The following is a 56748-nucleotide window of genomic DNA, read 5'->3' as shown; positions in this document are numbered from 1 at the left end:
TCGACGTCGCGGGCGAAGCCCCGGTCGACGAGCTCACGGCCGCTCGCGCTGTCCAACAGCTCGCGGTGCAGCGCGCCCGAGGCCGCGTCGTACGCCGAGGCCGCGACGCGCGCCTCGACGCTGAGGTCCTGCTCCCCGCGCGCGGTGAGCGCCCGCAGCACGGCCCCGGCACCCCAGAGGTCCTCGACCGCGGGACGCAGCGAGCGGTCCGGCCAGCGCTCCCCCGCCGCGATGAGCGCCACCGTGCGCCCGGCAGCGATCTCCGCGCGCACCGCGTCGGCGACCGGGCCGGCGTTGCGGAACGAGGCGGCGAGCACGGTGTTGCCGGGGCGGGCAGCCGCCAGCGCGAAGCAGATCGAGGAGCCGTTGGGGCTGGGCAGCACCAGGCGGCGTACGGCGGGGTCGGCGGTCGCCACCGAGTTCGGCGACAGGCTGACCTCGCCCGGAAGCGCCCGGCGTCGACCGACCGCCAGCGTGGCGTCGCGGGTCAGCGCATAGCTGGTCGCCCGGACGTCGTTGGCCCCGAACGGGAAGACCTCGATCCCACGCTCGAGCGCGACGGTGAGCGTGGTGGTGAACGAGAGCACGTCCACCACCACCGTCACGTCGGCGTCCTGGGCGAGTGCCCCGGGCAGGCCCCAGTCGAAGCGGACGGCCTGGCGCTGGGTGTGCGCCGGGTGCGTCCCTCCGCGGGCGCCCGGGGATCCGCGGCTCACCAGATGCGCACCCGGGCCTCGGGTTCGAGCCACAGCCCGTCACCGGGACGGGTCTCGAACACCTCGTGGAACTCGTCGAGGTTGCGCACGATGTTGGCGCGGAACTCCGGCGGGCTGTGCGGGTCGACGGTGAGGTACTGCTGCTCCTGCTCGCGGCGGCGCTTGGTGCGCCACACGAAGGCCCAGTTGGTGAACAGGGTGCGCCGGTCCTCGACCGACGCGGTGCCGCCCTGGGAGATCAGGTAGGCGCGGTGCGCGATGGTCAGACCGCCCAGGTCGCCGATGTTCTCACCGACCGTCAGCGCCCCGTTGACCTTCTCGCCGGGCAGGCTGCGCGGGGAGAAGCCGTCGTACTGCTCGATGAGGGTCTTGGTCTTGACCTCGAAGGCGGCCTTGTCGGCAGGGGTCCACCAGTCCTCGAGGTTGCCCAGCGGGTCGTACTGCGCGCCCTGGTCGTCGAAGCCGTGGCCGATCTCGTGGCCGATGACCGCGCCGATGCCGCCGTAGTTCTCGGCCGGGTGGGCGTCGGGGCTGAAGAACGGCTTCTGCAGGATGCCGGCGGGGAAGCAGATCTCGTTGGTGCCGGGGTTGTAGTAGGCGTTCACCGTCTGCGGCAGCATGAACCACTCGTCGCGGTCGACCGGGCTGCCGATCTTGGCGAGCTGGCGGTCGGTCTCGAACGCCGACACCGCCGCGACGTTGCCGAGCAGGTCGTCGCGGGTGACCGTGAGCGCGCTGTAGTCGCGGAACTTCTCGGGGTAGCCGATCTTGGGCCGGAAGGTGTCGAGCTTGGCGAAGGCGCGCTGCTTGGTCTCCTCGGTCATCCAGTCGAGCTCGGTGATCGAGCGGCGGTAGGCCTCGATCAGGTTGGCGACCAGCTCGTCCATCATCGCCTTGGCGCGCGGCGGGAAGTGGCGCGCGACGTACTCGCGGCCCACGGCCTCGCCGAGGGCGCCCTCGACGAGCGAGACGCCGCGCTTCCAGCGCGCGCGCAGCTCGGGGGTGCCGTTGAGGGTGCGGCCGTAGAAGTCGAAGTTGGTCTCGACGAAGTCGTCGGTGAGGTACGGCGCGACCGAGCGCAGCACCCGGGTGGTCAGCCAGGCCTGCCAGTCGGCGAGCGGAACCTCGCTGAGCAGCCCGGAGAGGTGGGCGAAGAACGACGGCTGGCGCACGATCACCTGGGCGACCGTCTGGTCGTCGCCGCCGAGATTGGTGATGTAGGAGTCCCAGTCGAAGGCCGGGCACAGCTCCTTGAGCTCGGCCTCGCTCAGCAGGTTGTAGGTCTTCTGCACGTCGCGGGTCTCGGCACGCTCCCAGTGGCCCTTGGCCAGTCGGGTGTCGAGCTCGAGGGTGGTGCGTGCGGCGCCCTCGGGGTCGGGGTGGCCGGCAAGGCCCAGCAGCCGGGTGAGGTAGTCGACGTACGTCGCGCGGATCTCGGCGAACTTGTCCTCGCGGTAGTAGGACTCATCGGGCAGGCCGAGGCCGCCCTGGCTGAGGTGGAACAGGTAGCGGTCGGAGTCGCGGGCGTCGGTGCTGACGTAGGAGCCGAACAGCCCATGGCCGCCGAGCCGCTCCAGCTCGCCGAGCAGCGGCGCGACGTCGCGGACCTCGCGCAGCGAGGCGACCGCGTCGAGCAGCGGCTGCGCGGGGGCCAGGCCGAGGGCGTCGATGCGCTCGGTGTCCATGAAGGAGGCGAACAGATCGCCGATCTTGCGCGCGTCGTCCGCGGCCCCGGCATCCGCGACGCTCGGGGCGCCGCCGGAGGCGAGGTGCTCGATGATCTCGCGTACGTGGGTCTCGGCCGTGTCGGCCAGCTGGACGAACGGACCCCAGCTCGAGCGGTCCGCAGGGATCTCGGTCTCCTCCAGCCAGCGTCCGTTGACGTGACCGAAGAGGTCGTCCTGGGGCCGGATGTCGGGGTTCATGCCCGGACGGGCGTCGTCGAGGATGCTCACCGTCACGACGATAGCCGCGACCCCCGACGCAGGGTCGGGGGCCGGGCGCTCAGAACTGGTCGCTCAGTGCTGGTGACCGTCGTGGTCGTGGTCGTGCGGCTCCTCGCGCTCGATGGCGTCGAGGCGACCGCGCATCAGCGCGAGCACGTCCTCCACGCTGGAGCCGTCACGGCGGGCCACCTCGTCGACGAGCTCGCGCACGACGGCGAGCACGCCGCCCATGAGCGGGGAGATGTCGAGCTCGAGCTCGCCCTCCTCCTCGTCCATCGTGACCTCGATGGCCTCGATCTCGAGCAGCTTGCCGAACGCGGCCTCCATGGCCTCGCCGGTCTCGACGTCGGCGGCGGTGATGCCGTCGAGGATGATGTGGCCGGCCTGGCGGGTGATGTCGTCGATGCTCATGGCGCCATCCTGCCCCGCCCGGCCTGAACCCGTCGCCACGGGGCGCGACCGTGGGCTCCCAGTCGGGCTCAGCGCACCCGCACGACCGACTTGCCCAGCGTGCGGCGCTCGTCCATGTCGACGAGCGCGCGCCCGAAGTCCTCGAGCGGGTACGTCGTGCCGATCGGCGGGCGCACCGCGCCGTCGGCGATCATCGGCACCAGCGCGGCCCACTGCTGCTGCAGGTAGCCCTGGCGCGCCATCGCGTAGGCGCCCCACCCGACGCCGCGCACGTCGACGTTGTTGAGCAGCAGCCGGTTGACCTTCACCTGCGGGATCCCCTGCCCGGAGGCGAACCCGACGACCAGGAGGCGCCCGAGCGGCGCGAGCACCCGCAGCGAGTCGGTGAACGCGTCCCCGCCCACCGGGTCGAGCACGACGTCGACACCGCGTCCCCCGGTCAGCTCGCCGACCGCCTCGCGGAAGCCCTCGAGCAGCACCACCTCGTCGGCGCCCGCGGCCCAGGCGAAGTCGCCCTTCTCGGGGGTGCTGACCACCGCGATCGTGCGCGCTCCCATGCCGCGGGCCACCTGGAGGGTCGCCGTACCGACCCCGCCGGCGGCGCCGTGCACCAGCACCGTCTCCCCCGCGCGCAGCCCGGCCCGCTCGTCGAGGGCGAACTGGGCGGTGAGGTAGTTCATCGGCAGCGCCGCCCCCTCGTCGTACGACAGGGCGTCGGGGAGGGCGAAGGTGAAGTCCACCGGGCTGACCGCCTGCTCGGCCGCGCCGCCGTACCCGCCCACGCCGGCGACCCGGTCGCCGACCGCAAAGCGCTCCTCCGCGCCCGGGCCGAGCTCGGCGACGGTGCCGGCGAAGTCGACGCCGAGGGTGAACGGCGGCTCGGGGCGCAGCTGGTACTCCCCGCGGCTGAGCAGCAGGTCGGGGAAGGAGATTCCGACGCTGTGGACGTCGACGAGCACCTCCCCGGGCCCGGCCTTCGGCGCGGGGACGTCGCGCAGCTCGATGTCGGTGGGACCGGTGGTGGTGATGACCTGGACGGCTCGCATGTGACGCACGCTACCCAGCCGGAGCGCCCGCGACGCTCAATCCGGGTCGACCAGCCGCGCGAGCTCGAAGTGCATCGGGTCGGTCCAGCGCCAGTCGCCGCCCCAGGCGAAGCCCCACTTCTCAAAGATCGCGACGACGCCGCGGTGCAGCTCGCCGGCGGTGCCGCGCTGGTTGCCGGGGACGTTGATGTCGAAGGCGAGACCGAAGGAGTGGTTGGACAGCGTGGTGCTGCCGGCGATGAAGCGCGGGTAGTAGCACCCGGCGTACTCCTCGGGGTGGATCTCGCCGGCCAGCCCGCTGGCCACGACCTCCTCGAGCGCGGCGCGCAGCTGGGGGAAGATCGCCCGGTTGCAGGTCATCGTGCCGAGGATCGGCACCTGCTCGGTGCTGATGTGGCTGGCCACCCAGGCCGGGTCGGGCGCGATCCGGCCGCCGCCGAGGGTGCGGTAGCTGAAGGACCCGACCGCGTCGGCGACGGTGCCGACCACGACCGCGGTCTGCACGGCGTCGGGGTCCAGGCCGAGGCGGGTGGCGATGTCGAGGAGCTGGATGGAGGCGTTGGCGCCGAGGATGCGCTTGACCGGCCCGCGGATCGCCTGCGGGGCAGTGATCGTCGTGGAGACCACGAGCGCGTTGCCCGGCTGCATGCCGAGCTCCTCGGCCCAGCGCTCGTTGACCACCGCGTCGATGGTCGGCACCTGCGGCGCCCAGGCCCCGACGTGGGCGCTGGGCGAGCCCTCCTCGCTGCCGAGGCGCACGAAGTCCTGCTCGTCCAGGGGCAGCCTGGCCTGGAGCGCCGGTCGGACCGCGATCTCGCCGCCGGCGACCCGGTCCCAGACCGCCTGCTCCTCGGCGGTCGCGAGCCCGGTGAAGCGGCGGTAGCCGGCCGCGTCGACCGCCGCCACCGACAGCACCCGGTCCTCCACGCTCACCAGGGCCACCGACAGCGGCTCCACCGCGGTCACCCCCGGCAGCCGGCGGATCCGCTGCACCGTCTGCTTCGAGATGGTCTCCTCGGTGGAGATGAGGATGTCGGCGGAGAGCAGGCGTTCGCGCAGCGGGCCGGGGCGCTCCACGGCGTACTCGGCGAAGGGGTCGTCCCCGGCGGAGGTGGCGGGGCTCTGCGGGTCCTGGCCCCCGGCCGCCAGCTCGGATCCGGAGCTGCGGCCGGCCGCCGGCGGCCCGGGCTCCTCGCTCGGCGACTCCGCGCACGCGGCCGCGAGGAGCAGCACGCCGGCGATCGCGCCGGCGCCGAGCGTCTGCCGCAGTCCCATCGTCGTACCCCCGCCCGACCCGAGCCCAGTGTTGGCATCCGACGGTAGCCGCCGCGACCTCACGTCCGCCGCGCGAACCGTACGTCGCCGTTGGCCAGGCGTTCGGTGGTGTACGTCGGGTCGTGGGCGCGCTGGTGGTGCCACCGGCAGAGGAACTCGAGGTCGTCGAGGTCGGTCGTGCCGCCGCGAGACCAGGGGTTGCGGCGGTGGTGGGCCTCGCACCAGGTGGCGGGGATCGTGCAGCCCTGGCCGGCGCAGGTGTGGCGGCCCACGAGCGCGGCCCGGCGCTGGGCGGGGCTGAAGAGCCGGCTGCTGCGCCCGAGGTCGAGGACCTCGCTGCGGCTGCCCAGCACGGCCGGGACGATGCCGGCGTGGCAGGCCAGGCGGCGTACCTCCCCGACACTGACCGGGGTCTCGCGGTCGCCGTTGGTGGCGAGGGTGCCGTGCCCGAGGCCGCTGCGCAGGGCCTCCAGGTCGATGGTGATGACGATCTGGGTGGACGCCCCGCCGTGGACGGGCAGCCGCGCCGGGTCGACGGACTCCAGCAGGGAGCAGAAGGCCAGGCCCATGAGGCGTTCCTGGGTCAGCCGCGCCCCGGTGGCCGGGTCGCGGCCGCTGATGTCCCCGCTGGACGCGGCGTGCCGCGGGGAGGTCCAGGCCTCCAGCAGGGTGCGCAGGCGGGAGGCGACCGCGTCGGGGACCCGGGCCTTGACGTCGCTCGCGCCGTCGCCGCGGGGGTGGATGGTCAGGCGGTGGCGTTGTGGGCGCGCCGCTGGGCACGCTCCAGGGCCTGGCGCTCGAGCTCGTCGTAGTGCTCGGGGGCCACCACCTCGAGGATGCGGCTGGCGAGCAGCTCGAGCTTGCGCGGCTCGTAGGTCTCCGCGAGCGCCACCAGGTGCGCCTCCGCACGGTCGAGCACGTCGGCGGCCACCTCGTCGGTCGGCAGGTCGTCGAGCGCCTTCACGATGACGTGGGCCTGCTCGACGCGCATGCGACCGTCGGCCAACGCCTCCCCGACCCGCCCCCAGCGCTGGGAGACCGCCGAGGCCAGCAGCTCGGCCCGCCGCTCGGCGCCGTACCCGGTCAGCGTGCGCGAGGCCAGCCAGGCCGCTGACGTGCGTGCCCCGTCGTCCTGCGCCAGCCCGCCTGGGCCGCCGGCGGCATCGATGACGCGCATCCGCAGCTCCTCGAGCTGGCCGACGAGGCGGGTGAGCTCGACCAGCGCGTCACGGTGCGCCGCAGCGGGCAGGTACGCCGCGTCGACGTCGCGCACGGCCGCCAGCGACGCGGCCACCTCGGCCACGCACCGGCTCACCGGGTGCTCCGCCACCGCCTGCACGCTCACGGTCGTCTCCCTGCGTCGACTGAGGTCCAGTCAAGCAGAGACCACCGACACTTCTGGACCACGACGACGCCGCCCCGCGGCAGGTGTGAAGAGGGGCAATCCGCCGCGAAGCGGACGACCACTCCGAGCCAAAGCAACTACTGTCTTGCGCCCTCGTGCAGCAGTCCCCGTCGATCGTCGCCGACCGCTTGTGCGGGTCCATCCCACTGACGACTCGGCCTGTCTTCGTCGATGTGCTCACGCCTTCCTCCGAAGCTCGAACCGCGGTGATTGACGAGCCGGGAGGGCAACGCTGCTTCGAGCTGGGCAAACACCTCTTGAGCCTCTCCTGGCCCTGGCGACGCCCGGTCACACAGGCCAAATGAGAGCCCCACGAGAAGCGTGGGCAGCCGAAATGCAACAACCGTCGAGGATCGTTGGCAGTCGCGCACCGAGGGCGCCTGCGTCAGGTGCCGCTCTGCTCGAAACTCTGCGTGCCGATCACCCGGAGAAGCTCGAGCTTCTCCCGGGCATCGGTGCCCTCGACCGGCAGGAACGCACGAATCCGCAGGTCCTCCTCGGGCGTGAAGAGGATCTCGCAGGTCAGCTCGAGAAGCCCGACCTCCGGGTGCACGATCGACTTGAGCGCATGTCGACGTACGGCAACCTCGTGTCGCTCCCAGAGCCTGCGGAACTCCGCGCTCCGCTCGAGCAGGTCGTTGACCAGCTCGACGACGTCGGGGTCGCCGGCTCTCCTGGCGTGGGTCGCCCGGAGGTCGGCGACGTGGGCGGCGGAGTGGGTCGCCCAGTGCTCCCCGGGGAAGCGGTCCCGGCTCCCGGGGACCGCGAACCAGCGCCAGGTGATGTTGCTTTCGCGACCCGTCCCGGGCTCTCGGTGACCGAGCACCGCGTCGGCGAGGGCGTTCTGCCAGAGCACCTCGTCGACGTCGGTGGCGATGACGAGCGGCACGTCGGTGAGCCTGTCGGCGAGGGCGAGCAGGCCGGGACCGATGTGCCGCCCGGCCCGTCGCGCCGGGGGCGTGAGGTCGGCGAGGTGGTAGAGGTGGTCGCGCTCGTCGAGCTCCAGGCGCAGCGCTCGGGCCAGCGACGCCACGATCTGCGCCGACGGGTGCGCGCCACGCTGCTGCTCCAGCCGGGAGTAGTAGTCAGTCGACATCCCGGCCAGCTGCGCGACCTCCTCGCGGCGCAGTCCCGGCGCGCGGCGCCGGAAGCCCGGCGGCAGCCCGACGTCCTCGGGGCGCAGGGCGTCGCGGCGCCGGCGGAGGAAGTCGGCCAGGCCGGCACGGTCGATCATGCCCCCATCCTGCGTCACCGGCGGTGGTTCAGACAGGGACCGCCAGTCCCCGGTTGAGCTGTGCCTTCTCCGCATGGTCATGCACGACCACCGTGGTTGCTCGACACCCCGTCATCACCCCAAGGAGAAGTCGATGAGCACCATCACCCAAAGCCAGGCCGACACCAGCCACGTCCAGGCGACCGCACCCGCGCCGGTCGGTCCGCCCACCCGGCCGCAGATGGCCGTCATGATCTGGCTGGCGGTCTTCCCGACCCTGACCGTACTGTCGCTGGTCCTCGGCCCGTGGCTAAGCGACGCCAACCCGGTCCTGCGCACGTTCGTACTGGCGACGGTTGCCGTGCCGACCATCGTGTTCGGCGAGTTGCCCTGGCTGCAGCGCGCCCGGGTCTGGCTCCTCACCCGGCGCGGGTGACCGACACGTGGACCCGGCTCGTCGGGACGAGCCGGGTGCACGTACGGATGAGCCTCCGAGGCGACGATCGGGCGGCAGAGCCCTCGGTGTCGTCGTCGTTGGACTGACGCCTTCCAGAAGAAGTGGACGTGCAGCGCCTTGCCAATGGCCCTGGGTGCCCCGGCCGTTGATGAAGCCAAGGAAGCAAACGGAACAGTCGACGCCGCGAACGTCCACGGCGACGGCTCCCGACCACGACAGCGGCACCGAAGCCGGTCACCCCTACCCTTGCCCGGTGTCCAGAATCCTCGTCCTCCCTCTCTTCACCGTCGTCTTCGCCCTCGTCTGCGTCTGGGCGGTGTTCTGGATCATCCGGCTCGCCGTGCGGTACGGCGTGAACGACGCGATCCGCATGAACCCGGCCCTCCTTGCCGCCCGCCCGCCGGCGCCGAGCGAGCCCCAGGACCCCACCCACCGCTGAGCCACCCCCTGCCAAGGAGCGCGCGTTGCCCCCCGCCCGCAAGTCCACCCGGCCGCCCCAGATCGACGACCTCCGGCTCGGCACCCTCGCCGAGGGTGACCCCGCGGACCTGCGGCGGAACGCCGACCTGGAGTCGGTGCGGTACGCCGACCTCACGCTGCACCACCTCGACCTGACAGGGGCGGTCCTGGCGTCGACGCAGCTGACGAGCGTGTCGGCCGACGAGACCGACCTCAAGGGCGCGCGGCTCTCGGAGGTCCACCTCGACCGCGTGGTCCTGCCGGTCGTGCGTGCCGCGCGCGGGCAGTGGCGCGACGTACGCGTGAGCGGACGACTGGGCTCGCTCGAGGCGTATGAGTCGCAGTGGCGCTCGGTGCACTTCGTCGGGTGCAAGCTGAGCTTCGTCAACCTGCGCGGCGCCGAGCTGCTCGACGTCGCGTTCACCGACTGCCTGATCGAGGAGCTCGACCTCAGCAACGCCAAGGCGCGGCGGGTGCGCCTCGCCGACAGCCGGGTGGGGCAGCTCGACGTCCGCGGCAGCACCCTGAGCGACCTCGACCTGCGCGGCGCCGACCTCGCGGTCGTCGACGGGCTGCTCGACCTCCGCGGCGCGACCGTCAGCCCGGACCAGCTCGCCCGGCTGGCGCCGGCGCTGGCCGACGCCCTGGGGATCCGCGTCGAGCGCTGAGCGCGCCTAGCCGCTCGGGCGATCCGCGCCGAGCACGCGAGCCGCGACCCACGCGATGGACTCGGCGGTGGCGGCCGGCGTGGCGGACGGCTGCATGACGTGGCTGAGCACGACCCGCACGATCATGTCGATGCCGGCGTCGAGCTGGGCCGGCACGAGCGAGACGTCGTACGCCGCGACCCGCAGGGCGACCACGGCCTTGGCGCCGGCGAGCAGTGACTCCGAGTGGGTCGTCAGCAGCGGCAGCAGCTCGGTGTCCGCACCATGGGTCGCCGAGACGACCGCGTGCAGCAGGCGGTTGTCCTGGGCGTGCTCGAGGACCGCGAGCGACGCGGCGCGCACCGCGGCGACCAGGTCGTGGGGGTAGGCGTCGAAGGCGGCGCTGACCTCGCCGAGGAACCGCTGGAGCTCGCGCTGGACCATCGCCTCGGCCAGACCGGCCTTGGTGCCCATCTCGTTGTGCACCGTCTGCCGGCTGACCCCGACCCGGTCCGCGAGCCGGGCCATGGTGACCTTCGCCCAGCCCTCCTCGGTCGTCATCGCGACCGCGGCATCGAGGACTCGCTCGCGAGTGGTCAGGGACATGACACCAGTCTAGGAAGCACTCCCCGGGCCGGCCCGGCCGCCGGCGTACGGCTCAGCCCGTCACCGCCCGCTCGCGCGGGACGAAGTCGACCTTCTCGCGCACCCCGCAGTCCGGGCAGCACCAGTCGGCGGGGATGTCGGCCCAGGCGGTGCCGGCCGCGAAGCCCTCGTGCTCGTCGCCGGCGGCGACCTCGTAGACGTACTCGCAGCTCGGGCACGCCGCGGCGAGCACCTCCTCGGCATCGACCGCCGTCACGTCGGCGCGCGCCCCCTCGACCTGCCCCTCGACCGCCTCGGCAACCGGGGGCGGGTACGCCGCCGCGAGCACCTTGTCGCGCCGGCGCGGGGAGATGTTCGCGCGGGTGACGTCGCCGTCGAAGTGCGCGAGCACCCGGGGGTCCATCACCCGGCGCCACAGCGGCGGGACCAGCGCCAGCCCGATCATCCCGGCGTACCCGGTCGGGAGCACCGGGCTCTCCTCGAAGTCGCGCAGGGTCTGGTAGCGCCGGGTCGGGTTCGCGTGGTGGTCGCTGTGGCGCTGGAGGTGGTAGAGCAGCACGTTGGTGGCGATGTTGTTGGAGTTCCACGAGTGCGAGGGGTCGACGCGCTCGTAGCGCTCGCGCTTCCCGACGCCGACCTTCTGGCGCAGCATCCCGTAGTGCTCCAGGTAGTTCACGGCCTCCAGCAGCGAGAAGCCGACGACGGCCTGGATCACCAGGTAGGGCAGCACCCCGGGACCGAGCCAGACCACGACCGCGGCCCACAGCACCACGGACATCAGCCAGGCGTTGAGGACGTCGTTGCCGGGGCGGAACGGGTGCTGCTGGCGGCGGGCGAAGCGGCGCTTCTCCAGGTGCCAGGCGCTCCTGAGCGAGCCGAGGACGGTGCGCGGCCAGAACGCGTAGAAGCTCTCGCCGAGCCGGCTGCTCGCCGGGTCCTCGGGGGTCGCGACGCGCACGTGGTGGCCGCGGTTGTGCTCGATGTAGAAGTGGCCGTAGAAGCTCTGCGCCAGCGCGATCTTGGACAGCCAGCGCTCGTGGCTCTCCTTCTTGTGCCCGAGCTCGTGGGCGGTGTTGATGCCGATCCCGCCGATGCAGCCGATCGAGACCGCGAGGCCGACCTTCTCCCAGGTGGCGAGGTCGCCCTGGCCCAGGAGCGGGTCGCCGCGCGCGACGAGGTACATCGCGCCGAGGAAGCCGGCGTACTGCACCGGGAGGAAGAGATAGGTGATCCAGCGGTAGTAGCGGTCGCGCTCCAGCTGCTCGATCACGTCGTCGGGCGGGTTGGAGCGGTCCAGGCCGGTCAACAGGTCGATCGCCGGGACGACGACGAGGATCACGACCGGCCCGATCCAGAGGAACCCGCCGAAGCCGGTGAGCCCCCAGCCGGCGTACGCCACGAACGCCAGGGAGGGCACCACCAGCCCGATCAGCCAGAGGCGGCGCTTGGGATCACGCCACTGCTCGACCGAGCCGGGCGGGATGGTGCTCTGGACGGTCATGGGGCCTCCTGGGCGATCGGAGAGCGAGCCGGCACGGCCAGCGCGTGGTTGACAGAACCCTAGGGATTGTCAACCTGCTTGACAAGGGGGCCGCTTCTGTCAAACGAAGCAGGCTCTACCGTGAGTCCATGGGCACGCCACTCACTCCAGACTCCCGAGTCACCCCGGTCGGCATCGACTTCGGCGGCAGCGGCATCAAGTGCGCCCCCGTCGACCTCGCGTCCGGCGAGCCCGGCGAGCGCGCCCGCGTCGAGACCCCGAAGCCGTCCACCCCCGAGGCGGTCGCGGCGACGGTCGTCGCCCTGCTCGCGCGGTTCCCCGAGGCGACCGGACGGGTCGGGGTGACGGTGCCCGGCGTCGTACGACACGGGGTGGTGCACTCGGCCGCCAACATCGACCGCGCCTGGCTCGGCACCGACGCCGACGCGCTGTTCAGCGAGGCGACCGGGCGCCAGGTGCACGTGGTCAACGACGCCGACGCCGCCGGCCTCGCCGAGGTGGAGTACGGCGCCGCGCGCGGGCGCCGCGGACTGGTCATCGTCACGACGCTCGGCACCGGGATCGGCTCGGCGCTGGTGCACGACGGGGTGCTGGTCCCCAACTCCGAGCTCGGCCACCTCGAGATCGACGGGCACGACGCGGAGAGCCGCGCGGCCAACAGCGCCCGCAAGGCCGAGGACCTGTCGATGAAGGCCTGGGCGCACCGGCTCCAGCGCTACTACTCCACCCTCGAGATGCTCTTCTCCCCCGACCTCTTCGTGGTCGGCGGCGGGATCAGCAAGCGCGCCGACGAGTTCCTCCCGCTGCTCAAGCTGGACACCGAGATCGTCCCCGCCACCCTGCGCAACGAGGCCGGCATCGTCGGCGCCGCCCTCCTCGCCGACCGCAGCTGACTCCCTCCTCACGAAGGCTCCATGGCGAAACTATCCACAGCCCCCTGTGGATAACTCGGTGGAAATCTCACCCTTTAGGGCATCCCCCGTACGTCGAAACCCCGGCGCGACGCGCTCAGACGGGCGGCCGCACGCCCCCACCAACGCCCCGCCCCGTTGTCCACAACGCTCTGTGGATAACTCCGCCACAAGGGCCGACTCGGCGGGGGTCAGCGGAGGACGCGGAGGTCCTGGCGGGTGCCGATGGTGCTGCCGGGGACCGCGGGCAGGCCGAGCAGGTCGGCGGAGAGGTTGGCGAGGTCGCCGTTGCGCACCGGCTGGCGCGGGCGCGCGTAGCCGGGGTGCGCGCGGCCGGGGTTCCGCCGCCCGGGGCTGAGCCGGTAGAGATCGCCGCGCGCCACCCCGCGCCCCCAGACCAGGAACGGCACCCGGTAGTTCGCCGCGCGCGTCGCCACGTCGTGCCCGGCCTCGCCGCGGCCACCGTGGTCGGCGGTCAGCACGACCACGACCTCGTGCCGCAGCCGCGGGTGGGCCCGCACCGTGCGCAGCACCCCGCGCAGCTGGCGGTCCACCTCCCGCACCGCCGCGACGTACGCCGGGGAGCCGAAGCCCTCGCGATGACCGGCGCTGTCGGGGCCGCGCAGGTGCAGGAAGGTGAACGCGCGCCCACCGCGCACCAGGTCGCGGCGCGCCGCTCGGACCAGCCGGCCCTGGTCCTCCGCGATGAGCACCCGGTCGATCGCCCGCGGCCAGGTCTGGGGGAAGGTGCGGAACTTGTCCTTGCCCGCGAACATCGCCGTCCGCAGCCCGGCCCGGTGCACCTGGGTGAAGATCGACTGCACCCGCCGTCCCCGCGCGTCACGCGGGATCGCACGGCGCGGGGTGGCGTCGTTCCAGGTCACGCCGTGCCCGCCGCGGCGGGCGTCGATGCGGCGCCCGGTGAGCATGCTGGTGTGGTTGGGCAGGGTCACGGTCATCTCGACCGCCGTGCGCGCCTCGAGGGTCGAGGCGCCCCGGCGCAGCAGCCGGTGGAGCGTCGGCGTCCCCCGCGGCCCCAGCCGTCGTACGACGCCGGGCGCGAGCCCGTCGACCGAGATGGCCAGCACCCGGCGCCGCACCCCCGCCGGCCGCACCGGGCCCCGAACCGCTGAACCCGGCTCCACCGAACCCGGCGCCACCACGGCGGGCGCCGACACCGAGCTCGACACCGCCACCCCCGGACCCGCATCCGGGCCGCTCGCCTCCGGGCTGCACCCGAGACCGATCCCCATGGCGACCACGAGCGCGACGGCGGCGTGCAGGGGACGGAAGGTCATCCGGCCACCCTCCGCCTCCGGCCGCCCCCAGGCAAGGCAGTGACCGCCCTCACATTCCTGCACTATTTGGGGCATAGTGCAAGAATCTCACCATGACCTCACCCGCCCTCTCGACGCGAGAGGCACGTCGTCTGGCGACCGAGATCCGGATCGCGCGCTGCGCCCAGGTGCTCACCGCCGAGCGCGGGCTGGACGGCTTCACCATGGACGACCTCGCCGAGGCGACCGCGCTGTCGCGCCGCACGCTGTTCAACTACTTCCCCGGCAAGCTCGACGCCGTCCTCGGACCGGTACCCGTGATCGCCGAGGACACCCGCGCGCGGTTCGTCGAAGGCGGCCCGCACGGGCGGCTCATCGACGACCTCGCCGTGCTCGCCCACGAGCTCCTCGACGGCCAGAGCGACGAGCTCGACCGCGAGGACATCGCCCGCATCACCCACCTGATCACCACGACCCCGCGCCTGCTCACGGCGGTGATCGACCGCTTCGAGGAGTTCGTCGGCGGCTTCGTCGACCTGATCGTCGAGCGCGAGCAGGGGCGGGTCGACGCCGTGCGCGCGCGGCTGCTCGTCCGGCTGCTCGTCACCGTCTTCGAGTCGGCGATCGGGACCTACGTCGCCGGCGACGAGCGATCGATCCCCGACCTGTTCGACCACACGCTGGCTGCGGCCCGCGAGCTCTTCACCTGACCACCCGGCCCTCGGCCCGCCCCGCCCTCCGGGGCACACCCCGCACCACACCCCTTCCTCAGGAGACCCCCGTGGCCACCCTCTTGTACCGACTCGGCAGGACCGCCTTCCGGCGCTGGCCGTTCTTCATCGTCGGCTGGCTCGTCGTGCTCGTCGCCGTCGGCGGCTTCGCGGCCACCCAGTCCAAGCCGATGAGCGACTCCTTCTCGATCCCGGGGATCCCCTCGGAGAAGGCCGCCGACATGCAGGCGGAGCTCTTCCCGGGCGCCAAGGACCCCTTCGACCAGGCCACCGTCAACGTCGTGGTCGCGGCCCCGGAGGGCAGCACCCTCTCCGACAAGGCGTACGCCGCGGAGGTCGACGCCCTCGTCGAGGACCTGGCCGCGCTGCCGCAGATGCCGGAGAAGGCCCCGCTGGCCAACCCGGTGCAGGCGGCGGAGCAGCAGCGCCAGCTGATCGTCGACCAGGCCACCCAGGCCGGCACCCCGCGCGACGTCGCGGAGGACAACGCCCAGGCGCTCTCGCCGCTGTCCCCGGACGGCCGGGTCGGCCAGATCAGCTTCGAGTTCGACGTCGACACCGTCGCGGACGTCGAGCCGGAGACCATCGAGGCACTGCGTGACGCCATGGAGGAGCACCGCGTCGACGGCCTCGAGATCGAGGCCAACGGCTCCGGCTCCACCGGCATGCTCGAGATCGGCATGACCTCCGAGCTCGTCGGCATCGCCGTGGCGCTGCTCGTGCTGGTCCTCACCTTCGGCTCGCTGGTCGCCGCCGGCCTGCCGATCCTGACCGCGGTGTTCGGCGTCGGCATCGGCATCGCCGGGGTCACCGCGATGACCGCGTTCACCGAGATCGGCTCGACCACCCCGATGCTCGCCACGATGATCGGCCTGGCGGTCGGCATCGACTACGCGCTGTTCATCCTCGCGCGCTACCGCTCCGAGCACGACCACACCGATGACAGCCAGGAGGCGGTCGGCGTCGCCGTCGGCACCGCCGGCTCCGCGGTCGTCTTCGCCGGACTGACGGTCCTCATCGCGCTCGCCGCACTCGCCGTCGTCCGCATCCCGTTCCTCACCACCATGGGCCTCGCGGCCGCGAGCACCGTGTTCATCGCCGTGCTGGTGGCGCTGACCCTGCTGCCGGCGATCCTCGGCCTGCTGAAGTCCAAGGCCTTCGGCGGCCAGGTCCGCAAGTACGCCCCCGCCCGCGAGGACGACGGCCGGGTGCTCAACAACGGCGTGCGCTGGGCCCGCTTCGTGGGCAAGCGCTCGTGGGCGGTCGCCCTGGTCTCGGTGATCGTGCTGGGCGCGCTGGCGATCCCGATGAAGGAGCTCTACCTCGCCTTCCCGACCGACAGCACCGCCTCGAGCGACACCACCGCCCGCAAGGCCTCCGACCTGACCGCCGAGGCGTTCGGCCCGGGCCGCGACGCCCCGCTGCTGGTGGTCGTGGACGCCGGTGACGTGCCCGCCGAGGAGCGCGGCGAGGTGTTCGGCGAGGTCGCCGCCTGGGCCGCCGGCCAGGACGACGTGGCCAACGCCCAGATCATCGCCACCAACGAGGTCACCGACGACAAGGGTGCCGTGACCGAGCCGGCCACCGGCGCGCAGGTGATGATCACGCCCGAGTCCGGCGCCGAGGACAAGGCCACCAAGGACCTGCTGAGCTCGCTGCGCGACGGCCAGGACGCCCTCGAGGCCGAGACCGGCACCGAGATCGGCATCACCGGCCTGACCGCGATCACGACCGACGTCTCCGACCGCCTCGACGACGCGCTGCCGGTCTACCTGGCCGTCGTCATCGGGCTGGCGTTCATCCTGCTGATGCTGGTCTTCCGCTCGATCCTGGTGCCGCTCACCGCGACGTTCGGCTTCCTGCTGTCCGTGCTGGCCACGCTCGGCGTCACCGTCGCGGTCTTCCAGGAGGGCGCCTTCGGCATCATGGAGGGCCAGCCGATCGTCAGCTTCATGCCGATCTTCCTGATCGGCCTGGTGTTCGGCCTGGCGATGGACTACCAGGTCTTCCTGGTCACCCGCATGCGCGAGGCGCACGTCCACGGCATGAGCACCCGCGAAGCGGTGGTCGACGGCTTCCGCAACAGCGCCCGCGTGGTGACCGCGGCCGCCCTGATCATGATCTCGGTCTTCGCCGCCTTCATCCTGATCGACGAGCCGATCATCAAGTCGATGGGCTTCGCGCTCGCCGTCGCCGTGCTCCTCGACGCGTTCGTCGTCCGCATGGCGCTCGTCCCGGCGCTGATGTACATGCTCGGCGAGAAGGCCTGGTGGCTGCCGAGGTGGCTGGACAAGATCCTGCCCAACGTGGACGTCGAGGGCGAGAGCCTGGAACGCCCGCACATGCAGCTCGACGAGCGGGAGCCGGTCAAGGTCTGACCCCGCCTAACCCGCCGTACGGCCCAGGACGCACCTCGGTGCTCCTGGGCCGTACGCGTTCCTTGGCCGTCCCGGCCGTACGACGTCCTGGCCCTCAGCCGCGCGGGGCCGCCAGCGCGCGCTCGATGTCCGCGGCGATCTTCTCCGGCTTGGTGGTCGGTGAGTAGCGGGCCACGACCTTGCCGTCCCGGTCGAGCAGGAACTTGGTGAAGTTCCACTTGATCCGGTCGCTGAGCACGCCCTTCTGCTCCGTGCGCAGCCAGCGGTACAGCGGGTGCGCGTCCTCGCCGTTGACGTCGATCTTGGAGAACATCGGGAAGCTGACGCCGTAGTTGCGCTGGCAGAAGCCCGCGATCTCCGCGTCGTCGTCGAGCTCCTGGTCGCGGAACTGGTCGCACGGGAAGCCCAGCACGGTGAAGCCCTGCTCGCCGAACCGGTCGTAGAGCGACTGGAGACCTTCGAACTGCGGGGTCAGCCCGCACTTCGAGGCCGTGTTGACGACCAGGACGACCTGGCCGAGGTAGTCCGCGAGATCGATGTCCTGGCCCTCGATGGACCGTGCGGAGAAGTCGGCGAGCGTGTGCATGACGCCAGTCTGGCGGTGCCCCGCAAGCCGGTCTGATCAGCCGACCATGAGTCCCTGCACCCGGGCGTCGCCGCCGACCTCCACCGGGTTCGCGTGCCCGTCGAGCAGCACCCGCACCCGCCGGTCGGCGACCTCCAGCAGCACCTCGCCGTCCTCCCCGGCCGACACCGAGGCGACCCGGCCCTGCACGACGTACTCCAGTCCCGCGACCCGCTCCAGCAGCGGCGCGTCCTCGCCGGGCTCCAGGTCACTGTCGGCGCGCAGCACCAGCTCCGGACGCATCCGCCCGCGCACCCGCCACAGCAGCAGCGCGATCAGCAGCACCAGGCCGTTGAGGACCAGCGGCAGCACCACCGCCGAGCGGTCGCGGACCTGCCCGTCCACGACGTACGTCGCGGGGTTCTCGGGGCGCACCCGGACGGTCAGCGTGCCGGTCTCGGTGGCGCGCGCACCGGTCTCGCGGTCCACCTCGACGGCGTAGGCGGTGTCGTCGTCGATCCCGCTGCTCGCGGGGTAGGCGAAGCTCACCAGCACCCCGGAGTCCGAGGGGCGGGTCTGCACGACCCGCGCGGCGACGTCCTCTCCCGAGCGCTCCACCTCCAGGCGGTTCCACACGCCGATCAGCGTCGGGAGGTTCACCAGCACCAGGACGAGCAGCAGGAGCAGCGCCCCGCGGCCCCGTCGGGTACGGCGTGGGTCGCTCGAGGACGGCATGGACCCAGTATCCCGGGGTCGGGACGAGGCGCGCAGGCAGGTGCACCAGTGCCGAAGGACCCCTGCCCTCGGGCCCTGACGGGCGCCCGGTGACGTGAGAGCCTGAGGAGAACCCAGGGCACCACAGCTGCGCCATTCGCAGACCCGGGACCGGCTCCGGCCCCGGACCCAGGAGGTACGACGTGACGACGTACGACAGGCGAACCAGACTGGCCGCAGCCGTGGCCGGTGCAGTGCTGCTGGCCGGTGCGGCGGCGTGCGGTGACGACTCCGACGACGGGTCCTCCTCGGACTCCCCCTCGGCTTCGGAGTCCTCGGAGTCCACCGACTCCGCGTCCTCGGACGCCACCGCCTCCGACTCGGACGATTCCGAGGGCGAGGCCTTCGCCCAGCAGTCGGTCGAGGAGATCCAGGCGGCGGCCGTCAAGGACATGCGCGCCCTGCAGTTCGTGCGGGTGGCGGGCTCACTGCGCGACAGCGGCACCAAGCTGGCCGTGGACCTGCAGCTCAGCACCCAGGGCGACTGCCAGGGCACGGTCTCCATCGACGGGGCGGAGGCCGAGATCATCGGGAAGGGCACGACCTCCTACCTCAAGGGCACCGAGGAGTTCTGGCGCACGAGCGCCGGCGACGACGCCGGGTCGGGGGCGGAGCAGCTGATCTCGACGCTCGCGGGCAAGTGGGCCAAGATCCCCGGCGGCGACTTCACCGAGTTCTGCGACCTCAACTCCTTCCTCGACGAGCTCGATGACCAGAGCGACGCCAGCGAGTCGGCGAACCCGCAGAACGAGGTCGTCGGCGAGACCACCGTCGACGACATCCCCGCGGTCGAGGTCAAGATCTACGACGACGCCGACGTCTCGACCGTCTGGGTCGGCACCGAGGAGGGTCGCCACTACATCCTCAAGATGCGCGTCCAGGCCGGCGAGGAGCCGGGGGAGTTCACCTTCTCGGACTTCAACGACGCCTTCCAGGTGAAGGCGCCGCCCAAGGACCAGATCGTCGACCTCGGCAGCGCCGAACCCGAGGACTGAGAGCGTCGGGCCTCAGCCCAGCCCGGCTCGGCTCAGCCCCGCTCGGCCCCAGCCCAGCTCGGCTCAGTCCAGGTCGGCCCAACCGCGCACGGTCACCGGGCGACCGGTCGAGCGCACCACGAGCCGGACGGCGCGGGGCAGCCGGTCGGTACGCACCAGTCGCACCAGAGTCCCCCGGCCTGCGGGCCGGCGGGCCAGGTCGACCCGCCCGAGGCTCCGGCCGGCGCCATCGACCGCCTCGAGCACGCCGCGCCCGCGGCCAGTGTCCACCGCCACCCACAACTCGCGGCGCTCGCGTCCAGGCCGCACCAGCAGGTGCGCGCCGCGCCGCTCGGTGGTGAGGTGCGGGCCGGAGTCGCGTCCGCGCGTCCAGCCGCGGAGGCGGCCCATCTCGGTCGCCGGAGTCACCGGGACGAGGGAGCGGCGCAGGCGCACCGCGTTGCTCATCGAGTCCCGCGCGGTCAGGGTCACCCTCACCGTGGCATCGCGGTGGGCGCGCACCGTGATCCGCCCCGTCGCGCACCCACGGACGTAGGCCCGTCGTGAGGAACAGTCGAGCGAGGCCAGCGGCAGCGACGACACCACGCGGTACGTCGCGGGGCCCAGCACCAGGGCGCCGTCGCGCGGGCCGACCAGGCGGACCCGCAGCGCCCGCGGCGTCACCGACGCGGAGACGGCCTCCGGGCTCTCGCCGGTCAGGCCGACCGCGCGCACCCGGAAACGGCCCGCCACCCCGTTGGGCGCGGCGACCCGCGCGAACTCGGAGATGACCTTCTGCTCGACACCGGTGGCGACGTCGGTGACCACGTAGTGCCGCCAGGTCCCTGCGACCGCGGGCGGATCCCACTGCAGGAGCACCCCGCCGTCGCCCGGGACGGCCCGCAGGTTGCCGACCGGGCCCGGCGGCTCGGGGAGCACCAGGTCCGCGAGCCGCACCAGGAGGCTGCCGTCGGGCTGCGGCTGCGCGCCGCTCAGCTTCGCCACGTGCGGAGGCAGGTGCCTCGCGAACGTGAACGAGGCGGAGCCGGACAGGATCCGACCGTCCGCGGACCGGGTGAAGCCGTGGCTGACCTCGCCAGACGCATCGGTGGTCAGGGACGCCCTCATGGCCGCCCGCTCCACCGGGAGACCGGGCGACAGGGCGTGCCCGGCGTGCTCCCACGTCGCCTCGCCCGGCACCGGGGACTGCGGCAGGCCCCACAGGTGGGTGACCGCGGCGCCGGGGACCGCGCGGCCACCGGCGTCGACCACCCGCACGGTGACCGGCTCGAGCACCGGCACGTCGAGCACGCCGAGGTCGGAGCCGGCCGAGAGGTCCGTCGGTGCCGTCTCGATCCGCAGGCGCGAGGTCTCCGCGCCGTACTCCTGCAGCACGACCAGCCGCGCCGGCGCCGAAGGCGCGGACAGGCTGAAGCGACCGTCTGCCCCCACCACGGCCCAGGGGCCGTCGAGGCGAACCCAACGGCTGGTGACACCCGCCGCCGGGGCGCCCAGATCCCCGACGACCATCGGCGCGGGCGACCCCGACGGCCCGGACGGCCCTGGCGGCTCAGCAGCCGGTTCGTCGGCGCGGGCGCCCGGGGCGCCGAGCGGCAGGGTGAGGAGCAGGAGCGCGGCCACCAGGGCAGCGCACAGCCGCCCCGATGCCGACGTGGAGGAGGTCATCGGGGTTTTTCCTTCGCCGCAGGGATCGAGCACACACTAGGGGCGCGGACGCGGGCGCCGGGTGGTTTTCCCCGGCGCCACCCGGCCATCCGGTCCCTCACCCCTGCATGACCTCAGGGGGCACAGGAGACACTGAGGACTCCAGGACACAGAACTGAGAGGAACAACGTGACGTACAAGAGGCGTACCCGTCTGGCCGCAGCCGTGGCCGGGGCCGTGATGCTCACTGCCACGGCCGCCTGCGGCGGTGACGAGGAGTCGAAGGACTCGTCCGGGGGCTCGTCGTCGGAGGCCTCGGAGAACGGCTTCGCCGACAAGCCGATCAAGGAGATCCAGGACGCCGCGCTCACCGACATGAAGGCGCTCGAGTCGGTCCGGATGGCCGGTGACATCACCACCGACGGCACCAAGATGTCGCTGGACCTGCGGCTCACCACCTCCGGTGACTGCACCGGCAGCATCTCCAGCGACGGCGCCAAGGCCGAGATCATCGGGCTGGGCGAGGAGTCCTACCTCAAGGGCTCCAAGGAGTTCTGGACCCAGAGCGCGGGCCCCGGCGGCGAGCAGCAGGCCGAGGCCCTCATCGGCCTGATCGGTGACAAGTGGGCGAAGGTCCCCGGCGGCGGCTTCACCGAGATCTGCGACCTCGACGCCTTCCTCGACAACCTCGACGAGGGCGACGACGCCGACGCCGAGAAGGAGAAGGGCGAGGTCGTCGGCGAGACCGAGATCGACGGCACCCCCGCGGTCGAGATCGTCTCCGAGGAGGACGGCGAGGAGACCACCGTCTGGATCGGCAGCGAGGAGGACAAGCACTACATCCTCAAGATGGAGGTCGTGGGCGGCGACGAGCCCGGCCAGTTCACGTTCTCGGAGTTCAACGAGCCCCTCGACGTGCAGGCCCCCGCCAAGGACGAGGTCGTCGACCTCGGCGCCGCCGGCTGACCTGCGGCACCCTCATCCTGGGCCGGGCCCGGGGCAGCTCGGCTGCCCCGCGCCCGGCCTTCGGTGTCTCGGCGGGTCGCCCGCCTGCCCGGCCCGCGCCGCCCGGTCTCGCGGGGCATTCCCCTGGAACCCCCCCCCAGCGGCCATGATGGGGCGAGCCCCGGAGCAGGACACCCGTCCCGTTGGAGGCGCCCCATGGCGAGCGACGCACCGGCCTCCAGGCGGGCGCGCCAACGAGGCCGCGGCTGGTTCACCCTCGCCGACCTCGGGCGGCTGCTCGCCACCTGGCTGGTCTCCACCGGCATCCTGTGGGCGGCCGCCAGGCTGCTGCCCGACCTCGAGGCCTCCTCGCTGCTGAGCCTGGCCGGGGTCTCGGTGGTCAGCGGCATCGTCGGCTTCGTGGTGCGGCCGCTCCTGGTGGAGGTCAGTGTCCGCCTGGGCTGGCTGACGGTGCTCCCCCTGGCCTTCTTCGGCCAGGGCATCGTCATGCACATCGCGATGCTGCTCGTCCCGGGGATCACCGCGACCTGGACGGCCGCCTTCGTGACGAGCTGGCTCTGCGCCGCCGGTGTCACGATCGTGGCCTACCTCCTCACCGCCGGCACCGATGAGTCGGTCACCACTGCGATCGCCCGTCGTGGCCGCACGGTCCAGCCCCCCGACCCTGAGGTCGACGGCCTCCTCGTCGTCCAGCTCGACGGGGTGCCGTTCCCGGTGCTGAGCTGGGCGGTGCGCGCCGGCGGGGTCCCGACGATCCGCCGGTGGGTGACCTCGGGGGACTACCAGCTCCGTGAATGGACCCCACAGCTTCCCTGCACCACCCCGGCCAGCCAGCTCGGCCTGCTCCACGGCACCGTGGCCGGCATCCCGGGCTTCCGGTGGTACGACCGCGAGCTGGGCCGGGTCCTGGTCGCCAACCGCCCCGCGGACGCGCGCCTCATCGAGGAGCGGGCGAGCAACGGCCGGGGCCTGCTCTGCGAGGACGGGGTGTCGATCTCGAACCTGTTCTCCGGAGACGCCGAGAACGCGATGCTGACGATGAGCCGGGCGAGTGCCCGGCTCGGCTCTCCCCAGACGAGGCGGGCCCTGGCCTGGTTCATGCTCACCCCGACGGGCTTCGCCCGCAGCCTCACCCGCACCGTCGGCGAGGTGGCGAAGGAGCGCTGGCAGGCACGCGCCCAGGTGCGCTACGAGCTGGTGCCACGCATACGCCGCAACTGGACCTTCGCGCTGCTGCGGGCCCTGACCAACGTCCTGCTGCGCGACCTGAACACCGCACTGATCGCCGAGGAGATGCAGCGTGGGCGCAAGGTGATCTACGTCGACTACGTCGACTACGACGAGGTCGCGCACCACGCCGGCCTCTTCCGGCACGAGTCGCTGGCCGCCCTCGAAGGCCTGGACCGGGTGCTCGCCCAGCTGGAGCTGCTCGCCGAGCAGGCGGCCCGGCGCTACCGCCTCGTCGTCGTCTCCGACCACGGTCAGTCCCAGGGGCAGCCGTTCAGGGACCGCTACGACCTGGAGCTCTCGACCCTCTGCACCGAGCTGATGGACGAGGGCGTCCACGGCTACGAGGAGGCCGACGAGGGCTGGGGCCGGGCGCACGCACTGGTCCTGGACATCGGGGAGGAGGGGGTCGCGGGCAAGCTCGCGGCTCCGGCCCGCCGCCGGGTCGACCAGATCGACTCGGCCGACACGGAGCGGAACGTCGGCGGCCGCGCTGCCGACCGCGCCCTCGTCCTCGGCTCGGGCAACCTGGGGCTGTTCTACGTGCCGGGCCAGACCCGTCAGAGCCTGGACGACCTGACGGCCCGCTGGCCGCGGCTGCTTCCCGGGCTGTGCGAGCACCCCGGCGTGGGGTTCGTCGCCGGGATCGACGAGCACGGTGTCCCCTGGGCCTACGGGGACGGGGGCCGGGTCGACCTGGCCTCGGGCACGGTCACCGGCACCGACCCCCTGGCCCGGTACGGCGAGCACGCCAGGCGGGTGCTGCTCCGCGCGGTGCTGGACCCGAAGGCGCCCGACCTCTATCTCAACAGCTCCGTGGACGAGCAGACCTCCGACATCGCGGCCTTCGAGGAGCTGGTCGGGGCGCACGGCGGCCTGGGCGGATGGCAGGACAGCGCGGTCCTCCTGGCGCCGCAGGACCTCGCCACCTCGGTGCCGGAGCGCGTGGAGGGCGCCGACCAGCTGCACCAGGTGCTGCTGGGGTTCCTCCGGCAGTCCGGCCAGCGTCTCGAGACCGGGGCGCCCGAGTCAGGTGTCGCCGTCACCTCCGGGTGACCAGCTCTCCCCGTGCCCGAGCCGGATCACCCGACAGTCCGGCGCCACGGCCGCGACCTCCGCCTCGAAGGCGGGCAGGGGGCGCTCGAACCAGTCGCCGAACCTCCCCACCAGGGGCGGGTGCAGGGTGCCCCAGTGCACCGGCAGGCCGTAGCGCGCCCCGGTCGCGGCGCACGCCTGCGCGGCCTGCGCCGGCCCCATGTGGTTGGCCGACAGCCGGGGGCCCCACCCGCCGATCGGGACGATCGCCACGTCCAGCCGCTCGGTCCCGGCCAGCGCAGGCAGGTCGGCCATCTCGTCGTACAACGCGGTGTCCCCGGCCACCCACAAGGTCGTCGTGCCCGCGCGCACCAGGTGCCCGTGGGCCTCGTTGGGACGGTGCGGCATCGGCCGGCCGTGGTGGACGGCGGGGACCAGCCGGACCTGCACGGCGCCCACGTCGGTCCACTCCTCCGCCCCCTGGCCGAGCAGGCCCTGGCTGCGCACCCAGGCCGCGTTGCGACTGCCGGTCAGGACCGGGACCCCCGCGACCATCCGCAGCGAGCGGAGCTCGGCATGGTCGAGGTGCAGGTGGGAGAGGAGCACCGCGTCGGGATCGGCCCACTGCTCCGGGCGCGGCCGCACCCCCCGGCGGCGCAGGAGGTTGTTGTGGGTCCGCAGCAGGGGATCGGCCAGCAGTCGCGACCCCGCCAGGTCGATCACCACCGTCGAGTGGCCCAGCCAGGTGAGCCTCAGCCGTTCCTCGGAACCGCGCACGTCATCGAGCCTAGCCACCACGACTGCGGGACAGATCCCCGGAGAATGGCCCCGGAAACCACTCGAGGCCGGGACCCCCATCTCTGGGTGTCCCGACCTCGGGTGCGGGGTGTTGCCCCGCTTCTGTGCGCGAGGGGGGAGTTGAACCCCCACGTCCTTTCGGACACACGGACCTGAACCGTGCGCGTCTGCCTATTCCGCCACTCGCGCTCTGAAGCGCCTTGAGATTAGCCCAGCCGCGCCGACATTCCCAAACCGGCGTACGGGTAACGAGATCGACCGAGTGGGCATGGCTACGATCGGGGCCGTACCCCGGCGCGTCCGGGGTCCTCGGTCTGCGGCCAACCGGCGCGGATCGCGACCGGTACGAGGCACGACCCGGGGTTCCGGCGAGAGGAGGCGACGTGCGTGGGTTGCAGCGCTTCGAGCAGCGCCTGGAAGAGATGATCTCCGGCGCGTTCGCCCGTGCCTTCCGCTCCGCGGTGCAGCCGGTGGAGATCGCCGCCGCGCTCCAGCGCGAGTGCGACAACAACGCCCAGATCCTCTCCCGCGAGCGGCGACTGGTCCCGAACGACTTCCACGTCGAGCTCTCCGGCTCCGACCTGGAGCGGCTCGCGCCGTACGACACCGCGATGGCCGACGAGCTGGTCTCCCAGGTGCAGCAGCACGCCCGCGAGCAGGGCTACTCCTTCCCCGGGCCGATCACGCTGTCCTTCCAGGAGGCCGAGGACCTGACCACTGGCCGCTTCCGGGTCCGCAGCCAGGTGCATGCCAAGGTCACCTCCCACTCCTCCCCCACGCAGGTACGCCGGGCCCGCGCGCTGCTCGAGGTCAACGGCACCCGCCAGCCACTCCAGCCGCCCGGTGTCGTGGTCGGCCGCGGCACCGACGCGGACGTCCGGATCAACGACCCCGGCGTGAGCCGGCGCCACGTGGAGTTCCGCGTCGGCGAGGACGCCGGGCGCGCCGCTGACCTGCGCATCGAGGTCCGTGACCTCGGCTCCACCAACGGCATGCTGGTCGACGGGCAGAAGGTGCCCCGCGCCCGACTTCACGACGGCTCGGTCGTGAAGATCGGCACCACCACCCTCACCGTGCGGGTGGTCGAGGAGGACCACGTTGTCTGAGCTGACCCTCCTGCTCGTCAAGATCGCCTACCTCGCGATCCTGTGGATCTTCGTCCTCTCGGCCGTGTCCGTCATCCGCTCCGACATGTTCGGCGCCCGGGTGCCCGAGGCCGACCGCGGCCGCGGCCCGCGGCCGAAGAAGGAGCGGACGCCCAAGACGCCCAGCCGCCGGCGCGGCTCGCCCACCCACGTGCTCGTGGTCGAGGGCGCGAACGCCGGCGAGCAGGCCAGCCTCGACAACGCCCCGGTGCTCATCGGGCGCGGCTCCGACGCCGCGATCCGCCTCGACGACGACTACGTCTCCACCCGGCACGCGCGCATCGCCGCCTCCGGCGACCAGTGGTTCGTCGAGGACCTCGGCTCCACCAACGGCACCTACATCGGCACCAGCCGGATCACCCAGCCCACCACGCTCACGCTCGGCACCCAGGTCCGCATCGGCAAGACGATCCTCGAGCTGCGCAAGTGACGGCCGCCACGATGCTCCGCCTCTCCTACGCCGCCGTCTCCGACGTCGGGCGGGTCCGCAAGGACAACCAGGACTCCGGGTACGCCGGCCCCTGGCTGCTCGCCGTCTGCGACGGCGTCGGCGGGGCGGCGCGCGGCGACATCGCCTCCTCGACCGCGATCAGCCAGCTGCGGCGCCTCGACACCGAGCCGGTCGTGGAGTCCCCCGACGACCTCCTCGGCCTGGTCTCCGGCGCCCTGCACCGCGCCCACGACCGGATCAACGAGCTGGTCGACGAGGACGCCTCGCTCAACGGCACCAGCACCACGGCCACGGTCGCGCTCTTCGACGGCCACCGCGCCGCGTTCGGCCACGTCGGCGACAGCCGCGCCTACCTGCTGCGCAACGGCGAGCTGAGCCAGCTCACCAAGGACCACACGTTCGTCCAGAGCCTCATCGACGACGGTCGGATCACCGAGGCCGAGGCCCGCGTCCACCCCCACCGCAACCTGATCCTGCGCGCCCTGGGCGGCCCCGGGGACACCGAGCCGGACCTGTTCCTGCTCGACCTGCTCCCCGGTGACCGGCTGCTGCTGTGCAGCGACGGTGCCAGCGGCGTGCTCCCCGACCCCCGCCTCGCCGCCGTGCTCGGCGACGGGACCCCGGCGTACGCCGCCATCGAGCTGGTGCGTGTCGCCATCGAGGCCGGCAGCTCCGACAACGTCACCTGCGTGGTCGCCGATGTGGTGGCCGACGACGGTTCCCCGGTCGTCGACGCCGAGGGTGAGGAGCTGAGCCCGATGCTGGTCGGCGCGGCCGCCGAGCTGCGCCGCCGTCCGGGCCGGGCCCCGATGACCGGGCTCTTCCGTGCCCACCGCTCCGGCGACACCGGCGAGCTCGAGCCGGTGCCGGACCTGCCCGGCGACGTGCACGCGATCCCGGCCGACCCGATCGACCCCGAGCAGGCGCGCTACGCCCCGCGTCCCCCGGACCGGCTGCTGTGGCTGCGCCGCGTGCTGGTCACCCTCATGCTGCTGGGACTCGGCTGGATCGCGGCCGCGGCCGCCTGGTCGTGGAGCCAGCACCAGTACTTCGTCGGCGAGCAGGACGGCATGGTCGTGATCTTCCGCGGCCTCAACGCCGACCTGCCCGGCGTCTCCCTCTCCGAGCCCTACGAGACCACCGACGTCGTGGTCGACCGGCTCCCGGACCACCTGCGCGACCAGGTCGCCGCGGGCATGGCCGCCGACGACCGCGACCGGGCCCGCACGATCGTGCAGAACCTCGCCGACGAGATGTCGCCGGCCCAGCCGGGCGCGGCCAGGACGGGCGGCTGAGGCATGGCTCAGCAAGGCGCGATCATGGGCTTCGTGCACCGGCGGCGCCGGGGCGCGGAGCTCTTCCTGCTCGTCCTCGCGCTCCTCGTCGGCATCGGCGCCTACGCCGCGGTCGGCATCGGGGTGCAGGGCGAGGTCCCGGCCGACATCGTCGGGTACGGCGGCTGGCTGGCCGCGCTGGTGATCGTCGCCCACCTCGTCGTCCGCATCGTCGCGCCGTACGCCGACCCGGTGCTGCTGCCGCTGGTGGCGGCGCTCAACGGGCTCGGCCTGGCGGTGATCCACCGCCTCGACCTGGCTGCCGGCGACACCAGCTTCGCGCGCCAGCAGCTGACCTGGATGACGGTCGGCGTGGTGCTGTTCATCATCACCCTGGTGGTGCTGCGCGACCACCGGGTGCTGCAGCGCTTCACCTACACCAGCGGCCTGGCCGCGATCGTGCTGCTGATCCTGCCGATGGTCCCGGGCATCGGCCGCGAGATCAACGGTGCCCGGATCTGGATCAGCGTCGGCCCGTTCAGCCTCCAGCCCGGTGAGATCGCGAAGGTCCTGCTGGTCGTCACCTTCGCCGGCTACCTCGTGCTGCACCGCGACGCGCTCGCGCTGGCCGGGCGCCGCTTTCTCTTCATCGACCTGCCCCGCGGCCGCGACCTCGGCCCGATCCTGGTCATGTGGGCCGTCAGCCTCGGCGTGCTGGTCCTGCAGAAGGACCTCGGCTCCAGCCTGCTGTTCTTCGGGCTCTTCCTGGTGATGCTCTACGTCGCCACCGAACGCCCCGGCTGGCTGGTGGTCGGCGGGCTGCTGTTCTTCGCCGGCGCATTCGTGGCCGCCACGATCTTCAGCCACGTGCAGACCCGTGTCGACCTGTGGGTGGACCCCTTCGCCTACTACGGCGAGGGCACCAGCGACAAGGGCCGCCAGATCGTGGAGTCCATGTTCGGCATGGCCTGGGGCGGGCTGATCGGCCGCGGCTTCGGCGAGGGCAGCCCCTGGCGGATCTCCTACGCCGAGTCCGACTTCATCATGGCCGCGATCGGCGAGGAGCTCGGCCTCACCGGCGTGCTCGCCGTGCTCTTGATGTTCGGCCTGATCGTCGAGCGGGCGCTGCGCGCGGCGCTGATCTCGCGCGACGGCTTCGGCAAGCTGCTGGCCACCGGTCTGGCCGCCGTCTTCGCCCTGCAGATCTTCGTCGTCATCGGCGGCGTGACCCGCCTGATCCCCCTGACCGGACTGACCACACCCTTCCTCTCCTACGGAGGCTCCTCCCTCGTGGCCAACTGGGCGATCATCGCCCTGCTGCTGCGCATCTCCGACCAGGCCCGGCGCCCCGTGCCGGACCTGTCCGCGGAGTCCGACGACGGCGCCTCCGACGCGGAGGCGACCCAGGTGGTGAAGCTGTCGTGAACAAGCCCATCCGCACGATCTCGATCTTCTGCCTCGTGCTGTTCCTGGTCCTGATGGCCAACGTGACCTACCTGCAGTACTTCCGCGCCGACAACCTCAACGACCACGCCGGCAACGCCCGGGTGTTCAACGCGGCGTACTCCCGCGAGCGCGGGTCGATCATCGTCGGCCGCGACCCGGTCGCCACCAGCCGCCCGGTCGACGACCAGTACAAGTACCTGCGCACCTACCCGCAGCCCTTCAAGTACGCCCCGCTGACCGGCTACTTCACCTACTCCTACGGCGCCAGCGGCATCGAGCGCAGCCAGAACGACGTGCTGTCCGGCGAGGACGACCGGCTCTTCGTGACCCGCCTGGTCGACCTGCTCAGCAACGACGGCACCAAGGGCGGCAACGTCGCGCTCACCATCGACCGTGAGGCCCAGGACGCGGCCTACGAGGCCCTCTCGGCGCTGCCGGGCAACGTGGAGGGCTCGGTGGTTGCCCTCGAGCCGCGCACCGGCAAGGTGCTGGCGATGGTCTCGCTGCCGACCTACGACCCCAACAAGCTGGCCTCCCACGACTTCGCCGAGGTCAACAAGTACTGGAAGCAGCTCAACGACGACCCCGCCGAGCCGCTGCTCAACCGCGGCATCCAGAAGACCCTGCCCCCGGGCTCGGTCTTCAAGCTCGTGACCGCCGCGGCGGCGATCGAGAACGGCGAGTACACCTCCGCCGACGACCTGGTGCCCGGCGGCGCGGCGTACCAGCTCCCGCTGACCAGCGGGGAGACCGGCCTGATCGACAACGAGGGCCGCTCCTGCGGCACCGACCGGATCCCGTTCACCCAGGCGATGGCGCAGTCGTGCAACACCACCTTCGCCCGGCTCGCGGTCGAGGTCGGCGCCGAGGCGATGCGCGACCAGGCGGAGGCGTTCGGCTTCAACCGCGAGTACCTCGAGGGCACCGGTCCGCAGGCGATCTCGCGCTACCCCGAGGACGCCAACGCCCCGGAGACCGGCCAGAGCGGCATCGGCCAGTTCGAGGTGCGCTCCACCCCGCTGCAGATGGCGATGGTCGCGGCCGGCATCGCCAACGACGGCGTGGTGATGCGTCCCTACGTCGTCGACGAGGTCCAGTCGGCCGACCTCGACGTCGTCGCGACCACCCCGATCGAGGAGTTCAGCGAGGCCGTCTCGCCGGCCACCGCCGCGGAGCTGACCAAGCTGATGGTCTACACCGTCGACTCCGGCACCGCGAGTCCCGCGGCCATCCCCGGCCGCAGCGTCGCCGGCAAGACCGGCACCGCCCAGAGCGGCAGCGACGACCCGCCGTACGCCTGGTTCATGTCCTTCGCCCCCGCCGACGACCCCCAGGTCGCGGTCGCGGTGATGATCGAGTCCGCCGCGATCGACCGCGGCGAGATCGCGGGCGGTCGCATCGGCGGCCCGATCGCCAAGGCAGTGATGGAGGCGGTGCTGCGATGACGACGCCACCCACCGGCACCGGTCCCGGCAGCTTCGTCGACGACGCCGGCCGCTACCGCCTCGAGTCGCGGATCGCGACCGGCGGCATGGGCGTGGTCTGGCGGGCCACCGACACGACGCTGCACCGCGACGTCGCGATCAAGGTGCTCAAGGCCGAGTACGCCGACAACCCCGACTTCCGCGCCCGCTTCGCCACCGAGGCCCAGCACGCCGCGGCGCTGCACCACCCCGGCATCGCGTCGGTCTACGACTTCGGCGAGGCCCGCAGCGAGGACGGCTCCGGCGCCCCCCGGCCCTACCTGGTGATGGAGCTCGTCGACGGCCGCCCGCTGTCGGACCTGCTGCGCGCCGGGCAGCCGCTCGACCCCGACGCGACGCGCGACCTGCTGGCCCAAGCCGCCTCGGCGCTCGGCGCGGCCCACGCCGCGGGGATCGTGCACCGCGACGTCAAGCCGGCCAACCTGCTCATCACCCCGGACCGCCGCATCAAGATCACCGACTTCGGCATCGCCCGCGCCAGCGACTCCGTCGGGCTGACCCAGACCGGCCAGGTGATGGGCACCCCGCAGTACCTCTCCCCCGAGCAGGCGCGCGGCGAGGTCGCCACCCCGGCCTCCGACGTCTACTCCCTCGGCGTGGTCGCCTTCGAGTGTCTGGCCGGACACCGGCCCTTCCAGGCCGACACCCCGGTCGCGACGGCGCTCGCGCACCTGCGCGAGCCAGTGCCGGAGCTGCCCGAGAGCGTGCCGCCCGCGCTGGCCCACGTCGTACGACGGGCGCTGGAGAAGGACCCTGCGGCCCGCTTCCCCGACGGCGCCGCGTTCGCGGCGGCGCTGCGCGACCCCGAGGCGGCGGACGCGACCCGGGTCGCCCCGTTGACGCCGACCGGGGAGCAGACCCAGGTGCTGAGCACCGGCGCGGCGCCGCTGCCGCCGCCCGACCCCTCGCTGGACGACGAGGCCGCGGACACCGCGGAGGAGGAGAAGCGCCGGTTCCCCTGGGTGCCGGTGCTCGGCGTGCTCCTGCTCGTCGCACTCGGGGTGCTGCTCTTCGTGCTGTACGGCGGGGGCGACGACTCCGACCCGGCGGACGAGCAGCGGCCGGATCGGCCCACGCCGACCGCGACCCGTGAGACGACCCGGCCCACCCCCTCGCCGACCGAGCGGCCCACACCGTCCGAGACGGCCACCGAGACCAGCGCGCCCCCGACCACGAGCGCGCCGCCGACCACCAGCGCGCCGCCGGCCCCCGACACCGTCGAGGTCGTCGCCAGCGACTACGTCGGGCGCAACGTCCGCGAGGTCGAGTCGGCCCTGCGCGGGCTCGGCCTCGAGGTCACGCTGGTGGAGGCCGCCAACCCCGGCGACCGCGCCGAGGGGACCGTCGAGAGCGTCAGCCCGTCCGGCGACGTCGAGCGCGGCTCGCTCGTCACCGTCCGCTACTGGGGGGCACCGCCGGCGACGCCGACGCAGACCCCCCGCACCACTACCCCGTCGGCGCCGACCGACGACACCTCTGAGCCCTCCGAGGGAGGCACCACCGGATGAGCAATCCCACCGTCGTGGGCGGTCGGTACGAGCTCGGCGAGCTCCTCGGCCGCGGCGGCATGGCCGAGGTCCGCAAGGGCGTCGACACCCGTCTGGGGCGGGTGGTGGCCGTGAAGCGGCTGCGCACCGACCTCGCCAGCGACGCGACGTTCCAAGCGCGCTTCCGCCGTGAGGCGCAGTCGTCGGCCTCGCTCAACCACCCCTCGATCGTCGCCGTCTACGACACCGGCGAGGAGCCGGCGGCCGATGGCTCGGGGGTCTACCAGCCCTACATCGTGATGGAGTACGTCGCCGGCCGCACGCTGCGCGAGATCCTGCGCGAGGGCCGCAAGATCCTCCCCGAGCGGGCCCTGGAGTTCACCAGCGGCGTGCTGTCGGCGCTGGACTACAGCCACCGCGCCGGGATCATCCACCGCGACATCAAGCCCGGCAACGTCATGCTGACCCCGTCCGGCGACGTCAAGGTCATGGACTTCGGCATCGCCCGCGCGATCAGTGACGCCTCCTCCACGATGACCCAGACCGCCGCCGTCGTCGGCACCGCGCAGTACCTCTCCCCCGAGCAGGCGCGCGGCGAGACCGTCGACTCGCGCTCCGACGTCTACTCCACGGGCTGCCTGCTCTACGAGCTGCTCACCGGCCGGCCGCCGTTCGTCGGCGACAGCCCGGTGGCGGTGGCCTACCAGCACGTCCGCGAGCAGCCGCGACCCCCGTCGGACCACGACACCGACCTGCCTCCCGAGGTCGACGCGATCGTGATGAAGGCGCTCGCCAAGCGCCTGGAGGACCGCTACCAGTCGGCGGCGGCGATGCGCAGCGACATCGAGCGCTACCTCGCCGGCAACCCCGTGCAGGCGACGGTGCCCCCGCCGCTCCCGGACGCCGCGCCGACCGCGGTGGCCGGCGCACCGGTCCCCGACCCGACCGCGGAGCGCCCCGCGCTGCCCGAGGCCGACGAGCGTCGCGGACGCGGTGGCATGATCGCCGCGGTGCTGCTGGTGCTCGCCCTGGTCGTCGCCGGCATCGTGCTGTGGCCCACGCTGTTCCCCGGCGCTCCCGAACAGGAGCAGGTGCCGGACCTGCGCGGCATGACCGAGGGCCAGGCACGTACGGCGATCGGCGAGGCCGGGCTGGCGGTCGGGCCCATCGACACCGCGCCCCACGACACCGTGCGCCCCAACCGGGTCATCCCCGGCACCCAGGACCCCGCCGCCGGCCGCTACGTCGACCCGGGCACCACCGTCACGTTCACCGTGTCCACGGGCAAGCCCGAGGTGGCGATCCCCGGTGACATCGTCGGCGGCACCCGCGACGAGGCGCGCGCCCGGCTGATCGACCTCGACCTGGTCCCCGACCTGCAGGAGACCGAGTCCGACGAGCCGGCCAACCAGGTGGTCAGCACCGACCCCGTCCCCGGCATGCAGGTGCAGACCGGCACCACGGTGGTCGTCTACTACTCCGACGGTCGCGAGCAGGTCCCCGACGTCGTGGGCGACCGGCAGCGGATCGCGGAGCAGAAGATCCGCGAGCGCGGCTTCGTGCCCAAGGTGGTCCGCTCCGACGACACCCGTGAGCCGGCCGGCACCGTCATCGAGCAGGACCCGCCCGCCGGCCAGGAGGCCGACGACGGCGCGAGCGTCTACATCACCGTCTCGAGCTACGTCGAGCCCACCCAGACCCCCGAGCCCTCGCCGACCGACCCCACCGGGGAGCCGGATGACGGCGAGGACGAGCAGCCCACCGACGAGCCCAGCGTGCTGGATCGCCGCGACCCGGCCGTGCTCAGCGGATCGGCTGGGCGTAGGACAGGTCGAGCAGGCCGTCGTACGCCGGTGCTGTGACCTCGTCCTCGACTTCGAGGTCCCAGCCGATGGCGATCTCGGGACGCTCGGCCTGGGCGCGGTACTCCTGCAGGTAGCTGTCCTGCTGGATCGCGTTGATGATCTCGCCCTGGTCGCCCACGCCGGTGATGACGTACGGCGGGGAGTACGGCCGTCCCTGGAGGGTGACGGAGTTGCCGACGCACTTGATGCCGGTGGTCGAGATGATGCGCTTGCCCTGGACGGTGACCGCCTTCGCCCCGCCCTCCCACATGGCGTTGACGACCGCCTGGATGTCCTGCTGGTGGACCAGGAACCAGTTGACGTCCAGACCACTGTCGGCGTCCGCCGCGGCCTCGTCGGCGAGGTCCGGGTCGCTGTCGGTCAGGGTCACCGTCACCCCCGGACCTGTCTGCGGAACCATCCCCGCGGGGTCCTCGAGCTTGGCGATTCGCTTGCGGTAGCGGTTCACGGCTCGGTCGTCGACGTTCCCGGCGAGCTCCTCGATGTCGGCGTTGAGCTTGTCGACGCGGTCCTGGAGGCGCTCGTAGGCGCGCGACTCCGAGGCGACGAGCGAGGCCAGGTCGGTGTAGCGGCCCGGGCGCAGGTCGGTGCCGTCGCTGTTCGAGGCGCTCACGACGAACAGGGAACCGCACAGCAGCACGACGATCGGGGTGCCGATCGTCCATGCGCTGAAGGGACGCCGAAGCCAGCGGCGCCCCGACGGCTTGGGGGCCTCGGGCTCCTGCTCAGCAGGCCGTTGTGGCCTCGCGTGGGTTCCGGACGTCACGACCACTAAGGTAGCGCGGGACCCGTGGGCCGACCCACGGCAGTGGACGAACGAGGAGCGACGCGTGTCGAAGTCGAAGCCGAACAGCAACCTGGTCGATCCCACCGCGGGGCCCCGGTTCTCGGTGCGGTTCCTGGTGTCGCTCGCGGCCATGGTGGCGGGCATCGCCTGGATGGCCTACTACTACCTCGCCGTGCGCGCGGAGACCGGCGACCCCGGCTCCCCCGCGTTCATGGCCGACCTCGGCAACTGGAACTACCTGATCGGCTTCGGAGCCATCTTCGTCGGGCTGATCCTGGCCGCGCATCCCTCCACGCCGCTGGGCCGTGGCAACGGCGTCGTGGTCGGCATGCTCAGCTGCTTCCTGATCGGTCTGGTCTGGATCTGCCTGTTCTACATCTTCAGCAACGACCTCTCCGGGATCCCCGTCTTCAACGACCTGGGCCAGAAGAACCTCTTCGTCGGCATCGGCTTCATGGCCGTGGGCTTCGCCTACGCGACCAAGTGGGAGTAGCCCACCCCCCTCGTCTCCCGGACGGCCCGTCGCTCGCTGAGCGGCGGGCCGTCCGCCATTTCCGGCCCTGCGCCTGTGCACAGAGAAAGTTATGCACCGCGGTGGAGAACCCTGTGGAGAACTACACGCGTGTAGTTATCCACATGTGATTGCACAGGTGTGGACAGATTTCCCCAGCCCCGGATCGGGCCACCCCCGTCCGGCCAGCGGGTTCACGATGTTGTCCACAGCTGGGGACAGACCTGGGTACGACGGACCCACAGGCCAGCCCTCTTTCCGACCCTCCTGTGGACAACACCCGCCCCACCCGCCCCACGCGCCTCGCCGAGTCGGGGCGTGTGGTTGCCCGAGTCGGCGCGTATGGCGACGCGGCCAGGGTCGGCGGCTGCCGGTCGAGCGGCAGCTTCACGGCCTTCGGGTCGGCGGATGCCTCGAGGAGACACCGAGAACGCCTTCCAGCGCGCTGCAGGAGCCGACGGGACCGTGCTGGTGCGTGCCCACGTCCCGGGGCGACCAAGCGGCCCGCGGCCCTCTACCCCGAGCACACAGCGGTCGGCTTCGACCTCGGGGAGTACGCGCCCTGTGCCGCGACTGGGGATCCCGGGCCGACCGGTACCGCGCCTCCAAGAGCGCTCTCGCGTTCGGGCCGGGCGGCCGTCAGGCGCAGCGCGCCTACCACGATGCAGTCCGGGACCTCGTCGTCCCTGCGATGGGCATTCGCGGCGGCCGACGGGGACGGCGCGGCAGCGTACGCACGCGTGCGCGCGCAGCTGGCGCCGTTGCGGCCCTGAGCCGCGCTCGTACGCCGGCTCCCGCCACCGGCGCCGACTCGCGGGCAGGGGTCAGGCGAGCTGGACGACGCGGGCCGTGGTGAGGGCGGCGATGAGGACGGTGACGGCGGCGAGGCCGGCCACCTGGACGCGGGTGCGGGAGGGGCCGCGGGGGGCATAGACGAGCACCGCCGCGACGGCGGCCCCGACGAGGAATCCGCCGAGGTGGCCCTGCCAGGAGACCCTCGGCATGATGAGCGTGATCGCGACGTTGATGCCGATCCACAGCATCAGCTGGGACGCGTCGCCGCCGACCTTGCGGATCACGATCAGCAGCGCGCCCATCAGGCCGTAGACGGCCCCGGAGGCGCCGAGGACCGCGCCGTACTCCGCGCCGAGCCACATGACCGCGGCCGAGCCGCCGAGGGCGCTGAGCAGGTAGAGGGCGAGGAAGCGCCAGCGGCCCAGCAGCGACTCCAGCTGCGGGCCGAGCACATAGAGCGCGAGCATGTTGAAGCCGATGTGCCACAGCTGCTGATGCGTGAACGCACTGGTCAGCAGCTGCCACGGCGCGCCGGAGGCGACCCCGGGGAGCCACTCGCCGCTGGCCTGGCTGCAGACCGACCGGCTGACGTCGAAGCCGCCGCGGCCCTCGATCAAGCACAGCCCCTTGGGGCGCAGCATCAGCCAGTCGAGCAGCCGGCTGTTGCCCCAGCCGGTGACGATGATCGCGGCGTAGACCGCGAGGTTGATGCCGATCAGGGTGAGCGAGACGACCCCGGGCCGCCCCGGGCGTACGCCGCCGTACGTCGTGCGTGCCTGGCGTGTGGTGCGCGCGCCCTCGGCGACGCACTCGGGGCAGTGGAAACCCACGGCCGCGTCGCGCATGCAGTCCGGGCAGATCGGACGCCCGCAGCGCTGACAGCGGATGTGCGACTCCCGGCCGGGGTGCCGATAGCAGACAGGCACCCCGGCCTGGGGAGTCGTCGGGTCGCTCATGTGCGGATCTGCGAGGCCTCAGGCCTCGACGATCTCGACCTTCTCGAAGACGACCGGCTCGACCGGACGGTCGCCGGGGCCGGTCTTCGTGGTCGCGATCGCGTCGACGACATCGCGCGAGGCCTGGTCGGCCACCTCGCCGAAGATCGTGTGCTTGAAGTTCAGCCACGGGGTCGCGCCCACGGTGATGAAGAACTGCGAGCCGTTGGTGCCCGGGCCGGCGTTGGCCATCGCGAGCAGGTAGGGCTTGTCGAAGGTGAGCTCGGGGTGCGGCTCGTCCTTGAAGGTGTAGCCCGGGCCGCCGGTGCCGGTGCCGAGCGGGCACCCGCCCTGGATCATGAACCCGTCGATGACGCGGTGGAAGCCGAGGCCGTCGTAGAACGGGCCGCTGCGGCCGTTGCCGGCGTCGTACTTCTTCTCGCCGGTCGCGAGACCCACGAAGTTGGCGACCGTCTCAGGTGCGTGGTCGGGGAAGAGGTTCAGGACGATGTCGCCCCGGTTGGTCTTCAGGATGGCCTGCTGCTGCGCCATGGCTGCCCTTCTGATGTTGCCGTATCGATGGATGGGCCGACGCGTTGCTTCAGTACGCCGGCTGGGTACTACTGCCACGAACGGCTCACGTCGCTCGTCGCGCCGTCGATCCTTGCACGCCCACCCAGCGCTCGACCCGGAAGGTCGATCTGGACAGGCCGTTTGCGCGACGTGGTCGAATGACAGGACCGAACGAGAGGAAGTGACGCGATGCGTCTCCGCAAGAAGAAGTCCCTTCTCGAGCAGGCGAGCGAGAGCGTGGAGTCCTACGTCGGGGTGGTGCGTCCGCAGGTCGAGCAGGCCGTCGCCCAGGCACGCGAGGCAGTGCAGGAGTTCGTCGACGACACCGCGCGCCCCACCCTGATCGAGGTTCGTGCGAAGGCAGGCCCCGCGCTCGCCGACGCCCGCGAGAAGGCGATGGCGCAGGCCGTCGAGGCACGCGAGAAGGCCGGGCCCGTGCTCGCCGACGCGCGCGCCAAGGCCGCACCGATGATCGCCACGGGCGTCGCGCTGGCCGGGGAGAAGGCCGCCGCGGCCAAGAGCGCCGCGGACGCCAAGATCGCGGAGTTCAACACCCCCGAGCCGCCCCCGAAGAAGAAGGGCGGCAAGCTGCGCAAGGTCGCGCTGGTGGCGCTCGTCGCGGGTGCCGCCGGCGTGGTGGCCAAGAAGCTCCGGGGCGGGAGCGAGGACAACTGGCAGTCCTCCTACGTCCCGGCCCCGCCGCCCGCGGGCCCGACGTCCCCGAAGGCGCCCGGTGCGCCGAAGGTGACCTCGGAGGACGACCCGGCCGGTGCCTCGCCCGACGAGGCGCTCGCCGACCAGGCCGAGACGCCGCACGCGCCGACCACGCCGGACGCCCCCGCCGAGGTCGTCGACCTCGACGAGCAGCGCCGCTCCTGACCCACCGGACCGGTCGGAGGGCTCGCCCGCTCACTGCGGGCGCAGCTCCTCCGGCCGGTTCTGCTCGATCCAGGCATCGATGCGCTCCCACCAGCCGTAGAGCCAGTCGATGCGCTCCTCGCGCCCCTCGGGGATCTCCTCGCGCGGCACCTGCCACCAGCGCATCACGATCTGCTTGTCCATCGGCAGCTCGCGCCACAGGTCGCCCACGGTCAGCAGGTGGTCCAGCCCGGTGTGCGCCACGAGCACGACGTCGGCCTCCGGCGCCGCGTCCAGCGCGGCGAGGAACCCGCCGGGCCGGGGCGCCAGCACGTGCGTCATCGACTCCGCGCGCTGCGCCATCCGGTGCATGCCCAGCCGGTGCAGCCGCGCGATCGCCCGGTCGCGGCGCTGCGGGGTGAAGTTGCCGCCCTCGGGGAAGATCACGAACGCGTCGTTCTCGTCGAGCCCGCTCGCCAGCGAGGCGATCTGCGCATCCAGGTCCTCCCCCGCTCCCGGGTTCGGGGAGATGAACCGCGCGGGCACCCGCCGCAGCACCACGTCGATCATCGGGTCCCAGGCCAGGGTGTCCTTGAGGACCACCCGCGGCTCGCGGGAGTACCAGTGCATCAGCGCATGGATCAGCGTGAAGGAGTCCCCCGGCCCGGCGTGGCGGCAGCACACGAGGATGGGTACGCCGGGGTGCGCGGCAGGCGTCGGCCCGTCGGTCACGATCCGCAGCCGCAGCACCCGACGGGCCTCGGTGAAGAAGACCCACATCACGCCCTGGATCAGGTCGTAGTGCACGCCCTCCCAGTACGCCGTGCGCAGCCGCGCGCCGCATCCCGAGGCCACCCAGAAGCCCAGCATCACCAGCAGCAGCAGGCTCTCGATGCTCAGGTAGAGCAGCGCGATCCAGGCCAGCCGCAGCGCGCGCCAGTGGCCGGGCAGCAGCGGCGAGAGCGCGACCGTGACGACCAGCCAGACCGGGGCGGCCACCCACAGCAGGACGGTCAGCGCGATCACCGCAGGGGCGAGGACCCAGCGCCGCAGCAGCCAGGTGCCCACCGAGCGGGCCGTCACGCGAGGCCGTCGAGGTAGGCCGCGGAGACCCGGTGGTTCTCCTCGATGCGCTCCTGCACCGTGGAGAAGTCGAAGGCGGAGCGCAGGCTGTCGTCGCGCTCGGAGGTGCCCGCGACCGGCAGCACGTGCGCGACCACCCCGGCGGGCAGCTCGGCCAGCTCGCGGTGGAAGCGGTGGCGCCGCGCGATCTCGAAGGAGACCCGGGCGACGTCCCAGGGCTTGCGCGGCACCGTCAGCGGCCGGTCGACCCGGCCAACCTGGAGCACGAAGATCCGGGTGGCGCCGAGGCGGACCGCCCGCTCGAGCGGGATGGAGTTCACGATCCCGCCGTCGAGGTAGTGCTCCCCACCGACCCGGGCCGGAGGCAGCAGCCCCGGCACCGCCGCGCTCGCCATCACCGCATCGACCACCGGGCCACTGTCGAACCAGTGCTCGGCCGCGCGCTCGATGCTGGAGGCGCACACCTGGAACCGCACCGGCAGCTCGGCGAAGGTGGTGTCGCCGAGCTCCTCGACCAGCCGCTGCTTGAGCGGCTCGGCGGAGTAGACGTGGGTGCCGGTGCTGACCGCGCGCTTCACGGCGTCCAGCGCGCGCCCGCCGTACACCTCCCGGCCGGGGGCGTTGGCGGTGCGCCAGAGCTCGGTGAGCCGGTCGACGACCGCGAGGCTGGGGTCCTGGGCGACGAACGCGCCGTTGAGCGCGCCGATGCTGGTGCCCAGCACCAGGTCCGGGCGCAGGTCACGCTCGAGCAGCGCGCGCAGCATCCCGACCTCGACGGCGCCCAGCACACCCCCGCCCCCGAGGACGTACGCCGTACTCATCGGGGGCTCATCGAGGCGGCTTCGGCGGGTGGTCCGGGCTCAGCCGCGCGGGGCGCCGGCGGCGGCCGCGGCCTGGGCCTCGGCGAGGTCGGCGGCCTCGTCGGCCCGCACCCGCTTCACCGCGCGGTGCTCGGCCCAGAAGCTCAGCACCGGCACCGTGCCGGACAGCAGGGTGACGATCGTGAAGCCGGCCTCCCAGCCCTCCTTGCGCGAGAGGTTGAACGCCGCGATCAGGAAGCCCATGTAGAGCCAGCCGTGCAGCACACCGAGGGTGCCGGTGATCCACTCCCCGGCCTCCTGCGCGGAGCCGCCGGGGGTGACCCAGCTCGGGGTGCTGTCGAACAAGCCCCACATGCCGGTGCCGTCGAAGTTGGCCAGCGGTACGCCGACCAGGCACAGCACGATGAGCAGAACACCGACGATGAGGGCCATCACGCGGTAGGCCACGAGAGAGCGATTCACGAGTCCGACCGTACTCCCGTGGCGGCGGTCTCAGCGGTCCCGGCCGTCGGTGCGCCGCCCGCCGCGGCAGCGCGACGAGCATGCACGCGGGCCACCGCCCGGTGCTCGGCCCAGAAGCTGAGGATCGGCACGGTGCCCGAGAGCAGCGTGACCACGGTGAAGCCGAGCGGCCACCGCTCCCGGCGCGCCAGCGAGATCGCGGTGAGCAGGAAGCCCATGTAGAGCCAGCCGTGCAGCACCCCGAGGTTCGTGGTGATCTCCTCGCCGAACTGCTGCACCGATGACCCAGGGGTGACCAGGCCGGGGGTGCTGTCGAAGAGCCCCCACATGCCGGTGCCGTCGAAGTTGGCCAGCGGTACGCCGACCAGGCACAGCACGACGAGCAGTACGCCGACGACGCTCGCCATCACCCGGTAGAGCAGGAAGCCCAGGTCGGTGCGGGAGTGCCCGGGCGCCCCGGGGGCCGCGGGAGCCACCGGCTCCGCGGCGACGCCGGTGGCCGTGGCGGTGCCGACACCGACAGCCGGGACCACGTCGTTCCCGGCGTCGGGGTCCGGCCCGGCGCCAGCGATGCCGAGGCTCTCGGCGCGCTCCTCGGCCAGCTCGTCGCGGGCCCACCGGAGCCAGATGAAGACGACGAACCCGGCGAAGAGCCACCACTCCAGGGCGTACAGGAAGTTGCGCAGGCCGGTGAAGGCCTCCGACTTCGGCAGCTGGTCGAGCTCCGCGGGCACCAGGCCCGCGGAGCCGTCGTTGGTGGCGCGGTCCCCGGTCGGCCAGTCGCCGGCCGCCACGTCCTCGGGCGCGGCAACGATCGCGTAGCCGCCGTACAGGTCCTGGTCGACGTGCTGCACCAGGTCGGCGAGGCGCACCTGGGGCAGGATGTCGTCGCTGCGGTCGGTGTCCACGTCGTTGGTGCCCTCGCCGGGCTGCAGCCAGCCGACCAGCTCGGCATCCCCGGTCGGCGGCGCGGGCGCGTCGTCGACGTCGGCGGTCCAGCCGCGCACGACCGGCAACGCCGGCGCGTCGGGGTCGGCGCCGATCGCCAGCGGCGTGACGACCCAGTAGCCCGCCTGGCCCTCGGACTCCCGCCCGGAGATGTAGACGGTGCCCTCCGGCACCCAGGTGCCGTCGAGCAGCACCGGCTGGCCGACCTTGTCGCCGGGGAACGGGTCGTCGGGGCCGAACACGTCCTCGAGCGGCACCGGGTCCAGCCGGGTCAGGTCGGCCGCCTCCGCCTCGCGGGTGGCCTGCCAGGACTGGAACTGCCACACCCCGAGCCACACGGTCACGACCAGGGCGAGCAGGGCGAAGAGGTGCGCGCCCCAGGCACGCGGCGCGAGCAGTCTGGACACGACCTTCATGGTACGGAGCGCCCCGCGCCCACTCACGCTCGCGGGCGGCGATCGAGACCGACGCCACTCGGGCGGGCGGCGGGCGGGTTGTTCCTTATCGGCGCAATTGCCGGGATTGATACCTGTCTGCGGCCCGGGGAGGTGTTTTGCCCAGCAATTGCGCCGAAGACACCGCGCCCTTGGAAGCCCGAGGCCCCGACCCCCAGTTTCTCCGCCCGGAGCCAGTCATGAGCAACGCAGCCAGCCGATCCGATCACTTCGCGGGACGAAGCAACAGGGCAATCAGTACGCGAACACGTGCACACTCAGCACGTCGATCTCCCGACGCGGTTCGCCGAAGAACGCCCCGAGCCGGCGAGCGACAATCTGGAACGGGGCGTTCTCGTGGTGACCCGTCCGCCTTCCAGTTATTGCGCGGCACCAGCAGGAACAGGTGGTGGGCGTCGGGCGCAACATGCGCCTTCCAAAGGTCTTTCAGGTCATGGTTGTTCGTCGTCGTCCCGCCACGCTCGACCTCTGCGATGACCCCGCGCCCCTCTTCCAGCTCGAAGAAGAAGTCGGGCCGAGCGTGGGTCACGAGACCGCTCTGCGGAGTGAGCACAACCTCCTCGCCAAACCCGAGGTCCCCGCAGAGCAGCTTGGCGAAGTGATCCTGGATGGCCCTGCTCGGCGCACCATGCACATGGAGCAGCGCGATCTCCTCCTTGATCGCCACGACATGGGCAAGGAGCTTCTCGGCAAGGCTGTCGACGGCGGCCAACTCGACGGCCTGTTCGGGCGAGATACTCGCCTTCACGTGCCGCGCGTAGCCGTCCATCCGGCGCAGCTTCGCACCTTCGAGCTGGAGAAGCTACTCCCCCGGGTCGAGTTCGCTCGCCCACCGGCACCCTCAGGACCGACGCCACGCCGGAGGAATCGACGGGAAATGAAGAAAGACCCGAGGTGGAGCCCTCGGGTCTTTCAGTGGAGCCTAGGGGACTCGAACCCCTAACCCCCTGCTTGCAAAGCAGGTGCGCTACCAATTGCGCCAAGGCCCCCGGTGGATATGGCTACCGGAGCGAGCTCAGACCCGGTCGGCGGGACGGGCGCCGGTGACCGAGTCGGTCGCCTCGGCCCAGAGCGCCTGCTCGGCGCGGCCGGCGTCGACCTTGCGCTTCACGGCCACGGCCCCCAGGGCGGCGAGCGCCACCAGGATGATCTTCTTCATCATGCCTCCCGGCGCTTCGCGGACGTGGGTGGTGCTGGTGGTGCAGATGGAACTGGTGGGCCTAACAGGACTTGAACCTGTGACCTCTTCCTTATCAGGGAAGCGCTCTAACCGTCTGAGCTATAGGCCCGCAACCGGACAAGCCGGCCGCGGTCGCACGGGGCAACCGAGGGGAGACGTTACCCCACCCGCGCGGGGGCGGACAAAACGAGGTCCGCTCCCGCGCGCGGGATGTGGCGCAGGACTCAGTTGTCCTCGGCCAGGGTGACCTCGACGCCGCCGAGCAGCGCCGCCGCCATGTTGTAGAGGAACGCACCGAGGGTCGCGATCGCGGTCAGCAGTACGACGTCGACCACGGCCACCAGGGTCGTGAAGCCGAGCACGCGCGCGGTGCCGACGTAGTTCTCGATGTTGAACTCCTCGGCCTGCTCGCCGCCCACGATGTCGCGCACTGAGGAGTTGATGGAGTCCCAGACGCCGGCGGCGCCCAGCACCGACCACACCATGAGCACCGACACGATCGTCACCACGCCGAAGGCGATGGCGAGCAGGAACGCCGTCTTCATCACCGACCACGGGTCGATGCGCGTCAACCGCAGCCGCGCCCGCCGCGGCGGGCGGTTCGAGGCGGCCGGAGCCGCAGCCGGAACGTCCGCGTCGGCGCTGGCACGCTGCTCGTCGGCCGCGCCGGACAGCTTGGCCTGGATCCGCTCGCCGAACCCGGGACGCACCGCGGTCTTCTCGGTGTCGTTCTCCGGGGCCTTCTCGGCGGACTTCTCGGCCGCCGTCTCAGCTGCCGGGGCCTCGCCCTTCGGTGCCTTCGGGGCACCCTTCGGTGCCCCCTGGGGGGCGCCCTCGGGCTTCGCGCCCTGCGTCGGCGGTCCGGCGTCGTTCCCCTGAGCGGGGAGGCGGGTCGAGGTGCTCTCGACGGAACGGTCGGGCATCAGTCCTCATCCCCGGGGTCCACATCACCCTCGTCGGTGTCGGTCTCCACGATTGTTGCACTGCCGTCCTCATCGGATGAAGCGCTGTCCGCGGCCTCCCCGGGCCCGCTGCCCGGCTCGGTCTCCTCGGCCTCCTGGTCGGCCTTGGCCTCGATCGACCGGGCCACGACCTTGACCGAGTCACCGGACTTGGGCGACACGAACTTCACGCCCTGCGTCGAGCGACCGGTCGGGCGGAAGTCCTCGTTGATCGGGCTGCGCACGACCTGGCCGCTCTCGGTGATCGAGAGGACCTCGTCGCCGTCCTCGACGATGAAGGCGCCGACCAGGTGGCCGCGGGCCTCGTTGCCCAGGGCCATCGCCTTGATGCCCAGTCCGCCGCGGGACTGCAGGCGGTAGTCGCTGATGCGGGTGCGCTTGGCGAAGCCGCCGTCGGTGATGGTGAAGACGTACTGCGCCTTCACCTCCTCGACCTGCTCGCTGGTCGCCTCGACACCGGCGGAGTCCTCGCCGCGCTCGGAGAGCCCGGCGGCCTCCTCGGCCGCGACCTGCACCGCACGGATCACCGACAGCGACAGCAGCGAGTCGCCGTCGCGGAACTTCATGCCGCTCACACCGGAGGTGGCGCGGCCCATCGGGCGCAGCTGGTTGTCGTCGGCGCGGAACCGGATCGCCTGGCCCTTGCGGGACACCAGCAGGATGTCGTCCTCGGAGTTGACCAGCTCGGCGCCGATCAGCTCGTCGTCCTCCTCGCGGAAGTTGATCGCGATGACGCCGGCCTGGCGGGGGCTGTTGTAGTCCCCGAGGCGGGTCTTCTTGACCAGGCCGTTGCGCGTGGCCAGCACGAGGTACGGCGCCTGCTCGTAGTCGCGGATCGCGAGCACCTGGGCGATGTGCTCGTCGGGCTGGAAGGAGAGCAGCCCGGCGACGTGACCGCCCTTGGCGTCGCGCAGCGCCTCGGGGAGGTTGTAGGCCTTGGTGCGGTAGACCCGGCCGGCGGTGGTGAAGAACAGCAGCCAGTGGTGATTGGTGGTCGCGATGAAGTGCTCGACCACGTCGTCGCCGCGCAGGGTCGCGCCGCGCACGCCCTTGCCGCCGCGCTTCTGGGTGCGGTACTGGTCGGCGCGGGTGCGCTTGGCGTAGCCGCCGCGGGTGATCGTCACGACGAGGTCCTCGTCGGGGATCAGGTCCTCCATCGACATGTCGCCGGAGGCCGCGATGATCTGGGTACGGCGGTCGTTGCCGTACTTCTCCACGATCTCGGCGAGCTCGTCGGCGATGATCTGACGCTGACGGGTGACGTTGGCCAGGATGTCGCGGTAGTCGGCGATCTCGATCTCGATCGCGGCGAGCTGGTCGATGATCTTCTGACGCTCCAGCGCGGCCAGGCGGCGCAGCTGCATGTCGAGGATCGCGTTGGCCTGGAGCTCGTCGATGTCCAGCAGCGCGATCAGGCCCTGGCGGGCGTCGTCGACCTCGGGGGAGCGGCGGATGAGCGCGATGACCTCGTCGAGCATGTCGAGGGCCTTGACCAGGCCGCGCAGGATGTGGGCGCGCGCCTCGGCCTCGCGGAGCAGGAACTCCGTGCGCCGGCGGATGACCTCGATCTGGTGGGTGACCCAGTTGCTGATGAACTGGTCGATCGAGAGGGTGCGCGGCACGCCGTCGACCAGCGCCAGCATGTTGGCACTGAAGTTGGTCTGCAGCTCGGTGTGCTTGAGCAGGTTGTTGAGCACCACGCGGGCCACCGCGTCGCGCTTGAGCACGACGACGAGGCGCTGGCCGGTGCGGTCGGAGGTGTCGTCGCGGACGTCGGCGATGCCCTGCACGCGCCCGGAGTCGGCGAGCTCGGCGATCTTGAGCGCGAGGTTGTCGGGGTTCACCATGTAGGGCAGCTCGGTGATCACCAGGCAGGTGCGGCCCTTGGCGTCCTCGTCGACCTCGATCACCGCTCGCTGGGTGACCGAGCCGCGACCGGTGCGGTAGGCCTGCTCGATGCCCTGGGTGCCGACGATCAGCGCACCGTTGGGGAAGTCGGGGCCCTTGATCCGCTCGATCAGCGCGTCCTGGAGCTCCTCGCGGGTGGCGTCGGGGTGCTCCAGCGCCCAGCGGGCGCCCTCGGCGACCTCGCGCAGGTTGTGCGGCGGGATGTTGGTGGCCATGCCGACCGCGATGCCGGCCGAGCCGTTGACCAGCAGGTTCGGGATCCGCGCGGGCAGGACCGTCGGCTCCTGCGAGCGACCGTCGTAGTTCGGCTGGAAGTCGACGGTCTCCTTCTCGATGTCGCGGACCATCTCCAGCGCCAGCGGCGCCATCCGGCACTCGGTGTACCGCATGGCGGCGGCGGAGTCGTTGCCCGGCGAGCCGAAGTTTCCCTGGCCCTGGATCATCGGCGCGCGCATCACCCACGGCTGCGCGAGGCGGACCAGGGTGTCGTAGATCGCGGTGTCGCCGTGCGGGTGGTACTGACCCATGACGTCACCGACGACGCGGCTGCACTTGGAGAAGCCGCGGTCGGGGCGGTAGCCCCCGTCGTACATCGCGTAGAGCACGCGGCGGTGCACCGGCTTCAGACCGTCGCGTACGTCGGGCAGCGCGCGCCCGACGATGACCGCCATCGCGTAGTCGATGTAGGCGCGCTGCATGGAGGTCTTCAGCTCGACGGGCTCGATCCGGCCGCCGGGCGGGATCGGGGGAGTGCCGCCGGAGGTGGGTGTCTCGGTCACGATGGGTCTCTCTGGTCGTGTCTACGGGAATCTAGTTCTGGCGCTAGAGAGCTAGATATCGAGGAAGCGGACGTCCTTGGCGTTGCGCTGGATGAACGAGCGGCGCTGCTCGACGTCCTCGCCCATCAGGATCGAGAAGATCTCGTCGGCCTGCGCGGCGTCCTCGAGCGTCACCTGCAGCATCAGCCGCTGGTCGGGGTCCATCGTGGTCTCCCACAGCTCCTTGGCGTTCATCTCACCCAGACCCTTGTAGCGCTGGACCGGGTTCTCCTTGGGCAGCTTCTTGCCCGCGGCGATGCCGGCGGCCATCAGCGCGTCGCGCTCGGCGTCGGAGTAGACGAACTCGTGCTCGTGCGGCTTGTTCCAGCGCAGCCGGTACAGCGGCGGCTGGGCCATGTAGACGTGGCCGTGGTCGATCAGCGGCTTCATGAAGCGGAACAGCAGCGTCAGCAGCAGGGTGTTGATGTGGTGGCCGTCGACGTCGGCGTCGGCCATAAGCACGACCTTGTGGTAGCGCAGCTTGTCGATGTCGAAGTCCTCCTGGATGCCGGTGCCCATCGCGGAGACGATGGACTGCACCTCCTGGTTGCCCAGGATCCGATCCAGGCGGGCCTTCTCGACGTTGAGGATCTTTCCGCGGATCGGCAGGATCGCCTGGATCCGCGGGTCGCGGCCCTGACGGGCCGAGCCGCCGGCGGAGTCACCCTCGACGATGAAGACCTCGCACTCGGCGGGGTTGGTCGACTGGCAGTCCGACAGCTTGCCGGGCAGGCCGCCGCCGCCGAGGATGCCCTTGCGGTTGCGCGCCAGGTCACGGGCCTTGCGGGCCGCGATCCGCGCCGACGCCGCGGCCTGGGCCTTGCGGACGATGTCCTTGCCCTCGGCGGGGTTCTGCTCCAGCCAGGCGCCGAACTGGTCGTTCATCAGGCGCTGGACGAAGCCCTTGGCCTCGGTGTTGCCGAGCTTGGTCTTGGTCTGGCCCTCGAACTGCGGCTCGCCGAGCTTGACCGAGATGATCGCGGTCAGGCCCTCGCGGATGTCGTCGCCCTTGACCCGGTCCTCGGGCTTCTTGATCAGCCCCCACTCCTCACCCCAGACGTTGACCAGGGAGGTGAGCGCCGCGCGGAAGCCCTCCTCGTGGGTGCCGCCCTCGTGGGTGTTGATGGTGTTGGCGAAGGTGTGGACCGACTCGGTGAAGCTGGTGTTCCACTGCATCGCCACTTCGAGGCTCATGTGGTTCTCGACCGACGCGGGCGTCTCGGCCTCGAAGGAGATGACGGTCGGGTTGGCCTTGTCCTTGCGCTTGTTGAGGTGCTCGACGTAGTCGACCAGGCCGCGGTCGTAGCGGAAGACCTGCTCGAGGCCACCGGTCTGGGCGCGGTGGATGACCGCGCCGTCGTCGGACTCGGCGCCCTCGGCGGCGTCCGCCACCGCGTCGCCCTCGACCGCGTCGACGACCTCCTCGGCCGCGGCACGCTCGTCGCGCACCACGATCTCGAGGCCCTTGTTGAGGAAGGCCATCTCGCGCACGCGGTTGGTGATGGTCTCCAGCGAGTACGTCGTGGTCTCGAAGATCTCCTCCGAGGCCCAGTAGGTCACCGTGGTGCCGGTGCCCTCGCCCTCCTCGAGCGGGCGGACCTGCTCGAGCGGGCCGTCGGGCTCACCGATGGTGAAGGACTGGCGCCACAGGTGGCCGCGGTTCTTGACCTCGACGATCAGGTGGCTCGACAGCGCGTTGACGACCGAGACGCCCACGCCGTGCAGACCGCCGGAGACCTTGTAGCCGCCGCCGCCGAACTTGCCGCCGGCGTGCAGCATGGTGAGGGCCATCGTGACGGCCGGCATGTCCTGGCCGGGCGCGGTGTCGGTCGGGATGCCGCGACCGTTGTCCTCGACGCTGATCGCGCCGTCCTCGCGCAGGGTCAGCACGATCCGGTCGCAGTGGCCGGCGAGCGCCTCGTCGACCGCGTTGTCGATGATCTCCCAGATCAGGTGGTGCAGGCCGCGCTCGCCGGTGGAGCCGATGTACATGCCCGGGCGCTTGCGCACCGCCTCGAGGCCCTCGAGCACCTGGATCGCCGAGGCGTCGTACTCGGTGTCGACGGCGGTGCTGCGCAGGCCCGTGACCTCCGGGTTCGCGTCCTCGGTGGTCTCGGCTGCGGGGGAGTTGCTGGTCTCGGGGGTCGATCCGGACCCCTGCTCGACGACGTTCTCCCCTGGCATGGCCACCTCTTCCTGGAAACGCGGGCGCGACCCGGCGAACGCCGGGCCGACATGGGTCGGGTCGCGCAGAGGCGACCCGACGACCATCCTACCCGCCAGAAGCCTCGGAAACACGGACCGGGCCGCGCCCTGGGGGTCGTCTGGACCCCTCGGATGCCCCTGGGCGGTCCGCAAACGGGCCGGCAAGCGCCGAACAGGGGGTCAGACAGGGAGAGGTATGTCCGCCAGGGCCCCCACGCGGCGCGACCCCCGCGACGTGGATCAGCCGTAGGTGTCGCGCGGGCCTCGCCCGTCGCGGGACGACAGCCGACCCTTCTTCCAGGTCGGCAGGTGCGGTCCGAGCACCTCGATGATGCTCACGGTGCCGTGCCCCAGCTCCTCGTTGAGGCGCTTCACCAGGCTCGGGGCGAGCAGCCGCAGCTGGGTCGCCCAGGCGGTGGAGTCGGTGCGGACCACGAGCTTGCCGTCGGCGAACGACTCCGGCTGGCAGTGCTGGCCGATCTCCGCGCCGACCAGCTGCTCCCAGCGACCGAAGACCCCCTGCATGCGCAGGTCGAGCTCCCAGCCACGGTCGCCGACCAGCCGGCTCAGCGTGGTGTCGAGCAGCTGGGGGTCGCGGTCGTCGGGGTGCGAGCCGCTCACCCGCCCGGGGGCGCGGAACTTCGAGCGCGGACGACGCCGCGCGGCCGGCGAGCTCGACGCGGTGGACCGGGTCAGCGAGCGGGCCAGGTCGAGCCCGTCGTCGCGGCGTTCCGGCTCCGCCTCGGGCTCCGGCAGCAGTCCGCCCGTCCCCGGGGCCGGCAGCTCGGGGCCGTCGCCCCCGGCCTCACGAGTCACGACGCACCTCGCCGCCGGCCACGGCGTACCGCACCCCGGCGAGCGCGGGCGGCACGTCCTCGGGGACCGCCGCGGTGACCAGCACCTGCTCGGCGCCGGCGACCAGGCCGGCGAGCTGCTCGCGGCGCTCGGTGTCGAGCTCGGCGAAGACGTCGTCGAGGATCAGGATCGGGTCGTCGCCCTCGGAGCGCAGCAGGTCGTAGGAGGCCAGGCGCAGCGCGAGCGCGAAGGACCAGGACTCCCCGTGCGAGGCGTAGCCCTTCACCGGCAGCCGGCTCTCGTCGGGACCGTGGCCGATGCTGAGCAGCAGCTCGTCGCGGTGCGGTCCCACCAGCGAGACCCCGCGGTCGAGCTCATCGCCGCGGCGCCGCTCCACCTCGGCGAGCAGCGCGGCCTCCAGGTCGGCCGGCTCCCGGGCGCCGCCCAGGTCGAGGCTCGGCTTGTAGGTGATGTCGGCGTCGTCGCGGCGCGCGCCGCGGGCGACGGTCTCGTAGGCCTTGCCGACGTACGGCGCGAGGTCCTCCACGACCCGCAGCCGGTGGGCGAGGAGCTCGGCGCCGATGTGGGCGAGGTGGGAGTCCCACACCGACAGCGTCGAGAGCGCCGCCTCCTGCGAGGAGCTGCCGCGCCGGGCCGCGCCGGCGGTCTTGAGCAGCGAGTTGCGCTGGCGCAGCACCCGGTCGTAGTCGGCGCGCACGCCGGCCAGGCGCGGGGCGCGCAGCACCAGCAGGTCGTCGAGGAAGCGTCGCCGGTCCGAGGGGTCGCCCTTGACCAGCACCAGGTCCTCGGGGGAGAAGACCACCGTGCGCACCAGACCGATCAGGTCGCGCGAGCGCGGCAGCGCGGAGCGGTTGACCTTCGCCCGGTTGGCCTTGCCCGGGATCAGCTCGACCTCGAGCACCGCCGTACGACCGTCGCGGACCACCGCCGCCCGCACCACCGCGCGGTCGGCGCCGGCACGCACCAACGGCGCGTCGGAGGCGACGCGGTGCGAGCTGAGCCGCGAGAGGTAGTCGATCGCCTCGACGAGGTTGGTCTTGCCCTGCCCGTTGCGCCCGACGAACGCGGTGACGCCCGGCTCGAGCGGGACCTCGGCGGTCGCGTAGGACCGGAAGTCGTGCAGGGTGAGGTGCGAGACGTACAACGCCGCCTAGCTCTCCACCGGACTGGGGTCGCCGGCCGCGGCTGCGGGCGCGTCGCCTCCGGGCGGCGGCGCGGTGTGCATCGCGTGGCCACCGAACTGGTTGCGCATCGCGGCGACCGCCTTCATGGCGGGGGAGTCGTCCTGGCGCGAGACGAACCGGGCGTAGAGCGCGGCGGTGATCGCGGGGGTCGCGACCGCGTGCTCGATGCCGGCCTCGACGGTCCAGCGACCCTCACCGGAGTCCTCGGCATAGCCGCGGATGCCCTCCAGGTTGGGCTGCTCGTCGAGCGCGGCGACCAGCAGGTCCAGCAGCCAGGACCGGATCACGGTGCCCTCGCGCCAGGAGCGGAAGACCTCGGTGACGTTCTCGACCATGTCGACCTTCTCGAGCAGCTCCCAGCCCTCGGCGTAGGACTGCATGATCGCGTACTCGATGCCGTTGTGGACCATCTTGGAGAAGTGGCCGGCGCCCACCTTGCCGGCGTGCACCGACCCGAACTCGCCCTCCGGGCACAGGGTGTCGAACGCCGGCTGGACCTGGGCGATGTGCTCGAGGTCGCCGCCGTACATCAGGGCGTAGCCGTTCTCCAGGCCCCAGACGCCACCGGAGACACCGCAGTCCACGAAGCCGATGCCCTTCGCGGCGAGCTGCTCGGCGTGCGCGATGTCGTCGGTCCAGCGCGAGTTGCCCCCGTCGACGACCACGTCGCCGGCGTCGAGCAGGTCCCCGAGGTCGGAGATCGTCTGCCGGGTCGGCTCGCCGGCGGGGACCATCACCCAGACCACCCGCGGGGCGGGCAGGGCGGCGACCAGCTTCTCGAGGGAGTCGACGTCGCGGCGCTCGGGGTCGCGGTCGAAGCCCACGACGGTGTGCCCACCGCGACGCAACCGCTCGCGCATGTTGCCGCCCATCTTGCCCAGGCCGATGAGTCCGATCTCCATCACACGTCTCCTCGAGGTCAGGGAGTGGTTGCGGGGTCCTTCGCCCGACCCACGCTAGACCGTGGCGCGTGAGGCGACGGTGTGCGTGGGCTCAGGAGAGCAGCCGGCGCGGCATCAGCAGGTAGCGGAAGGCCGGCGTGCTGCCGTCCTCGCGGGCGCCGCTGATGACGACCGGCTTGGAGGACTGGGTGAAGGCGAGCTCCACGTGCTCCTCGTCGATGGCGGTGAGGCCGTCGAGCAGGAACTGCGGGTTGAAGCCGGTCACGATGTCCTCGCCGTCGATCTGCGCCTCGATCGACTCCGAGGCCTGGGCCTCGTCGCCGGAGCCCGCGTCGAGCGTGACCACGCCGTCGCTGAACTTCAGCTGGACGGCGGTGTTGCGCTCGGCAACGAGCGCCACGCGCTTGACCGACTCGACGAGCTCGGACTTCTTGACCCGGGCGACCGTGAGGTGCTCGCTGGGGAACAGGCTGCGGACCTTGGGGAACTCACCGTCGAGCAGCCGCGTGGTCGTGCGTCGTACGCCGCCGGCCGAGGCGCCCTCGAAGCCGATGATGCCCTCGCCGGTGCCGCTGGCGGCGAGCGCGATGCTCACCTCGCTGCCGGCGGTGAGGGACTTGGCGGTCTCGCCGAGCACCTTTGCCGGCACCAGCGCGGCGAGCGACTCGTCGGGGGTGCGGGGGTCCCAGCCGAGCTCGCGGTGCGAGAGGCGGAAGCGGTCGGTGGCCAGCAGCGAGATCGTCGAGCCCTCGATCTCGATCCGCACGCCGGTCAGCACCGGGAGCATGTCGTCGCGCCCGGCGGCGGTCACGGCCTGGGCGACCGCGTGAGCGAAGACGTCGCTCTGCACGGTGCCGGTCGCGGTCGGCATGTCCGGCAGCGTCGGGTACTCGTCGACCGGCAGCGTCTGGAGGCTGAAGCGCGCAGAGCCGCAGGTCAGCGAGACGCGCGAGCCGTCGATCACCATGTCGACCGGCTTGGCCGGGAGGCTGCGGCAGATGTCGGCGAGCAGCCGGCCGCTCACGAGGGCGCGGCCGTTCTCGGTCACGTCGGCGCGCAGGGTGGCCCGGGCAGAGGTCTCGTAGTCGAACGTCGACAGGACCAGACCCTCGTCGTTGGTCTCGATGAGGAGGCCAGCGAGGACGGGCGCGCTGGGACGCACCGGAAGGCTGCGGGCAGCCCAGGCGACGGCATCGGCGAGCACGTCGCGTTCGACGCGGAACTTCACGGTGGTGGTCCTTCGAGGAGGAGGGCTGCTGGGGAAACGCATCCTGCCACGCCGCGGTCGGCACCGGCAGCGGAGGTGGGTCAGAACTTGTTCTTCACCCGGGACGCCGAGGGGTGGTCTCGACCTGTCGTCCGGGTGGTTGTCCCCAGGTTGGAGCCCGAGTGGAAGTTCACTGGCAATCGATTCATGTAGAGGTAGGTCGGAGTCATAGCGTCGGTGGAAACTGTGGATGAACTACATCTGCGCAGGTCAGCACGCTCAATCCAATCCCACAGGGGGTGTGGAGGAACTCCGGACAGCTCGCGGCCGACTGTGCAGTCGAATGACAACTTCCGCGCCGGGCCGTTGCTTGTCCACACCCTCTCCCGGAAATGACGACGGCGAACCACAGGAAGTGCACAGCCCAGGAGGGTGTGCGGATTCGTGTGGTTCGCCGTCGATGGCGGGGTCGAAATCAGGCGATCGCGAGCTCCACGCTGATGTTCCCGCGGGTCGCGTGGGAGTACGGGCAGACCTGGTGCGCCTGCTCCACGAGCTCGCGGGCCCGCTCCTCCGAGACGGCCGGCAGTGCGACCTCGAGGCGGACGGCCAGCTGGAAGCCGCCGTCGTCGCGCGTGCCGATGCTCACGTCGGCGGCGACCTCGGAGTCGGTGACGTCGGCGCCGGCCCTGCCGGCGACCGCGCGCAGGGCGGAGTGGAAGCACGCGGCGTACCCCGCGGCGAAGAGCTGCTCGGGGTTGGTGCCGCCGCCGGGGCCGCCCATCTCGGGGGGCATCCGGACGTCGTGGTCGAGCATCTGGTCGAGGGACTGGACGTGGCCGTTGCGGCCGTCGCCCGTGGCGACGGCGGTGGCGGTGTAGAGAGGCTTCATGGGCGCAAACCTATTGCGCACAATTGAATTGGACAAGGGCCTAGGATTTGCCACGTGCCCGATCCCGACCTGCCCCAGCTCGACCTGGACGCGCAGCTGTGCTTCCCCCTGTACGCCGCCACACGCGCGCTGACGCGTCGCTACGCCGCGCTGCTGGCCGAGGTGGGGCTGACCTATCCGCAGTACCTCTGCCTGCTGGCGCTGTGGGAGAACGGCCGCGACCGCGATCCGCTGACGGTGTCCGCGCTCGGTCGGCGCCTGCGCCTGGACTCGGGCACGCTGACGCCGGTGCTCAAGCGGCTGGAGGCCACGGGGGTGCTGATCCGGCGACGCGACCCCTCCGATGAGCGACGGGTGCTGGTCGAGGTCAGCGAGTCGGGCTGGGCGCTGCGCGAGCGGGTGGCGGAGGTGCCGGCCCGCCTGGTGGAGGGGCTGACGTTCTCCCTGGAGGAGGCGGCGCAGCTGCAGGGCCTCCTGGGCCGGCTGCTGGAGGACCTCGACGCCGCGCCGGCGCCGAGGTCCCAGTCAGGTCCCCCATCGGGTCCTGGGTCAGATCAGGACTGACGCGCCTGCAGCTTGACGCGGTTGGTGAGCTCGCTGACCTGGTTGAAGACCGCGCGGCGCTCGGCGAGCAGCTGGTTGATCTTGCGGTCGGCGTACATCACCGTCGTGTGGTCGCGGTTGCCGAACTGGGCGCCGATCTTGGGCAGCGACAGGTCGGTGAGCTCGCGGCACAGGTACATCGCGATCTGACGCGCCATCACCAGGTGCCGCCCGCGGCTGGGGCCGGTGATCTCCTCGATGGAGAGCCCGAAGTACGCCGCGGTCTGGGCGATGATCAGCGCCGCGGTGATCTCCGGCTCGCCACCCTCCGGGATCAGGTCCTTCAACACGATCTCGGCCAGGGTCATGTCGACCTCCTGGCGGTTGAGGTTCGCGAACGCCGTGACCCGGATCAGCGCGCCCTCGAGCTCGCGGATGTTGGTCTGGATCTTGGAGGCGATGAACTCCAGCACGTCCGGCGGCGCGGTGAGCCGGTCCATCGCGGCCTTCTTGCGCAGGATCGCGATGCGCGTCTCGAGGTCCGGGGGCTGGACGTCGGTGATCAGGCCCCACTCGAAGCGATTGCGCAGCCGGTCCTCGAGCGCCTCGAGGCGCTTGGGCGGCCGGTCGCTGGTCAGGACGATCTGCTTGTTGGCGTTGTGCAGCGTGTTGAAGGTGTGGAAGAACTCCTCCTGGGTCTGGGTCTTGCCCTCCAGGAACTGGATGTCGTCGATGAGGAGCACGTCGACATCGCGGTAGCGCCGCTTGAACCGGTCCTGCCGGTCGTCGCGGATCGCGTTGATGAACTCGTTGGTGAACTCCTCGCTCGACACGTAGCGCACCTTGGCGCCGGTGTAGAGGGAGCGCACGTAGTGACCGATCGCGTGCAGCAGGTGGGTCTTGCCCAGCCCGGAGTCGCCGTAGACGAGCAGCGGGTTGTACGCCTTGCCCGGCGCCTCGGCGACCGCGACGGCCGCGGCGTGCGGGAACCGGTTCGAGGAGCCGATGACGAACGTCTCGAAGGTGTACTTCGGGTTCAGCCGGGTCTCGAGGGCCGAGGGCTTCGGGCCGGTGGACGGCGGGGGCAGCAGGTGGGTGTCGGCGACCGGCGCCGGCGCCAAGTCACTGACATTTGTCGATTTGTCGACAAGTCGATCCAGCGGTCCGTCGTGCTCGGACCCGGTGCTGGTGACCGGCTCCGCGACGGGCGGCGCCACGGCGGCGGCCTCGCGGCGCTCCTCGTCGAGGGCGGGGTTGACGGTCACGGCGATCCGGATCTCCCGATCGAACGCGACGGTCAGCGCATCCTCGAGCTGTCCGCGCAGCCGGCCCTCGAGCTGGCCGCGGGTGAAGTCGTTGGCGACCGCGATGATCGCGGTGTTGCCGTGCAACGTGACCGGCTCACTGGCGCGCAGCCAGGCACGCTGATTGGGCTGCAGGTCCTCGACCACGCCGTGCCACGCAACATGGAGCTCGGTGGCGTCCTGGTCCACGGGTTCCTGCCCTTCCTTGGGTGTCCTACGTCTCGCCCACCAGCGGGGTCCGCGTCTCCACAACTTTGTCCACAGGCTGTGGACCTCGGTTCGCCACGGGTGGCCAGCCGCACCCTCCGCTGCTTCCGGAGAGTCATTCTGTCGACATCGGTGCTGGTCAGCGGCGTTTTTCTGGACTTGGTGAGTCCCGCCTAGACCGAGTCCACCGCCCTCCGCGACAGGGAAGGGGGCGGGCGTCGGGGGACCGAACGTAACGCCGGGCCGACTGCTGCGGC

52 protein-coding genes and 3 tRNA genes (1 of these 55 only partly in view) are annotated in these 56748 nt (G+C 72.0%); 19 read left to right on the top strand and 36 right to left on the bottom strand.

All coding sequences use genetic code 11. The features are described 5' to 3' along the window. From HBO46_RS00275 to HBO46_RS00240, 8 genes are all read right to left on the bottom strand, one after another. Positions 1-716, bottom strand: partial view of a 2-phosphosulfolactate phosphatase gene (locus HBO46_RS00275; protein ID WP_166135301.1) — the 5' portion only. It extends 64 nt beyond the left edge of the window; the window shows 716 of its 780 coding nt (coding positions 1-716); it begins with the start codon at positions 714-716; the stop codon falls past the left edge of the window. Beyond that, a complete protein-coding gene (locus HBO46_RS00270) occupies positions 713-2671 on the bottom strand; it encodes a M13 family metallopeptidase (RefSeq protein WP_166135298.1) in 1959 nt (652 codons plus the stop codon). The genes HBO46_RS00275 and HBO46_RS00270 overlap by 4 nt, the downstream gene beginning before the upstream one ends. A gap of 63 nt (positions 2672-2734) precedes the next feature. Next, positions 2735-3073, bottom strand: a complete 339-nt coding sequence (locus HBO46_RS00265; RefSeq protein ID WP_166135295.1) for a hypothetical protein — start codon at positions 3071-3073, stop codon at positions 2735-2737. 68 nt (positions 3074-3141) lie between these two features. Further along, the gene (locus HBO46_RS00260; RefSeq protein WP_166135293.1) at positions 3142-4119 is read right to left on the bottom strand and encodes an NADPH:quinone oxidoreductase family protein; all 978 of its coding nucleotides are present in this window, start codon (positions 4117-4119) and stop codon (positions 3142-3144) included. A 36-nt stretch (positions 4120-4155) separates the two neighbouring features. Then, positions 4156-5394 carry a M15 family metallopeptidase gene (locus tag HBO46_RS00255; protein ID WP_166135290.1) on the bottom strand — a complete coding sequence of 413 codons (1239 nt, stop codon included), beginning with the start codon at positions 5392-5394 and terminating at the stop codon, positions 4156-4158. 59 nt (positions 5395-5453) lie between these two features. Then, a complete protein-coding gene (locus HBO46_RS00250) occupies positions 5454-5963 on the bottom strand; it encodes an HNH endonuclease signature motif containing protein (RefSeq protein ID WP_166135287.1) in 510 nt (169 codons plus the stop codon). A gap of 176 nt (positions 5964-6139) precedes the next feature. Beyond that, positions 6140-6739, bottom strand: coding sequence for a DUF222 domain-containing protein (locus tag HBO46_RS00245; protein WP_166135284.1), 600 nt, complete (start codon positions 6737-6739; stop codon positions 6140-6142). Positions 6740-7184: 445 nt separating this feature from the next. After that, positions 7185-8033 (bottom strand): helix-turn-helix transcriptional regulator, encoded by an 849-nt coding sequence (locus HBO46_RS00240; RefSeq protein ID WP_207949854.1) that lies wholly within the window; start codon positions 8031-8033, stop codon positions 7185-7187. Positions 8034-8166: 133 nt separating this feature from the next. On the opposite strand from HBO46_RS00240, the gene HBO46_RS00235 reads away from it, so the two are divergent. From HBO46_RS00235 to HBO46_RS00225, 3 genes are all read left to right on the top strand, one after another. Beyond that, positions 8167-8448 carry a hypothetical protein gene (locus tag HBO46_RS00235; protein WP_224769289.1) on the top strand — a complete coding sequence of 94 codons (282 nt, stop codon included), beginning with the start codon at positions 8167-8169 and terminating at the stop codon, positions 8446-8448. A 274-nt stretch (positions 8449-8722) separates the two neighbouring features. After that, positions 8723-8908 (top strand): hypothetical protein, encoded by a 186-nt coding sequence (locus tag HBO46_RS00230; RefSeq protein ID WP_166135281.1) that lies wholly within the window; start codon positions 8723-8725, stop codon positions 8906-8908. Positions 8909-8933: 25 nt separating this feature from the next. Next, positions 8934-9596 carry a pentapeptide repeat-containing protein gene (locus HBO46_RS00225; protein ID WP_166135278.1) on the top strand — a complete coding sequence of 221 codons (663 nt, stop codon included), beginning with the start codon at positions 8934-8936 and terminating at the stop codon, positions 9594-9596. A 6-nt stretch (positions 9597-9602) separates the two neighbouring features. On the opposite strand, the gene HBO46_RS00220 is transcribed toward HBO46_RS00225, so the two are convergent. Both HBO46_RS00220 and HBO46_RS20800 read right to left on the bottom strand, forming a co-directional pair. Next, the gene (locus tag HBO46_RS00220; RefSeq protein ID WP_166135275.1) at positions 9603-10181 is read right to left on the bottom strand and encodes a TetR/AcrR family transcriptional regulator; all 579 of its coding nucleotides are present in this window, start codon (positions 10179-10181) and stop codon (positions 9603-9605) included. Positions 10182-10233: 52 nt separating this feature from the next. Then, positions 10234-11682, bottom strand: coding sequence for a fatty acid desaturase (locus HBO46_RS20800; RefSeq protein ID WP_166135272.1), 1449 nt, complete (start codon positions 11680-11682; stop codon positions 10234-10236). A gap of 128 nt (positions 11683-11810) precedes the next feature. On the opposite strand from HBO46_RS20800, the gene ppgK reads away from it, so the two are divergent. Beyond that, positions 11811-12575, top strand: a complete 765-nt coding sequence (ppgK, locus tag HBO46_RS00210; RefSeq protein WP_166135269.1) for a polyphosphate--glucose phosphotransferase — start codon at positions 11811-11813, stop codon at positions 12573-12575. A gap of 209 nt (positions 12576-12784) precedes the next feature. On the opposite strand, the gene HBO46_RS00205 is transcribed toward ppgK, so the two are convergent. Then, positions 12785-13891: an alkaline phosphatase family protein gene (locus HBO46_RS00205; protein ID WP_166135266.1), complete on the bottom strand. Its 1107-nt coding sequence runs from the start codon at positions 13889-13891 to the stop codon at positions 12785-12787. A 92-nt stretch (positions 13892-13983) separates the two neighbouring features. Between HBO46_RS00205 and HBO46_RS00200 the strand changes: the two genes are divergently transcribed. Further along, positions 13984-14580: a TetR/AcrR family transcriptional regulator gene (locus HBO46_RS00200; RefSeq protein WP_166135263.1), complete on the top strand. Its 597-nt coding sequence runs from the start codon at positions 13984-13986 to the stop codon at positions 14578-14580. 71 nt (positions 14581-14651) lie between these two features. Further along, entirely contained in the window at positions 14652-16979 is a 2328-nt protein-coding gene (locus HBO46_RS00195; RefSeq protein WP_166135260.1) for an MMPL family transporter, read from the top strand. 94 nt (positions 16980-17073) lie between these two features. Here the strand turns inward: HBO46_RS00195 and HBO46_RS00190 are convergent, their stop codons facing one another. Then, a complete protein-coding gene (locus tag HBO46_RS00190) occupies positions 17074-17565 on the bottom strand; it encodes a glutathione peroxidase (protein ID WP_166135257.1) in 492 nt (163 codons plus the stop codon). Positions 17566-17601: 36 nt separating this feature from the next. Next, a complete protein-coding gene (locus HBO46_RS00185) occupies positions 17602-18279 on the bottom strand; it encodes a DUF3592 domain-containing protein (protein ID WP_166135255.1) in 678 nt (225 codons plus the stop codon). Between the two features lie 221 nt (positions 18280-18500). Here HBO46_RS00185 and HBO46_RS00180 point away from each other — a divergent pair, with 221 nt between their 5' ends. Then, on the top strand, positions 18501-19313 hold the full coding sequence (locus tag HBO46_RS00180; protein ID WP_166135252.1) for a hypothetical protein: 813 nt from the start codon (positions 18501-18503) through the stop codon (positions 19311-19313). 63 nt (positions 19314-19376) lie between these two features. Here the strand turns inward: HBO46_RS00180 and HBO46_RS00175 are convergent, their stop codons facing one another. After that, on the bottom strand, positions 19377-20978 hold the full coding sequence (locus HBO46_RS00175; RefSeq protein WP_166135249.1) for a hypothetical protein: 1602 nt from the start codon (positions 20976-20978) through the stop codon (positions 19377-19379). A 168-nt stretch (positions 20979-21146) separates the two neighbouring features. On the opposite strand from HBO46_RS00175, the gene HBO46_RS00170 reads away from it, so the two are divergent. Together HBO46_RS00170 and HBO46_RS00165 are read left to right on the top strand one after the other, a co-directional pair. Next, the gene (locus HBO46_RS00170; RefSeq protein WP_166135246.1) at positions 21147-21923 is read left to right on the top strand and encodes a LolA-like protein; all 777 of its coding nucleotides are present in this window, start codon (positions 21147-21149) and stop codon (positions 21921-21923) included. A 195-nt stretch (positions 21924-22118) separates the two neighbouring features. Further along, on the top strand, positions 22119-24206 hold the full coding sequence (locus HBO46_RS00165) for a phage holin family protein (RefSeq protein WP_166135243.1): 2088 nt from the start codon (positions 22119-22121) through the stop codon (positions 24204-24206). Here HBO46_RS00165 and HBO46_RS00160 read toward each other — a convergent pair. Both HBO46_RS00160 and HBO46_RS00155 read right to left on the bottom strand, forming a co-directional pair. Next, entirely contained in the window at positions 24180-24962 is a 783-nt protein-coding gene (locus HBO46_RS00160; RefSeq protein ID WP_224769288.1) for an MBL fold metallo-hydrolase, read from the bottom strand. The two genes, HBO46_RS00165 and HBO46_RS00160, sit on opposite strands and share 27 nt — an antisense overlap. A gap of 126 nt (positions 24963-25088) precedes the next feature. Continuing rightward, a tRNA-Leu gene (locus tag HBO46_RS00155) sits at positions 25089-25172 on the bottom strand. 194 nt (positions 25173-25366) lie between these two features. Here HBO46_RS00155 and HBO46_RS00150 point away from each other — a divergent pair. The 7 genes from HBO46_RS00150 to pknB are packed head-to-tail and all read left to right on the top strand — an operon-like array spanning position 25367 to position 34132. Next, entirely contained in the window at positions 25367-26089 is a 723-nt protein-coding gene (locus tag HBO46_RS00150) for an FhaA domain-containing protein (protein ID WP_166135240.1), read from the top strand. Continuing rightward, entirely contained in the window at positions 26082-26558 is a 477-nt protein-coding gene (locus HBO46_RS00145; RefSeq protein ID WP_166135237.1) for an FHA domain-containing protein FhaB/FipA, read from the top strand. Before HBO46_RS00150 ends, HBO46_RS00145 begins: the two co-directional genes overlap by 8 nt. After that, complete coding sequence (locus tag HBO46_RS00140) at positions 26555-27874, top strand: PP2C family protein-serine/threonine phosphatase (RefSeq protein ID WP_224769287.1); 1320 nt, start codon at positions 26555-26557, stop codon at positions 27872-27874. Before HBO46_RS00145 ends, HBO46_RS00140 begins: the two co-directional genes overlap by 4 nt. A 3-nt stretch (positions 27875-27877) precedes the next feature. Further along, on the top strand, positions 27878-29278 hold the full coding sequence (locus HBO46_RS00135) for an FtsW/RodA/SpoVE family cell cycle protein (protein ID WP_166135234.1): 1401 nt from the start codon (positions 27878-27880) through the stop codon (positions 29276-29278). Further along, complete coding sequence (locus HBO46_RS00130) at positions 29275-30744, top strand: peptidoglycan D,D-transpeptidase FtsI family protein (RefSeq protein WP_166135231.1); 1470 nt, start codon at positions 29275-29277, stop codon at positions 30742-30744. The genes HBO46_RS00135 and HBO46_RS00130 overlap by 4 nt, the downstream gene beginning before the upstream one ends. Further along, a complete protein-coding gene (locus tag HBO46_RS00125; protein ID WP_166135228.1) occupies positions 30741-32291 on the top strand; it encodes a serine/threonine protein kinase in 1551 nt (516 codons plus the stop codon). Before HBO46_RS00130 ends, HBO46_RS00125 begins: the two co-directional genes overlap by 4 nt. Beyond that, positions 32288-34132 (top strand): Stk1 family PASTA domain-containing Ser/Thr kinase, encoded by a 1845-nt coding sequence (gene pknB / locus HBO46_RS00120; protein ID WP_166135226.1) that lies wholly within the window; start codon positions 32288-32290, stop codon positions 34130-34132. Before HBO46_RS00125 ends, pknB begins: the two co-directional genes overlap by 4 nt. Here the strand turns inward: pknB and HBO46_RS00115 are convergent. Further along, entirely contained in the window at positions 34074-34748 is a 675-nt protein-coding gene (locus tag HBO46_RS00115) for a DUF881 domain-containing protein (RefSeq protein ID WP_224769286.1), read from the bottom strand. The genes pknB and HBO46_RS00115 overlap by 59 nt on opposite strands. A 217-nt stretch (positions 34749-34965) precedes the next feature. On the opposite strand from HBO46_RS00115, the gene HBO46_RS00110 reads away from it, so the two are divergent. Next, entirely contained in the window at positions 34966-35415 is a 450-nt protein-coding gene (locus tag HBO46_RS00110) for a cell division protein CrgA (RefSeq protein ID WP_224769285.1), read from the top strand. Between the two features lie 842 nt (positions 35416-36257). Here the strand turns inward: HBO46_RS00110 and HBO46_RS00105 are convergent. Together HBO46_RS00105 and HBO46_RS00100 are read right to left on the bottom strand one after the other, a co-directional pair. Further along, positions 36258-37184, bottom strand: coding sequence for a rhomboid family intramembrane serine protease (locus tag HBO46_RS00105; protein WP_166135220.1), 927 nt, complete (start codon positions 37182-37184; stop codon positions 36258-36260). A gap of 18 nt (positions 37185-37202) precedes the next feature. Next, the gene (locus HBO46_RS00100; RefSeq protein WP_153321492.1) at positions 37203-37715 is read right to left on the bottom strand and encodes a peptidylprolyl isomerase; all 513 of its coding nucleotides are present in this window, start codon (positions 37713-37715) and stop codon (positions 37203-37205) included. A 210-nt stretch (positions 37716-37925) separates the two neighbouring features. Between HBO46_RS00100 and HBO46_RS00095 the strand changes: the two genes are divergently transcribed. Beyond that, the gene (locus HBO46_RS00095) at positions 37926-38615 is read left to right on the top strand and encodes a hypothetical protein (protein ID WP_166135217.1); all 690 of its coding nucleotides are present in this window, start codon (positions 37926-37928) and stop codon (positions 38613-38615) included. Positions 38616-38645: 30 nt separating this feature from the next. On the opposite strand, the gene HBO46_RS00090 is transcribed toward HBO46_RS00095, so the two are convergent. The 16 genes from HBO46_RS00090 to HBO46_RS00015 form a co-directional block, all read right to left on the bottom strand. Then, positions 38646-39677, bottom strand: coding sequence for a 1-acyl-sn-glycerol-3-phosphate acyltransferase (locus HBO46_RS00090; protein ID WP_224769284.1), 1032 nt, complete (start codon positions 39675-39677; stop codon positions 38646-38648). Further along, positions 39674-40498 carry a patatin-like phospholipase family protein gene (locus HBO46_RS00085; RefSeq protein WP_166135214.1) on the bottom strand — a complete coding sequence of 275 codons (825 nt, stop codon included), beginning with the start codon at positions 40496-40498 and terminating at the stop codon, positions 39674-39676. The genes HBO46_RS00090 and HBO46_RS00085 overlap by 4 nt, the downstream gene beginning before the upstream one ends. Positions 40499-40537: 39 nt before the next feature. Further along, a complete protein-coding gene (locus HBO46_RS00080) occupies positions 40538-40960 on the bottom strand; it encodes a DUF3817 domain-containing protein (protein ID WP_166135211.1) in 423 nt (140 codons plus the stop codon). Further along, complete coding sequence (locus HBO46_RS00075) at positions 40957-42315, bottom strand: SURF1 family cytochrome oxidase biogenesis protein (RefSeq protein WP_166135208.1); 1359 nt, start codon at positions 42313-42315, stop codon at positions 40957-40959. The genes HBO46_RS00080 and HBO46_RS00075 overlap by 4 nt, the downstream gene beginning before the upstream one ends. Positions 42316-42568: 253 nt before the next feature. Beyond that, the gene (locus tag HBO46_RS00070) at positions 42569-43132 is read right to left on the bottom strand and encodes a hypothetical protein (RefSeq protein ID WP_166135205.1); all 564 of its coding nucleotides are present in this window, start codon (positions 43130-43132) and stop codon (positions 42569-42571) included. A 147-nt stretch (positions 43133-43279) separates the two neighbouring features. After that, positions 43280-43352: transfer RNA gene (locus HBO46_RS00065), tRNA-Ala, on the bottom strand. Between the two features lie 26 nt (positions 43353-43378). Continuing rightward, positions 43379-43522 carry a DLW-39 family protein gene (locus HBO46_RS00060; RefSeq protein WP_166132904.1) on the bottom strand — a complete coding sequence of 48 codons (144 nt, stop codon included), beginning with the start codon at positions 43520-43522 and terminating at the stop codon, positions 43379-43381. Between the two features lie 53 nt (positions 43523-43575). Then, positions 43576-43652, bottom strand: a tRNA-Ile gene (locus tag HBO46_RS00055). Between the two features lie 115 nt (positions 43653-43767). Continuing rightward, entirely contained in the window at positions 43768-44466 is a 699-nt protein-coding gene (locus tag HBO46_RS00050) for a DUF3566 domain-containing protein (RefSeq protein ID WP_166135202.1), read from the bottom strand. Then, the gene (gyrA, locus tag HBO46_RS00045) at positions 44466-47192 is read right to left on the bottom strand and encodes a DNA gyrase subunit A (protein WP_166135199.1); all 2727 of its coding nucleotides are present in this window, start codon (positions 47190-47192) and stop codon (positions 44466-44468) included. The genes HBO46_RS00050 and gyrA overlap by 1 nt, the downstream gene beginning before the upstream one ends. A gap of 51 nt (positions 47193-47243) precedes the next feature. Beyond that, entirely contained in the window at positions 47244-49415 is a 2172-nt protein-coding gene (gyrB, locus tag HBO46_RS00040) for a DNA topoisomerase (ATP-hydrolyzing) subunit B (protein ID WP_166135196.1), read from the bottom strand. Between the two features lie 261 nt (positions 49416-49676). Then, the gene (locus HBO46_RS00035) at positions 49677-50252 is read right to left on the bottom strand and encodes a DUF721 domain-containing protein (protein WP_224769283.1); all 576 of its coding nucleotides are present in this window, start codon (positions 50250-50252) and stop codon (positions 49677-49679) included. Beyond that, positions 50242-51396 (bottom strand): DNA replication/repair protein RecF, encoded by a 1155-nt coding sequence (gene recF, locus HBO46_RS00030; RefSeq protein ID WP_166135192.1) that lies wholly within the window; start codon positions 51394-51396, stop codon positions 50242-50244. Before recF ends, HBO46_RS00035 begins: the two co-directional genes overlap by 11 nt. A gap of 6 nt (positions 51397-51402) precedes the next feature. Beyond that, positions 51403-52338 (bottom strand): phosphogluconate dehydrogenase (NAD(+)-dependent, decarboxylating), encoded by a 936-nt coding sequence (gene gnd, locus HBO46_RS00025; protein WP_166135189.1) that lies wholly within the window; start codon positions 52336-52338, stop codon positions 51403-51405. A gap of 91 nt (positions 52339-52429) precedes the next feature. After that, complete coding sequence (dnaN, locus tag HBO46_RS00020) at positions 52430-53566, bottom strand: DNA polymerase III subunit beta (protein WP_166135186.1); 1137 nt, start codon at positions 53564-53566, stop codon at positions 52430-52432. 454 nt (positions 53567-54020) lie between these two features. Next, entirely contained in the window at positions 54021-54437 is a 417-nt protein-coding gene (locus HBO46_RS00015; protein WP_166135183.1) for an organic hydroperoxide resistance protein, read from the bottom strand. 54 nt (positions 54438-54491) lie between these two features. Here HBO46_RS00015 and HBO46_RS00010 point away from each other — a divergent pair, with 54 nt between their 5' ends. Further along, positions 54492-55001 carry a MarR family winged helix-turn-helix transcriptional regulator gene (locus HBO46_RS00010; protein WP_224769282.1) on the top strand — a complete coding sequence of 170 codons (510 nt, stop codon included), beginning with the start codon at positions 54492-54494 and terminating at the stop codon, positions 54999-55001. On the opposite strand, the gene dnaA is transcribed toward HBO46_RS00010, so the two are convergent. Next, entirely contained in the window at positions 54992-56548 is a 1557-nt protein-coding gene (gene dnaA, locus HBO46_RS00005; RefSeq protein WP_166136252.1) for a chromosomal replication initiator protein DnaA, read from the bottom strand. The genes HBO46_RS00010 and dnaA overlap by 10 nt on opposite strands. Positions 56549-56748: the final 200 nt, after the last annotated feature.

The sequence above is a fragment of the Nocardioides ochotonae genome, from assembly GCF_011420305.2.
Taxonomy (GTDB): Bacteria; Actinomycetota; Actinomycetes; order Propionibacteriales; family Nocardioidaceae; genus Nocardioides; species Nocardioides ochotonae.
Note: the sequence above shows the minus strand (reverse complement) of the source record. Positions and strands in the feature narration are given on the sequence as shown.

Excerpts from the sequence above, each read along its gene's own strand:
- gyrB (WP_166135196.1), bottom strand. The coding sequence starts at position 49,415 with ATGCCAGGGGAGAACGTCGTCGAGCAGGGGTCCGGATCGACCCCCGAG.
- HBO46_RS00240 (WP_207949854.1), bottom strand. The coding sequence starts at position 8,033 with ATGATCGACCGTGCCGGCCTGGCCGACTTCCTCCGCCGGCGCCGCGAC.
- HBO46_RS00085 (WP_166135214.1), bottom strand. The coding sequence starts at position 40,498 with ATGAGTACGGCGTACGTCCTCGGGGGCGGGGGTGTGCTGGGCGCCGTC.
- HBO46_RS00260 (WP_166135293.1), bottom strand. The coding sequence starts at position 4,119 with ATGCGAGCCGTCCAGGTCATCACCACCACCGGTCCCACCGACATCGAG.
- HBO46_RS00125 (WP_166135228.1), top strand. The coding sequence starts at position 30,741 with ATGACGACGCCACCCACCGGCACCGGTCCCGGCAGCTTCGTCGACGAC.
- HBO46_RS00165 (WP_166135243.1), top strand. The coding sequence starts at position 22,119 with ATGGCGAGCGACGCACCGGCCTCCAGGCGGGCGCGCCAACGAGGCCGC.
- HBO46_RS00060 (WP_166132904.1), bottom strand. The coding sequence starts at position 43,522 with ATGAAGAAGATCATCCTGGTGGCGCTCGCCGCCCTGGGGGCCGTGGCC.
- HBO46_RS00205 (WP_166135266.1), bottom strand. The coding sequence starts at position 13,891 with ATGACCTTCCGTCCCCTGCACGCCGCCGTCGCGCTCGTGGTCGCCATG.
- HBO46_RS00175 (WP_166135249.1), bottom strand. The coding sequence starts at position 20,978 with ATGACCTCCTCCACGTCGGCATCGGGGCGGCTGTGCGCTGCCCTGGTG.
- HBO46_RS00265 (WP_166135295.1), bottom strand. The coding sequence starts at position 3,073 with ATGAGCATCGACGACATCACCCGCCAGGCCGGCCACATCATCCTCGAC.
- HBO46_RS00255 (WP_166135290.1), bottom strand. The coding sequence starts at position 5,394 with ATGGGACTGCGGCAGACGCTCGGCGCCGGCGCGATCGCCGGCGTGCTG.
- HBO46_RS00200 (WP_166135263.1), top strand. The coding sequence starts at position 13,984 with ATGACCTCACCCGCCCTCTCGACGCGAGAGGCACGTCGTCTGGCGACC.
- HBO46_RS00095 (WP_166135217.1), top strand. The coding sequence starts at position 37,926 with ATGCGTCTCCGCAAGAAGAAGTCCCTTCTCGAGCAGGCGAGCGAGAGC.
- gnd (WP_166135189.1), bottom strand. The coding sequence starts at position 52,338 with ATGGAGATCGGACTCATCGGCCTGGGCAAGATGGGCGGCAACATGCGC.
- HBO46_RS00185 (WP_166135255.1), bottom strand. The coding sequence starts at position 18,279 with ATGCCGTCCTCGAGCGACCCACGCCGTACCCGACGGGGCCGCGGGGCG.
- HBO46_RS00235 (WP_224769289.1), top strand. The coding sequence starts at position 8,167 with ATGAGCACCATCACCCAAAGCCAGGCCGACACCAGCCACGTCCAGGCG.
- HBO46_RS20800 (WP_166135272.1), bottom strand. The coding sequence starts at position 11,682 with ATGACCGTCCAGAGCACCATCCCGCCCGGCTCGGTCGAGCAGTGGCGT.
- HBO46_RS00190 (WP_166135257.1), bottom strand. The coding sequence starts at position 17,565 with ATGCACACGCTCGCCGACTTCTCCGCACGGTCCATCGAGGGCCAGGAC.
- HBO46_RS00015 (WP_166135183.1), bottom strand. The coding sequence starts at position 54,437 with ATGAAGCCTCTCTACACCGCCACCGCCGTCGCCACGGGCGACGGCCGC.
- HBO46_RS00135 (WP_166135234.1), top strand. The coding sequence starts at position 27,878 with ATGGCTCAGCAAGGCGCGATCATGGGCTTCGTGCACCGGCGGCGCCGG.
- ppgK (WP_166135269.1), top strand. The coding sequence starts at position 11,811 with ATGGGCACGCCACTCACTCCAGACTCCCGAGTCACCCCGGTCGGCATC.
- HBO46_RS00250 (WP_166135287.1), bottom strand. The coding sequence starts at position 5,963 with ATGGGCCTGGCCTTCTGCTCCCTGCTGGAGTCCGTCGACCCGGCGCGG.
- HBO46_RS00220 (WP_166135275.1), bottom strand. The coding sequence starts at position 10,181 with ATGTCCCTGACCACTCGCGAGCGAGTCCTCGATGCCGCGGTCGCGATG.
- pknB (WP_166135226.1), top strand. The coding sequence starts at position 32,288 with ATGAGCAATCCCACCGTCGTGGGCGGTCGGTACGAGCTCGGCGAGCTC.
- HBO46_RS00105 (WP_166135220.1), bottom strand. The coding sequence starts at position 37,184 with ATGAGCGACCCGACGACTCCCCAGGCCGGGGTGCCTGTCTGCTATCGG.
- HBO46_RS00100 (WP_153321492.1), bottom strand. The coding sequence starts at position 37,715 with ATGGCGCAGCAGCAGGCCATCCTGAAGACCAACCGGGGCGACATCGTC.
- HBO46_RS00050 (WP_166135202.1), bottom strand. The coding sequence starts at position 44,466 with ATGCCCGACCGTTCCGTCGAGAGCACCTCGACCCGCCTCCCCGCTCAG.
- HBO46_RS00070 (WP_166135205.1), bottom strand. The coding sequence starts at position 43,132 with ATGGACGGCTACGCGCGGCACGTGAAGGCGAGTATCTCGCCCGAACAG.